53 protein-coding genes (2 of these 53 cut by a window edge) are annotated in these 57,671 nt (G+C 33.5%); 19 read left to right on the top strand and 34 right to left on the bottom strand.

From position 1 onward, the window contains the following. From HN014_RS18160 to HN014_RS18145, 4 genes are all read left to right on the top strand, one after another. Window positions 1-406, top strand: the 3' portion of a protein-coding gene (locus HN014_RS18160; protein ID WP_217704345.1) for a DUF1852 domain-containing protein. Its footprint begins 617 nt before the window's first position; only the last 406 of its 1,023 coding nucleotides appear in the window; the start codon falls outside the window, past its left edge; its stop codon occupies window positions 404-406. 28 nt (window positions 407-434) lie between these two features. Next, a complete protein-coding gene (locus HN014_RS18155; protein ID WP_176030262.1) occupies window positions 435-1,463 on the top strand; it encodes a methionine synthase in 1,029 nt (342 codons plus the stop codon). Between the two features lie 146 nt (window positions 1,464-1,609). Beyond that, a complete protein-coding gene (locus HN014_RS18150; RefSeq protein ID WP_176030261.1) occupies window positions 1,610-2,446 on the top strand; it encodes a sulfite exporter TauE/SafE family protein in 837 nt (278 codons plus the stop codon). Window positions 2,447-2,805: 359 nt separating this feature from the next. Beyond that, window positions 2,806-4,131, top strand: a complete 1,326-nt coding sequence (locus HN014_RS18145) for a serine hydrolase (protein WP_176030260.1) — start codon at window positions 2,806-2,808, stop codon at window positions 4,129-4,131. Between the two features lie 93 nt (window positions 4,132-4,224). On the opposite strand, the gene HN014_RS22755 is transcribed toward HN014_RS18145, so the two are convergent. Then, window positions 4,225-4,359 carry a hypothetical protein gene (locus HN014_RS22755; protein ID WP_303246384.1) on the bottom strand — a complete coding sequence of 45 codons (135 nt, stop codon included), beginning with the start codon at window positions 4,357-4,359 and terminating at the stop codon, window positions 4,225-4,227. A gap of 318 nt (window positions 4,360-4,677) precedes the next feature. Beyond that, a complete protein-coding gene (locus HN014_RS18140) occupies window positions 4,678-6,333 on the bottom strand; it encodes a tetratricopeptide repeat protein (protein WP_254884037.1) in 1,656 nt (551 codons plus the stop codon). Between the two features lie 406 nt (window positions 6,334-6,739). Between HN014_RS18140 and HN014_RS18135 the strand changes: the two genes are divergently transcribed. From HN014_RS18135 to HN014_RS22820, 4 genes are all read left to right on the top strand, one after another. Beyond that, window positions 6,740-7,879: an MBL fold metallo-hydrolase gene (locus tag HN014_RS18135; RefSeq protein ID WP_254884036.1), complete on the top strand. Its 1,140-nt coding sequence runs from the start codon at window positions 6,740-6,742 to the stop codon at window positions 7,877-7,879. Between the two features lie 31 nt (window positions 7,880-7,910). Continuing rightward, complete coding sequence (locus tag HN014_RS18130; protein WP_176030259.1) at window positions 7,911-8,846, top strand: AraC family transcriptional regulator; 936 nt, start codon at window positions 7,911-7,913, stop codon at window positions 8,844-8,846. 288 nt (window positions 8,847-9,134) lie between these two features. Then, the gene (locus tag HN014_RS18125) at window positions 9,135-10,376 is read left to right on the top strand and encodes a hypothetical protein (RefSeq protein ID WP_176030258.1); all 1,242 of its coding nucleotides are present in this window, start codon (window positions 9,135-9,137) and stop codon (window positions 10,374-10,376) included. Next, on the top strand, window positions 10,354-10,485 hold the full coding sequence (locus HN014_RS22820) for an AraC family transcriptional regulator (protein ID WP_176031157.1): 132 nt from the start codon (window positions 10,354-10,356) through the stop codon (window positions 10,483-10,485). Before HN014_RS18125 ends, HN014_RS22820 begins: the two co-directional genes overlap by 23 nt. A 245-nt stretch (window positions 10,486-10,730) precedes the next feature. Here the strand turns inward: HN014_RS22820 and HN014_RS18115 are convergent, their stop codons facing one another. Then, a complete protein-coding gene (locus HN014_RS18115; RefSeq protein ID WP_176030257.1) occupies window positions 10,731-11,138 on the bottom strand; it encodes a hypothetical protein in 408 nt (135 codons plus the stop codon). A 174-nt stretch (window positions 11,139-11,312) separates the two neighbouring features. On the opposite strand from HN014_RS18115, the gene HN014_RS18110 reads away from it, so the two are divergent. After that, window positions 11,313-12,071: a LuxR C-terminal-related transcriptional regulator gene (locus HN014_RS18110; protein WP_176031156.1), complete on the top strand. Its 759-nt coding sequence runs from the start codon at window positions 11,313-11,315 to the stop codon at window positions 12,069-12,071. Between the two features lie 95 nt (window positions 12,072-12,166). Here the strand turns inward: HN014_RS18110 and HN014_RS18105 are convergent, their stop codons facing one another. From HN014_RS18105 to HN014_RS18080, 6 genes are all read right to left on the bottom strand, one after another. Then, the gene (locus tag HN014_RS18105) at window positions 12,167-15,394 is read right to left on the bottom strand and encodes a glycosyl hydrolase (RefSeq protein ID WP_176030256.1); all 3,228 of its coding nucleotides are present in this window, start codon (window positions 15,392-15,394) and stop codon (window positions 12,167-12,169) included. A gap of 456 nt (window positions 15,395-15,850) precedes the next feature. Further along, entirely contained in the window at window positions 15,851-17,569 is a 1,719-nt protein-coding gene (locus tag HN014_RS18100; RefSeq protein ID WP_176030255.1) for a S41 family peptidase, read from the bottom strand. An 84-nt stretch (window positions 17,570-17,653) separates the two neighbouring features. Further along, window positions 17,654-18,712 carry a helix-turn-helix domain-containing protein gene (locus tag HN014_RS18095; RefSeq protein WP_176030254.1) on the bottom strand — a complete coding sequence of 353 codons (1,059 nt, stop codon included), beginning with the start codon at window positions 18,710-18,712 and terminating at the stop codon, window positions 17,654-17,656. A 104-nt stretch (window positions 18,713-18,816) separates the two neighbouring features. Beyond that, window positions 18,817-19,221, bottom strand: coding sequence for a hypothetical protein (locus HN014_RS18090; protein WP_176030253.1), 405 nt, complete (start codon window positions 19,219-19,221; stop codon window positions 18,817-18,819). 231 nt (window positions 19,222-19,452) lie between these two features. Next, window positions 19,453-21,381, bottom strand: coding sequence for a hypothetical protein (locus HN014_RS18085; RefSeq protein WP_176030252.1), 1,929 nt, complete (start codon window positions 21,379-21,381; stop codon window positions 19,453-19,455). A gap of 219 nt (window positions 21,382-21,600) precedes the next feature. Beyond that, a complete protein-coding gene (locus HN014_RS18080; protein ID WP_176030251.1) occupies window positions 21,601-22,317 on the bottom strand; it encodes a sugar isomerase domain-containing protein in 717 nt (238 codons plus the stop codon). A gap of 114 nt (window positions 22,318-22,431) precedes the next feature. Here HN014_RS18080 and HN014_RS18075 point away from each other — a divergent pair, with 114 nt between their 5' ends. Next, the gene (locus HN014_RS18075) at window positions 22,432-23,280 is read left to right on the top strand and encodes an AraC family transcriptional regulator (protein ID WP_176030250.1); all 849 of its coding nucleotides are present in this window, start codon (window positions 22,432-22,434) and stop codon (window positions 23,278-23,280) included. 4 nt (window positions 23,281-23,284) lie between these two features. Here the strand turns inward: HN014_RS18075 and HN014_RS18070 are convergent, their stop codons facing one another. After that, the gene (locus HN014_RS18070) at window positions 23,285-24,556 is read right to left on the bottom strand and encodes an FAD-binding oxidoreductase (RefSeq protein ID WP_176030249.1); all 1,272 of its coding nucleotides are present in this window, start codon (window positions 24,554-24,556) and stop codon (window positions 23,285-23,287) included. 200 nt (window positions 24,557-24,756) lie between these two features. Here HN014_RS18070 and HN014_RS18065 point away from each other — a divergent pair, with 200 nt between their 5' ends. Further along, complete coding sequence (locus HN014_RS18065; RefSeq protein ID WP_176030248.1) at window positions 24,757-25,728, top strand: AraC family transcriptional regulator; 972 nt, start codon at window positions 24,757-24,759, stop codon at window positions 25,726-25,728. Here the strand turns inward: HN014_RS18065 and HN014_RS18060 are convergent. The 3 genes from HN014_RS18060 to HN014_RS18050 form a co-directional block, all read right to left on the bottom strand. Continuing rightward, complete coding sequence (locus tag HN014_RS18060; protein WP_176030247.1) at window positions 25,710-26,615, bottom strand: hypothetical protein; 906 nt, start codon at window positions 26,613-26,615, stop codon at window positions 25,710-25,712. The two genes, HN014_RS18065 and HN014_RS18060, sit on opposite strands and share 19 nt — an antisense overlap. A 6-nt stretch (window positions 26,616-26,621) precedes the next feature. Next, on the bottom strand, window positions 26,622-27,668 hold the full coding sequence (locus HN014_RS18055) for a hypothetical protein (RefSeq protein WP_176030246.1): 1,047 nt from the start codon (window positions 27,666-27,668) through the stop codon (window positions 26,622-26,624). An 87-nt stretch (window positions 27,669-27,755) separates the two neighbouring features. Continuing rightward, window positions 27,756-29,936 carry a DUF5916 domain-containing protein gene (locus HN014_RS18050; protein ID WP_176030245.1) on the bottom strand — a complete coding sequence of 727 codons (2,181 nt, stop codon included), beginning with the start codon at window positions 29,934-29,936 and terminating at the stop codon, window positions 27,756-27,758. Between the two features lie 236 nt (window positions 29,937-30,172). On the opposite strand from HN014_RS18050, the gene HN014_RS18045 reads away from it, so the two are divergent. The 5 genes from HN014_RS18045 (at window position 30,173) to HN014_RS18025 (ending at window position 34,889) form a co-directional block, all read left to right on the top strand. After that, complete coding sequence (locus HN014_RS18045) at window positions 30,173-31,246, top strand: sensor histidine kinase (protein WP_176030244.1); 1,074 nt, start codon at window positions 30,173-30,175, stop codon at window positions 31,244-31,246. Beyond that, a complete protein-coding gene (locus HN014_RS18040; protein ID WP_176030243.1) occupies window positions 31,243-31,944 on the top strand; it encodes a LytTR family DNA-binding domain-containing protein in 702 nt (233 codons plus the stop codon). Before HN014_RS18045 ends, HN014_RS18040 begins: the two co-directional genes overlap by 4 nt. 80 nt (window positions 31,945-32,024) lie before the next feature. After that, on the top strand, window positions 32,025-32,924 hold the full coding sequence (locus tag HN014_RS18035) for a DMT family transporter (protein WP_176030242.1): 900 nt from the start codon (window positions 32,025-32,027) through the stop codon (window positions 32,922-32,924). Window positions 32,925-33,040: 116 nt separating this feature from the next. Further along, entirely contained in the window at window positions 33,041-33,877 is an 837-nt protein-coding gene (locus tag HN014_RS18030; RefSeq protein ID WP_176030241.1) for a hypothetical protein, read from the top strand. Between the two features lie 10 nt (window positions 33,878-33,887). Continuing rightward, a complete protein-coding gene (locus HN014_RS18025; RefSeq protein ID WP_176030240.1) occupies window positions 33,888-34,889 on the top strand; it encodes a S41 family peptidase in 1,002 nt (333 codons plus the stop codon). A 100-nt stretch (window positions 34,890-34,989) separates the two neighbouring features. Here the strand turns inward: HN014_RS18025 and HN014_RS18020 are convergent, their stop codons facing one another. From HN014_RS18020 to HN014_RS17965, 12 genes are all read right to left on the bottom strand, one after another. Beyond that, the gene (locus HN014_RS18020) at window positions 34,990-35,208 is read right to left on the bottom strand and encodes a VF530 family DNA-binding protein (RefSeq protein ID WP_176030239.1); all 219 of its coding nucleotides are present in this window, start codon (window positions 35,206-35,208) and stop codon (window positions 34,990-34,992) included. Between the two features lie 11 nt (window positions 35,209-35,219). Further along, window positions 35,220-36,527, bottom strand: coding sequence for a DEAD/DEAH box helicase (locus HN014_RS18015; protein WP_176030238.1), 1,308 nt, complete (start codon window positions 36,525-36,527; stop codon window positions 35,220-35,222). Window positions 36,528-36,757: 230 nt separating this feature from the next. Next, window positions 36,758-37,804, bottom strand: a complete 1,047-nt coding sequence (locus HN014_RS18010) for a Rieske 2Fe-2S domain-containing protein (RefSeq protein WP_176030237.1) — start codon at window positions 37,802-37,804, stop codon at window positions 36,758-36,760. Window positions 37,805-37,821: 17 nt separating this feature from the next. Next, window positions 37,822-38,700 carry an SAM-dependent methyltransferase gene (locus HN014_RS18005; RefSeq protein ID WP_176030236.1) on the bottom strand — a complete coding sequence of 293 codons (879 nt, stop codon included), beginning with the start codon at window positions 38,698-38,700 and terminating at the stop codon, window positions 37,822-37,824. Then, a complete protein-coding gene (locus HN014_RS18000; protein WP_176030235.1) occupies window positions 38,693-39,286 on the bottom strand; it encodes an FcoT family thioesterase in 594 nt (197 codons plus the stop codon). Before HN014_RS18000 ends, HN014_RS18005 begins: the two co-directional genes overlap by 8 nt. A gap of 28 nt (window positions 39,287-39,314) precedes the next feature. After that, a complete protein-coding gene (locus tag HN014_RS17995) occupies window positions 39,315-40,235 on the bottom strand; it encodes a TauD/TfdA family dioxygenase (RefSeq protein WP_176030234.1) in 921 nt (306 codons plus the stop codon). A 354-nt stretch (window positions 40,236-40,589) separates the two neighbouring features. Then, window positions 40,590-41,351, bottom strand: coding sequence for a LytTR family DNA-binding domain-containing protein (locus tag HN014_RS17990; protein ID WP_176030233.1), 762 nt, complete (start codon window positions 41,349-41,351; stop codon window positions 40,590-40,592). 6 nt (window positions 41,352-41,357) lie between these two features. Next, window positions 41,358-42,380 carry a sensor histidine kinase gene (locus HN014_RS17985; RefSeq protein WP_176030232.1) on the bottom strand — a complete coding sequence of 341 codons (1,023 nt, stop codon included), beginning with the start codon at window positions 42,378-42,380 and terminating at the stop codon, window positions 41,358-41,360. A 236-nt stretch (window positions 42,381-42,616) separates the two neighbouring features. Continuing rightward, on the bottom strand, window positions 42,617-43,279 hold the full coding sequence (locus HN014_RS17980) for a hypothetical protein (RefSeq protein ID WP_176030231.1): 663 nt from the start codon (window positions 43,277-43,279) through the stop codon (window positions 42,617-42,619). A 355-nt stretch (window positions 43,280-43,634) separates the two neighbouring features. Continuing rightward, entirely contained in the window at window positions 43,635-44,363 is a 729-nt protein-coding gene (locus HN014_RS17975) for a hypothetical protein (protein ID WP_176030230.1), read from the bottom strand. Window positions 44,364-44,632: 269 nt separating this feature from the next. After that, the gene (locus HN014_RS17970; RefSeq protein WP_176030229.1) at window positions 44,633-45,298 is read right to left on the bottom strand and encodes a potassium channel family protein; all 666 of its coding nucleotides are present in this window, start codon (window positions 45,296-45,298) and stop codon (window positions 44,633-44,635) included. A 79-nt stretch (window positions 45,299-45,377) separates the two neighbouring features. Then, window positions 45,378-45,962 carry an HD family hydrolase gene (locus HN014_RS17965; RefSeq protein ID WP_176030228.1) on the bottom strand — a complete coding sequence of 195 codons (585 nt, stop codon included), beginning with the start codon at window positions 45,960-45,962 and terminating at the stop codon, window positions 45,378-45,380. A gap of 82 nt (window positions 45,963-46,044) precedes the next feature. Here HN014_RS17965 and HN014_RS17960 point away from each other — a divergent pair, with 82 nt between their 5' ends. Continuing rightward, on the top strand, window positions 46,045-46,608 hold the full coding sequence (locus HN014_RS17960; RefSeq protein WP_176030227.1) for a Crp/Fnr family transcriptional regulator: 564 nt from the start codon (window positions 46,045-46,047) through the stop codon (window positions 46,606-46,608). A gap of 210 nt (window positions 46,609-46,818) precedes the next feature. Here HN014_RS17960 and HN014_RS17955 read toward each other — a convergent pair whose 3' ends face one another. Next, window positions 46,819-47,175 (bottom strand): hypothetical protein, encoded by a 357-nt coding sequence (locus HN014_RS17955; protein WP_176030226.1) that lies wholly within the window; start codon window positions 47,173-47,175, stop codon window positions 46,819-46,821. A gap of 116 nt (window positions 47,176-47,291) precedes the next feature. Between HN014_RS17955 and HN014_RS17950 the strand changes: the two genes are divergently transcribed. After that, window positions 47,292-47,489 (top strand): hypothetical protein, encoded by a 198-nt coding sequence (locus HN014_RS17950; RefSeq protein WP_176030225.1) that lies wholly within the window; start codon window positions 47,292-47,294, stop codon window positions 47,487-47,489. 121 nt (window positions 47,490-47,610) lie between these two features. On the opposite strand, the gene HN014_RS17945 is transcribed toward HN014_RS17950, so the two are convergent. Further along, window positions 47,611-48,498, bottom strand: coding sequence for an EamA family transporter (locus HN014_RS17945; protein WP_176030224.1), 888 nt, complete (start codon window positions 48,496-48,498; stop codon window positions 47,611-47,613). 388 nt (window positions 48,499-48,886) lie between these two features. On the opposite strand from HN014_RS17945, the gene HN014_RS17940 reads away from it, so the two are divergent. After that, the gene (locus tag HN014_RS17940; RefSeq protein WP_176030223.1) at window positions 48,887-49,228 is read left to right on the top strand and encodes a protease inhibitor I42 family protein; all 342 of its coding nucleotides are present in this window, start codon (window positions 48,887-48,889) and stop codon (window positions 49,226-49,228) included. Between the two features lie 507 nt (window positions 49,229-49,735). Here HN014_RS17940 and HN014_RS17935 read toward each other — a convergent pair. From HN014_RS17935 to HN014_RS17905, 7 genes are all read right to left on the bottom strand, one after another. After that, a complete protein-coding gene (locus tag HN014_RS17935; RefSeq protein WP_176030222.1) occupies window positions 49,736-50,344 on the bottom strand; it encodes a matrixin family metalloprotease in 609 nt (202 codons plus the stop codon). Window positions 50,345-51,057: 713 nt separating this feature from the next. Further along, the gene (locus HN014_RS17930; RefSeq protein ID WP_176030221.1) at window positions 51,058-54,309 is read right to left on the bottom strand and encodes a M14 family zinc carboxypeptidase; all 3,252 of its coding nucleotides are present in this window, start codon (window positions 54,307-54,309) and stop codon (window positions 51,058-51,060) included. Window positions 54,310-54,648: 339 nt separating this feature from the next. Next, window positions 54,649-55,182, bottom strand: coding sequence for an NADPH-dependent FMN reductase (locus tag HN014_RS17925; RefSeq protein WP_176030220.1), 534 nt, complete (start codon window positions 55,180-55,182; stop codon window positions 54,649-54,651). Beyond that, window positions 55,183-55,602, bottom strand: coding sequence for a MarR family winged helix-turn-helix transcriptional regulator (locus tag HN014_RS17920; protein ID WP_176030219.1), 420 nt, complete (start codon window positions 55,600-55,602; stop codon window positions 55,183-55,185). Window positions 55,603-55,670: 68 nt separating this feature from the next. Continuing rightward, window positions 55,671-56,204 carry a hypothetical protein gene (locus HN014_RS17915; protein WP_176030218.1) on the bottom strand — a complete coding sequence of 178 codons (534 nt, stop codon included), beginning with the start codon at window positions 56,202-56,204 and terminating at the stop codon, window positions 55,671-55,673. Then, window positions 56,201-57,328: a serine hydrolase gene (locus HN014_RS17910; protein ID WP_176030217.1), complete on the bottom strand. Its 1,128-nt coding sequence runs from the start codon at window positions 57,326-57,328 to the stop codon at window positions 56,201-56,203. Before HN014_RS17910 ends, HN014_RS17915 begins: the two co-directional genes overlap by 4 nt. Window positions 57,329-57,334: 6 nt before the next feature. Continuing rightward, window positions 57,335-57,671, bottom strand: the end of a protein-coding gene (locus HN014_RS17905; protein WP_176030216.1) for a hypothetical protein. 584 nt of this gene lie beyond the right edge of the window; only the last 337 of its 921 coding nucleotides appear in the window; the start codon falls outside the window, past its right edge; its stop codon occupies window positions 57,335-57,337.

Genomic DNA, 57,671 nt, shown 5'->3' with positions numbered 1-57,671 from the left:
AGGTTTTGAATACGAACCCAACAAATCTTCTTTAACAGAACAATACTTCAAAAAAATGGGCTTGCAGGTTCGTTATTTTATGCCACCTAATAGTGTTGCTCCTCTGGCGTTTTATTTCTTTGGCGACTTACTAGCTGATTATACAAATCTGGAACTAATAAGTACCATTAGTACAATGGAAACGTTCCAAAAGATTTATAGGCCTGAAATTTATAATGCAAATGCTGTCGCAGGTCATTGCTATAAACCTAGTTTGAAAAATCAAGATCATTCTTTAACAAAAATTGTATACGATCGGGAAGAACGTACTCAATTAGCAATTGAGCAAGGTAAATTTGCCGAAAAACATTTTATTAAGCCCTACAAAAGTATCCTGGAGCGGTGGTCTTCTAATCTCACTATTTAATTAACACAACCTATTAAAATATTTTACAATGAAGAAATTATTACCAACCTCTACTGTTGGGAGTTTACCCAAGCCTGCTTGGCTTGCCCCCCCCGAAAAACTTTGGTCACCTTGGAAATTGGAAGGTGATCAGTTACTTGAAGGGAAACAAGATGCATTACGAATTTCTTTACATGAACAACAATTGGCAGGAGTTGATATAATTAGTGATGGTGAGCAAACACGTCAACATTTTGTAACGACTTTTATTGAGCATTTGAGTGGTGTAGATTTTGAAAACCGTAAAATTGTAAAAATTCGTGACCGTTATGATGCGAGTGTTCCTGTTGTGATAGATGAGATTGCACGTCAAAAAGCAGTTTTTGTTGATGATGCTAAATTTTTACGTACACAAACTGATAAGCCTATAAAATGGGCATTACCCGGACCGATGACAATGGTAGATACACTGTATGATAACCATTACAAAAGTCGAGAAAAATTAGCATGGGAATTTGCGAAAGTACTCAATGAAGAAGCAAGGGAATTGCAAGAGGCAGGAGTAGATATTATCCAGTTTGATGAACCCGCATTTAATGTTTTCTTTGAAGAAGTAAACGATTGGGGAATGGCAACCCTAGAAAGAGCCATCGAAGGGGTAGAGTGTGAAACTGGGGTACATATTTGTTACGGTTATGGAATAAAAGCCAATAATGATTGGAAAAAAACATTGGGATCAGAGTGGCGTCAATACGAAGAAATTCTTCCTAGAATTCAAAATTCTACTATTGATATGGTGTCATTAGAATGTCATGGCTCACGTGTACCGTTTAATTTAATTGAACTTGTTCGTGGTAAAAAAGTAATGGTCGGAGCAATTGATGTGGCTACCAATACTATTGAAACACCAGAAGAAGTAGCTGATACGCTACGTAAAGCTCTTGAATTTGTTGATATCGAAAATCTTTACCCTTGTACAAACTGTGGGATGGCTCCTTTATCTCGAAACGTAGCAAGAGATAAGTTAAGTGCCCTAAGTGCAGGAGCAGAAATTATACGCAAAGAATTTGGAATTTAGCCCCCTTGATATATTAATTAGAAAATGGTTTCTATTTTTGATATTTAGTTTGATGATTTTACTTCATTAAACGTAGATTTGATGAAATAAAATCATAGGAGATCTGCATTCATACAAATGAACCTATTAAAAAATTTAATTTATTTATGAATATATTTATTCTTTACTATCTCGCTGCAGGTGCATTTGCTGGCATACTTGCAGGCTTGTTTGGTATCGGTGGCGGAATGATAATTGTATCCGCATTAATTTACATTTTTGCAGCACAAGGCATCCCAGAAGCTGCACTTACACATGTTGGTATTGGGACATCTCTTGCTACTATTATTGTTACCTCTATTAGTTCACTTCGGGCGCACAATAGTGAAGGTGCAGTAAATTGGAGTGTATGGAAGCGTATGGCGCCGGGATTAGTAATTGGTTCATTGATCGGTGCAGGTGTTGCATCTATTATTAATGGTAAATCACTTCAGGCAATAATTGGAGTAGGTGCGTTTTTGGTAGGAATAAAAATGTTGTTTATGAAAAATAAAGCCTTAGAAGAAAATGATTTTAGCAAACTTCCATCGCCTATTGGGCAAACTGGTTTAGGAGGTTTTATCGGTCTTGTTTCTGCTATTTTTGGTATTGGTGGAGGGACATTAACTGTTCCGTTTTTGAGTTATTACGGTTTAAAAATTCAGAATGCAGTGGGTACATCGGCTGCCTGTGGCTTACCTATTGCTGTTGCTGGGGCTGTTGGATTTCTTTTTTTTGGGCAATTTGTTGATGCCGATGTAAAAGAAGCATTACCTAATGGGGTATTGGGTTTTGTGCACATTTATGCATTTATTTGTGTGAGTTTGGCTAGCTTTTTTACCGCTCGTATCGGAGCAAAACTAGCCCATACATTACCCGCAGCAACATTAAAAAAAGCATTCGCAGTATTATTGCTGGTTGTGGGGGTTAGATTATTATTGGATTCTGACGTTTTTATAATTTAACGCTTGTAATAATCGCTTATTAATATCTTGATTATGGTAAAGTTTTCCGCAGTATTTCCATTATCATTAGAACATAAACAGAAATAGAGTTTTTGTCTTTTATAGATAAAATAATACTGCATAAACTCTTACAGCGCACTCATAATTTTTAAGATTATGTCCAACTTTTACTTTCTACCAAAGAAACCTATTTTTCGATTTTACGGATAAGGATGCTTCAGTTGGGGTTCAACATGCTTTTTTTAATGATAATACGACCTTTTTACAGTTATCACTTTATTCTGGTTGTTTGTCATTCTTATTTTGTAATACTTATTTATTGAGAGAGTTTTGGAAGGTCATTTAAAAACAATCTCATCATGAAAATAGGAAAATACACTATAATTACGCTACTATTATTAATACAGAGTCTATCATTTGCACAAGACAGTACACTAAATCGTATTAAGCAAAAATTTAATGCTTTATTAAAAGAACAAAACAAAGGGATTGCTGTCCTTGTTAAAAAGAATGAGGAAATAAAAACGATCAGTCTAGGTAATTTTGATCTACACGAAAACAATGTTTTTAATATTGGAAGTGCTACTAAAACTTTTACGGCTGTTCTTTTATTACAGGAAGTCGAAAAAGGAAATCTAACATTAACCGATACTATTGGAAAATATGTAAAACCAATACAGAACGTAGATGCTTCTTTGACAATTAAACAATTATTAACGCATGAAAGCGGGTTAGATGAAGTTATTGGCAAAAACATCTATACTATTTTTTATGCAAAAAAAGATTCCCTCTATAACGAAAACCTGTTAAACCTGGTTAAAAAGAATACTCCTGATATGGTAGGTAAGTTTGATTATTGTAATACCAACTATTTTTTACTCGGAAGAATTCTGGAAAAAATAACGGATAAAAGTTATTTTGATTTAGTTAGAGAACGTATTATTGAACCTTTACAGATGAAACATTCTTATCCTTATGTACATAAGAATTTACCAAATCTGGCTCCGCCATATCACAAAGAAAAAGACGTTACAGAATATTTGGATTATAAATTTTATGCGAATATAGCTTATTCGGCAGGAAGTATTGCTTCTACCTTATCTGATATGGCCGTTTTTTACAACGCTCTTTTTGAAACTGAAAAACTACTCAAAAAAGAAACGGTTACCCTTATGATGGAATCTGGAAATGAAATATATGGGTTAGGTTTATTTAAGTCTGAGTATAAAGGGATCCCCTATGTTAGTCATGGAGGAAACAATGTTGGATATGCTTTTAGAAATGCCTATATCCCTGAAACTAATAATCTATTTCTATTATTTACAAACTCTCATAGAATACCTTTTGAGAAATCATTAAAAAACGACTTGTTTGCTTATTTAAATAATGAAAACATTGAAGATTTTAAGGCAATAAACATTGCAGACTTCAAAGAAATACCAGGGAAATACGTATTAAAAGAGGCTAACTTAACATTTGAAATTAAGCGAGAAAAGAATAAACTATTTTTGATTGTTGAAGCTCAGGGAATAAAAAGTGAATTGATGCAAAAAGACAAAAATACGCTTTATGATACGGCAGTTGGAGCTACATTAACCAAAATTGAAGATAATAGTAGTGGCTTAACTTTTAGTCAAAATGGATTTACCACGATCATACATAAAATAAGTTCTAAAAATCAGTAGTATCAAATAGGTCTAGGTGTAACAATAAATACATATGGATTGAAAAGTTCTTCAATCCATATGTATACTACGTGATTTTTTGTGATTTAGAGTTTAATTTTTAGTTGATTTGCTTGGTTTTAATGAAGGTTTATTACCTGGTGTATTTTTATTATCTCTTCTTCTTTTATCCAAGGTACCATCTTTCTTTTTAGGCTTTGGTCCCGGTTTAATGGCTATGATTGTCATTTTACATTTATTTTTATTTGTTTATAATCAAATTGTTACCCGAAAATAATAGATCGTAGAACTAATACCTTGTGGGATTCCACAATTGAATAAAAATTATACAAAATAATTCCATGAATCGAAGTACTTTACTTCTGATTCGAAATTCTAAATAAGAGAATAAACTATAACACAAAACAGGCTGCTTCTAATCAAAGCAACCTGATATCATTCAACAGTATACGCTAAAACTAACAGTATCTAAACGATTCCCGTTTTTAATGTTGGAATGCCTGGGGAAACATTCCAACCTAATTATAAAAACATCAAAATGCTATGTTAGTCATTGGAGAGTTCGGATAAAAGAGTTGTAGCCACCTTCCTTATTTCTCCATCAGTATCTAGAGAAATTGCTTTATGAAGTACTGCTGCTGCTTTTTCGGGTTGTCCCAAGGCTATATAGGAGCGTCCTAGATAAGTATGTGCACTTGCAGAATCTGGAAACAACCCTAACACCATAGAAAATACTTGAATAGATGCCTGAATTTGTGGAGCACGGCCACTCTGCAGCAAAATGTTTCCTACCTTGAGTAATCCGTTTTCAAAATCAAAAAATGCATAAAGTGGGTCCTGGATCATTTTAGGAAGTTCTTCTGCTAGTTTTTGTGTTTGTCCGGATAAGTATAAATGGATAACATAGTCCATCGGCTTCGGTTTAAAATCTGTTACCTCAAATCGTAATGCGGCTTCCAGCACAGGATCCTGATTATGGGCATACTCCTCAAAACTCATGGTCACCGGAATACTAGGGGCTATCCAGGGAGCATTTTCTAATGCTGGTTTATCCTGCCACCACAAATATGATAAGGAGACATTAATCCCACTGTTAGGCAATGATACAGGACGATTATCTCCCCAGAAATTGATGTTCTCTGCTGTGGGTTCTCCTACGAAAATAACATTGGTATAATTGTCAATTTCATTAACTAGATTCTGACAGGCAGAAAAGGTTCGTTTTCCAATAATAACAAATAACTTTCCTATTGTATTGATTTTTTCAGCTTTAATAAGTGTTTTTATAACCTCTTTGTTCAAATAGTTGTTTCCTCCCCCGTTTAAACGCAGATCAATGATTAATTTCTCTGCCCCCTTTGTTGCTACTTCATTAAGAACGCGGGTATAAAAATCCTTGGTACTCTCTTCGGCTTCATCTTTAATTCGGCTATGTCGAACATACATCGCCTTTTCTTTGGTTAAATATTCAGAGAAATAGACCTTATCCAGCTGTTGCAGGTATAAAGGTGTGGTAGATTGATCCCTGGAATCTAACCAATCGCCTTTTTGATGCACATAACCCCGGTGGGTAGGTACCCGCTCTCCTTTGGGCAATGTGGTAAAAGATTGTGTGAATTCCTTCCCATTTTTTTCTAACGTGAATGTAATCGTATTTTGTAGGGTTTTGGTAATTTTTTGAGCATGTAAGATTTCAGGATAACGCATATTATTAATTCCATAAGCTTTAAAGTACTGCGAATTCTCTACTTCTACAGTCGGTTCAATTGCTTTTAGAACTGCTGCGATTGGCTTCCCTTCTATTGCAATGACTTTGGCACCAACTGCTTTGGAGTAGTTCTTATGTGCTCCCTGAATATAAATTCCATCGTTAAATGCATATAAATTAAACGGGAGTTGTGAAAATTCATATGGTTTTTGATGAAAACTAACATAGGTATGTCCGTATTTGAATAAAGATATGATTCGGGACATTCCCACAATAATTTCGTGTGTTTGTAAATTCGGAATGTCATTGTATAAGGTGGTTACTGCTGCATCAAAATCTTCTTTGGTAGTTTTTACAAAAAGAAAGGGATAGTCCTTATGGATGGTGTTTTGCAAAAAACGAAGGTCTTCCTGCCACTGAGTAGCTTCTAGAGGTTCTTGTGCTGATACGTGAAGAAACAGCAACATCGATAGTATAAAAAGTATATTTTTCATGAGGATGATTTAGCATGTAAAAAGAAGTAGTATACCAATTTTTCCATTTATTAATATTTGTTTTCTACTGTCAAAACTAAGGGTATCTCAATGTTTTTATGCTACCCGCAAGAGTAGTTTCAAAACTGTAAGCTCTCTGACACATAAAAACATACCTCCAAAATGTATACGTTTCTTACGAAAATGTATACGTTTGTGAGGAGATGATTGCTGTAATTTTGTAATCAAAGTATAAAACTTATACACATAGTAATGAACGGCTTTTTTGAGAAACGGGAATCCAGGGAACTGGTTAATAGAAATTCTCTTCTGACGATAGGTACTTTTGGGTAAATGGGTTTCTCCTCAATATTAGTCTTTGCTATATTGAGCTTATAAAGGCTTTGAAAATGATTTGTAATAATTAATGAAAAGAATTGTAAAAATTATAAAAAAGATGTTAATAACCATAGGAATTGTAATGGGTGTTATGACCATTGTAGGGCTGTTATTTGTAACGATGAGTCCACAGTTTGGTGGAAAAGCGACAAAAGAACAGCAAAAAGAATATGCAAAATCAGAAAATTATAAAGATGGAAAATTCAGTAATTTAGGTGGTGTCAAAATGGATATGAGCGGAAAAGATATGCTGAAAGCAATTGGAGGAATGTTTAAAAGCATTCCGGAATCACGCCCAGCCTCTGATCTTATGGTACAAAAGGTGGATTCTATAAATATAGCGGCATATGCACATGAAAAAACTCGTTTTATGTGGTTTGGACATTCTGCTTTTTTAATGCAGACACAGGGTCAAAATATCCTTATCGACCCGATGTTGAGTGAGGTGCCAGCTCCACATCCCTGGTTAGGAGGTAAACGTTTTAGCGATAGCTTACCAATCGAAATAGCACAAATCCCTCAGATTGATGCAGTTTTGATCTCTCATGATCACTACGATCATCTGGATTATGAATCTATTATTCAATTAAAAGATAAGGTCCGCCGTTTTTTTACCCCTTTAGGGATTGGAAAACATCTGATAGCATGGGGAGTTCCAAAGGAAAAAATCGTGGAATTAGATTGGGGACAAAAGGCTTCATTCAATGAGCTGACTTTTATCAGCACTCCTGCACAACATTTTTCTGGTCGTGGTGTATCTGATAGAGATACGACACTTTGGTGTTCCTGGATCATACAATCGCCAACGGAAAAGATATTTTTTAGCGGAGATAGCGGATATGCATCGCATTTTAAAACTATTGGAGATACATACGGACCATTTGATATTGCCTTTATGGAATGTGGGCAATACAATACACTATGGCCTAGTGTTCATATGTTTCCGGAAGAAACAGCACAGGCTGGAGTAGATGTAAAAGCTAAAAAGATTATGCCTATTCATTGGGGAGCTTTTAAATTAGCACAACACAGCTGGACAGACCCGGTACAACGAGTGCTGAAAAAGGCCGAAGAACTAAATATAGATGTTCTTATTCCTGAAATCGGAAAATTAACATATATTGATCAGGAAGATTCAACTTCAAATCAATGGTGGAAAGCCATGTAATAAATAAAGGGTTCAATAATGCATTTGACTAATGAAAACATCCAATTTTACGTTTAGCAATATATCCGAATTTCATGATCACTTTAACTTAGGAAAGCCAGAAAACCCTTTGTTTAGTGTAGTCCATAACGAATTAGAGGAAGATGAACAGGCTAGTTGTGAGACCTATACCTTTGATGGACCTATAGTATTGAATTGCCAGTTTTATACGATCAGTTTTAAGAACATTATCGCTGGAGAACTGATATACGGGCGTACCAAATATGATTGTACCAACGGAACTCTCCTATTCACAGCCCCCAATCAGACATTATCATTCAAAGAAATGGTGTTTAGCTCAGAAAGCTATCACATAGCACTTCATAAAGATTACATTCGTTCCTCAGATATATATAACAAAATTAAAAAGTACAATTTCTTTAATTATAATGTGAATGAAGCATTGCACTTATCACCAAAAGAAGAACAGATTATAAAAAGTATTTTCGAAAATATAAAAGTAGAATATCACAACAATCAAGATGAGTTTAGCAAAGAAATTATCATTTCTCAATTAGATACCTTATTGAAATATGCAGATAGGTTCTACAAAAGACAATTTATCAATAGAACAGATGATAATAAGATTTTGATTACCCGATTCAAGGATGTTCTCAATGCATATTTCGAACAAAATTTATTTGCTAAAGAAGGAATTCCAACAGTAGATTGGATGGCTGCTCAATTGCAGGTAAGTCATCGCTATATGAGTGATACGATCAAGGCAGAAACTGGCAAAACAGCCATTGATCAAATCAATTTATTTATTGTCGAAGAGGCCAAGAGTATGCTATTAAACCCTAATGCATCCATCTCTGAAACTGCGTATAAATTAGGGTTTGAATATCCACAATATTTCACCCGGGTTTTTAAAAAGAAAGTAGGCATGAGTCCCAAAGCCTATATTAAAGAACATTCCTTGAATTAATTTTTGAGAATTTTAGTGTATGTTATATTGAATACTCCTCTCCTGCTGTGTTTTTAATTACAAAACAAAGTCGACCGTACTGCCGACTTTGTAGTATAATCCGATGAATGGGGTAAAATAACCAGAATAGGCTTGGATCTTGAGTATGATCTATGATTAGGTGTTCGGAATTTGATTGATGATCTTGATCTTGATGTTTTCGACTATACGCACCTAGGCAAACATTAATTATATCAAATCAGTTTTTTTTAACTAAATTTAAGACTCTTAAACCTAAACAATTTTTCTATGAAAACTTCTCTTGGAACCTTTCTCATACTATTCTTATTTAGTCATTCTATTCAAAGTCAAAATTGTGATTTCAACATTTTTAATAATGAACTAGAAAGAGCAATAACTAAAAATGATTCTCTTAAATTATTAATGAAACATTTAAATTGTCTTAATTCTAAACAAAATGAAATTAATAGTTCATTAGAAAAAATGTTAGTTACTCTAAATACAACTAACAAATATGTTGAAGAAGAAACAAAAGATTTTAAAATGATAAATTCTGAAAAGCATTCTTCCTTAAAACAAAATTTACTAGAAGTTTCTGATATTTTTGAAGAGGTTAATGATAATATTTATAACATTAAAGATAAATTAATTCAACATGACTTAGAAAATTATATAAAAGAATTATATAATCCAGAGAGTAATATAACAGGAAAAAAATTTTCTACTATTCTTTCCGAACAATTAAAGACAGATGTTGTAGATAATTTGAGTTTAGGTGATTCCAAAACAGAAAAAGTTCTTAATACTGTTGAAAGTATTACCAATACACCTTTGTTACAAGCTATACCTTCATTTGACAGTGCTATTAAGATAACTACAGAAGTAATTGGTTTTATTAGAAATATAATATTCAAAGATGACACTAAAAATTTAAAACTTCTACAAAATTTTGAAAAAAATATAACTAAGTATCTTATTTTTTATGGGGAATTAGACAAAGCAAATCAGAAATATCAATTCAAAATTAATGAAGTCCAAGCCAGAGTTGATGTAGAATATTTAAATTATAATGAATATTTGTTGAAAACAGCTAAAATTGCGGGGTTCGATTATAGTACTCCAAAGAATTTGAAAAATTTAAAAACTATAAACGATGATTTAATTACAAAATTCGATGATTATCTAAAGATTAAGGCCAATTCTTTAAATGGTACAAATTATTTTGAAGATTTAAAAAACAACAAAAAACTTATTAAATTTAATAACGATTTGGATAACCTAAAGTATTTCGTAAAAGAGTTAAAAGAAATATTTGAGCTATATAATTCAATTAACATTGAATATAAAAATGCTATTAAACAAATATTAGAAAAGAGAGCTATTAGTATCACTGAATCAAAACATAAGCAGATAACTGAGAAATTGGATGAACTTCAAATAAAGAGCTTAGAGTCAACAAATGTTCTTTTCAATTTAGAAAACTTAGAGAAAAAATTGAAAAAAATTCATTTTTCTGATATTCATTTGTAAAACTGCGTATAAATTAGGGTTTGAATATCCACAATATTTTACCCGGGTTTTTAAAAAGAAAGTAGGCATGAGTCCCAAAGCCTATATTAAAGAACATTCCTTGAATTAATTTTTGAGATTTTTAGTGTATGTTATATTGAATACTCCTCTCCTGCTGTGTTTTTAATTACAAAACAAAGTCGACCGTACTGCCGACTTTGTAGTATAACCCGATGAATGGGGTAAAATAACCAGAATAGGCTTGGATCTTGCGTATGATCTATGATTAGGTGTTCGGAATTTGATTGATGATCTTGATCTTGATGTTTTCGACTATACGCACAATATCTTTTGTTAGGTGTATACGGTTCATTTTTAGCGGATAACGATTTGTTTATAAAGTAAAGACGTGACATAGTGTACACCCCCCAGAAAATAATAAACTCCAGAAGCTTGTTTCTGAAAATAATCAAGAATTCTTCCATGTCCATTTGTAGTTCCTGTTAAAATTTCAATAATGCCAGATGTATCAATGTTTTTACTGATTTTTGAGCCGAGGGTTAACAGATACTCCTGTGTTTTCTGAAAAGCTGATTGTTGTTGTTTTGTTACGTAGAGATGTTTGTGGAGATCCTTTTGGAACCGTCCCGAATTACCACAAATTTTATCCGTTTTTTGCGCTATCGTTATATGAATAGAAACAATTCCCTTGGTTGTTTGACCAAAGATAGTTGATAGACAAAAAAATAAAAATGTAATGAGTGTCAATACTAATTTTACCATCTTTTTTTGTTTTAGTGTTTTTACCGAGAACAAAATTATAGTTCGTAAACAACTGATACACTACACTACAGCGTAGTTTTGTTATTCCTATACAACTTCTTTTTGTACATATAACTACCCGATCGGGTAGTTTTTTTTAAATCTTATATTTGTATGGGATTTATTTTACTTTGTATGACTGACATCAACTCTTTTTTTTCATTAAAAAATACAATTAGAGACCTAACCGCTAAGGATATTCATCAAACAACAAATTATCTGGAGGTTATAGAAGCGTTTACAAGAACTACCTACAAGAGTGTATATGTAATTGATTATAATACAAAAGGCTTTGAGTACGTTTCGGATAATCCTTTGTTCTTATGTGGAAACTCTGCCACCGAAGTCAAAGAAATGGGGTATGATTTTTATTTTAAATACGTCCCTAAAGAAGATTTGGAATTACTCGTAAAAATAAATACTGTCGGGTTTGATTTTTATGAACAAACCCCCTTGGAAGAGCGAAAAGAATATAGTATTTCGTATGATTTTCACTTAAAAAATGAAGAAGGAAAAACAATTCTGATCAACCAAAAGCTTACGCCTTTATTTCTAAATGAAAAAGGAAAAATCTGGAAGGCCATTTGTTTTGTATCATTATCCACACAGCAACAATCAGGAAATATTATTATCTCTAAAAAAGACGGCAGGAAAAAGATCACCTATGATCTCGCAAATGATTGCTGGAAACCTATGGAAAAAATAGAGCTATCCACCAGGGAAAAAGAAATTCTGCAATATTCAATTCGCGGCTATACCATACATGAAATTTCAGAAAAGATTTATATCTCTCCGGATACGATAAAATTTCACAGAAAAAAACTTTTTGAAAAACTGGGAGTCTCTAATATATATGAAGCTATTTCGTATGCGACTATTCATAAACTTTTATAGCAGAGACAGAGGATATCAGAATAAGAATATAACTATTATAAAAAAGGTGACTGCATGATTGCAGTCACCTTTTTTATCGTTAAGAAATACAGGGATTAATTTTTGATAAGCCCTTGCCCTTCTATCCATGGAGCACCAGCTTGTCTTAGCTTGTTTTCAATATCAGGAAAGGTATTTTCTATCACTTTTGTCAAGCTTGCTTTTACTTGCTGCAATTGCTTTTTTGAACGATTTAAGAATGCCTTATGAGTTCCGGTAGGTCCGTACGTATTGGTGAAAGCACTCCAGGAAATGCGATTTCCATCATTAGCTGTAGGGTTCGAACGCTCTCCTATTTCACCTTTTATCGGGTTCCCGCTCAATTCTTTTTCAATGGTCAACAGCTGTAATCTGGTATCATTTATCTGCTGTACCAATCCATCATTGGGAGCTGTTGTTTTATTAGCAGCTCGCTTCATCGCTGCAATTTTTTGTACCATTTGTTTCATCATCATATTGGTGGCCGTAAGATCTTGCTGGAAGTCCACCACTTCTTTTCTAAACTGGTTCATCTCATCAAATGATTTTCTTGGTAAAGCTCCGTCGTATAAAGGAACTACCTTAAATTGCGTTGGTCCCTGTAAGATACTGGTTACTCCATCGATGCGCTTTGCCAAGGTTATAGAATATACCCCCGGAGTCACTAACATATTACTCCCATCAAAACCATTCCCTTTATCCTCAAGTCTTTCTCCTCGTTTGCTCGGGTAATTCAATCCCCAGTTTACTCGGTTAAATCCTTTTTTGTTGGTTCCTAATACGGTATTTACTGTATGCCCATTTGCATCTTTTATGATGAGTAAGATAGCTGGTTTTTCCTGGTTTTTCTCTTTTTCCAGTGCTTCCCATCCGGGAAAATCAGTATTGTCTTTTTCTTTCTTTTTACGGGTATCTGCTAAGGATTTTATATTATCAGCTAAGAAATACGTAAACCGGGCACCAAAAGGAGCATTCGGAGCCGTGTACTCTGCATCCCCCTGACTCCCCACTCTGCTGTAGCGGCGATACCAATACGCGTCTTTTATAGGGAATAAAGTAGCTTCCTCTGTAAGCATGGATGTTTTAAAATTACGTAAAGGAGTAATATCATCCAATATGAAAAAACCTCGCCCAAAAGAAGCACCTACCAGGTCATTTTCTCTACGCTGAATGGTAATGTCTCTAAAAGAGATGGTAGGTACCCCCCCTTTTAATTGTACCCAATTCGTACCTCCGTTATATGTGAAATAAATTCCATATTCAGTAGCGGCAAATAACAAATTTGGATTGACGTGATCCTGAACTAATCTCCATATCAAAAGGCGATTCGGTAAATCTCCATTGATAACAGACCAGTTTCTTCCTTTATCAGTACTTTTGAGTATATAAGGTTTATAATCTCCATATTTATGATTATCTACTGCCGCATAGACCGTATTAGCATCGAATAGATCTGCCCGTACATCATTGACAAAAGGCACATGATCAAGCCCTTTTATAGAGCTCAATGTATATTTACGCCATGTTTTTCCTCCATCTTCAGTTACCTGAATCAATCCATCATCTGTTCCTGCATATAGAAGTCCTTCTTGTTTAGGAGATTCCGCCAAAGAGGTAATGGTATTATAATTAGACATAGCAAATACATCCCAGGCATTGTCCCAGCTTTGCTGTTTTCCATATACAGGAAGGGTAATACGTTCCTGATTGAGTGTTAAATCATTAGAAATTGGCTGCCAGTCATCACCTCTGTTTTCTGAACGCCATACACGTTGCGACGCAAAATACAAGCGTTTCGGATTATGGGGGCTGATTAAAATTGGAGCATCCCAGTTAAAACGTTCGTACGCCTCCCCTTCTCTTGCTTGTGGTTGGATAAATACGGTTTCTCTGGTGGTCTGATCGATCCGCCATAGTGCTCCTTGCTGAAATTCTCCATATGTGATATTAGGATTTCCTGGTTCCGTTGCGGATTGATGCCCATCTGCTCCTAAGGTTTTCCACCAATCGGAATTTGATATTCCACTATATGCTGTTGTTTGTGAAGGCCCGCCATGAGATCCATTATCCTGAGTCCCTCCATAAATTTTATAAAAAGGTTTGGAATCATCTACTGCTACTTTAAAGTATTGTGTAATAGGTAAATTCCTAACAAACTTCCAGCTTTTGGTCAAATCAAAACTTTCATAGAGTCCTCCATCAGTACCGAATAATACATAATTAGGATCAGAGGCTTTGAATGCCATCGCATGACTATCTACATGCTTATTACGTTCATTCATAGTATAGAAGGTTTTTCCATGATCATCAGAGATTAATACCCGATTATTCATAAAAAATAATTTCCCTTCATGATGAGGAGATGCATAAAGTTCCTGATAGTAATGAGGACCGGTTCCTCCAGAAATAGCATCGGATTGTTTTTTCCAGGAAGCCCCTCTGTTTGCTGACATAAAAACCCCTCCCTTTCTACGATCCAATTCAATAGCTGCATAAATAATATCCGGGTTAAAAGGAGAAATTGCCAATCCTATTTTTCCCATATTAGATCCGGGAAGTCCGCTGGTTAATTTCGTCCAGGTTTCTCCTCCATCAGTACTCTTATGAATTCCTGAACCGGGACCTCCCCCGACATAAGCAGCTACAGTACGATGTCGCTGCCAGGTAGCAGCATATAAAACATCTGGATTTCTTGGGTCTATTACCATATCAGTAGCGCCAATCCATTCGTCATCTCCCAGGGTTCGTTTCCATGACCCTCCTCCATCGGTAGATTTATACACACCTCGTTCTCCTCCGGAATTCCATAAAGGTCCCTGAGAAACGACCCAAATGATATTAGAGTCCGTTGGATGAACAATGATCTTTGATAAGTGTTCCGATTTTTTGAGACCGCTATTTTTCCAGGTAGCGCCATCATCGTGACTGACGTAAATCCCATCTCCTATAGCTACATGACGTCCTCCTACATTTTCTCCGGTACCTACCCATATCGTATGTGGATTGGAAGGGTCAATTGCAATAGCCCCTATAGAAAAAGATGGTTGACTGTCAAAAATTGGTTTCCAGGTGGTTCCAGAATTTGTAGTTTTCCAGACGCCTCCTGAACCGACAGCCACATACCAGACATTTTCATTCTTTGGGTGAATGGCAATATCTGCTATTCTTCCAGATGTAAATGCCGGTCCAACATTTCTAAGTTTTAACCCTGTAAAGGTGTCACTGTTCATTTTTTGAGCTTGTAGAGAAGTACTTAGAATCATCAGAACACTCCACAAGACTCCTAGTCTTAAAATTAATTTCATGTTAACATTACTATTATTAAGTTGATTTGTAATTATGACCTGCTATTTCCTCTAAATAATGTATTCTATAGTGTATGATGGGTATTGTTTTCATCATATATGCCCCTAATTGTTCAATGGTCATTCCCTCATTATCTATTACAGATAAAGAATTGATTATGTGATTCTTACTGATTCGGTTTTTTGAACAATTGAATACTGAACTAATAGAAAAGTATAGCAAAAGCCACGAAAAAAGACGCTTATGTTCGATTTTCGGATGTTTCTAAAGTACAAAAAATAAAAAAAGAAATAGCATCTCTGAACTCGCATTAACTATTTGGCCCCACCAATTAGGAAAAAAAGACAAGGTTACAATATTACATATTGTACATAAGAAATAAGCATAACTGTCAGTAATCAAAAAAAGATGCCCTCTAAGATTGAGAGGACATCAGATCATATGGTCTTGATATGTTAGTTGGATTTTCTGATCAGTTCTAATGTATATTCCATAACAGTATCTTTATTATCTAAATAATCTTCAATAGACTGAAATACCGGATAATCCGGAAGAATGCCTTTATCATCGGGATACGAAGTAGCCGTAGTAACATAGGTATTTCTGGCGACCGAAAATTGAATTCCAGTATTGGATAATCGCAATCGTTTTTGCCCCCCGGTACAAAATTGGTTAGCTCCTAACTCCTCTCCTACCAATGTGGCCAATTTCAACTTTTTGACCAAAGAGATCACATGTCCTGTGGTAGAGTTTCCATTCCCATCCATTGTTATATATATACGACCTGAGAATGCATTCTCTTTTAGCTGATTCTCCTCTAATTTTTCATTGAACTGAGATTTAGAGAAATAGGTAAAAGGTTGCTTGGATATATATTGTAAAAAAAGAATCCCAGCATCAGAAGGTCCTCCTCCATTTCCTCTAAGATCAATAATTAAATCACTACTATTTTTTTCTTTTAATTCCTTAAAACTAGTATCCATAAAGGTTTTGAATTCCGGAAATTTATTTCCATAATAAGCAAAACTGCGAATACGCATTCTGGTTACTTTTCCTCCTTCAATATATTCCAGACAAAGAGGGGCTGAACATGATGCATTCACCATAGAGGATTCAAAGTTATTGGTGTATTCTTCTAATGGAACTAATGCAATTGGTGTTTTACTACCTTTAACCGTTACCTGATATGTTTTTGGAAAGGATAATGCATATGCTATGATGGCTGTAGAATGGGCATTAAAAAAGTTCTTTTTATACGTTTGAATTGCTCCCTGAGAAGAAATATGCTTATATATCTTTTCTTTAATCGTATCAAAAGGAATACCATTAATACGTACTATTTCTTGTTTGACTTCAATCTTATCTTTGTTAGCCAACGGATTTGAAACATAGGCTTTGTCATCAATGATTCTTAGTTCCATAGGAAAACGAAGCTCCATGGGAATCATATTTCGTTCTTGATGAAAGTATCCCATTGAAGTATGACCACAATTAATACTGGCTATAATCTCACTGCACAGCCAAATGAATTCACTAAAAGTTGTCTGTGGTGTAATAGTCTTTTTCTGAGCCTCTACTCCCTCCCAAAATGCTTGTTTACTGATAAATTTATATACATTCGGATGTATTTCGGTTAAACGACGGGCTAATTCATCAAGATCATTGATATATTGAGTAACCGAATAAGTTTTATGAAATCGGGTCGCATCATAATCTGCGTATTTGGTTTTATTAATGACATCTTCTGCATGAATATTCTTAGGGTTTAATGCGAGAGATTTTTCGTAATTCTTAATTCCCAAAAGAATATTACCATCTGCTAAATAGGCTTCCCCCAAGCTGTCATAAGGATTATAGGCGTCCGGAAATTCTGCTACCAAAAGTTTAAAAATTTCTATAGCTTCTTTTATTTTTCCGTTATTCAAAAACTGATACCCTAATTTATTGAGCTCCATCTCATCATCAAAATTATATGCTTCTGGATGTTGCTCTTTAAGGGTATGATACTGCGTGATCATTTCTGAAACTGAAGCATTGGGTAAAATGGCTAATGCTTCGGCAATAGATTTTTTAGTTTCCTGAGGAGTTGCTTTCTTGTTTTGAGAAATACAACTACTCATACAAATGAATAAACATATACTCAAAAATGATCGGATCTTGTTGTATCGATTCATAACTGTTGTTTTAAAATTGATACTGCAAAAAAACAAGGCTTTTGCTAAAAAAGACTCACAAATACCCCTCGTTTTTGTTCAGATTTATAATTCTGAACGCAAAAACTGATCCCTATATACAGAAGGTGTCATCCCTACAACTCGTTTAAAACTGTTGTAAAATGTTGATTTAGAATTAAAACCAGACTCCTTTCCGATGGCTTCCAGGGTATACTTGGTATTTTCTTTAATTAACCGCTTTGCTTCTTCAACTCTATAGGCATTGATAAAGGCAGCAAAACTTTTGTCTAGATTATCATTTAATAATTGTGAGAATTGATGTGTTGATATGCCTAATTGCATTGCAATATCCGAAGATTTTAACCCTGAATTCTTATATAATTGCTGATCGGTCATTATACTAGTAAGCGTGGTGATCAATGTGGATGCTGTTTCGTCTTCTATTTTCTTTTTGTTATACTTACTATTGGGTTCAAAAATATGATTGCGTTCCTTTTTCCTCTTTAAAAGAAATAGATAAAACATATAAAATAAAACTGAAAAAACAATTGAGCCAACTACAAAATAGGTATAACTAATAAAAAAATAAATGATCCATTGTATGTAAACAGCAATTAATAAGCTCCCCAGCCACCAGTGAATGCTACGGTTTTTTTCTCGAGCTGCTTCAGTATCTTTCCGCAGGTGTTTTATATATGATATGGTGGCGATAAGTACATATATAGCCCACTGTATATTGATTGCTTTTAGAATGTATTTTTTATAAAAAATAGGATCGCTTCTAAAAGGAAAAATAATATGCATACTAATAGCCACGAGTACCCAACATAGAATATGATATTTCCAATAAGTAATGATAGAACTTTCGGGGCGTATCACAGATATGATGTATAGAAAGAAAAAGGGACCTATACATAAAAATGTAACGGGACCAAAGGTAGAATAGGCATTGGGACTAATCTCACTAAAAAAATAAATTAAAGAACGCAATGCACGCTCGCTGATAAATAATAGAAACCACCCAAATAAGACATTCGAAATTTGTTTTGGTTTTTTAAACAATAAGAAATAGAAACTGATCAGGAAACTATTAAAGATTCCGATAGCTCCAAAAAAAAATAAAAAAAGCGAAGAGAAAGCCATATTTCTTTTAGAAATTAAATATACGCCCAGAAGGTTAATAAATAAATTGTATTTAGGATTTTATCTTTGACAAAGCAAGTTCTCTAGATCTAGTACGTAACGAATTATACAATATCCGGAGCGACAAATTCTGTTCGTGCTTTCGCTACTGTAAAAATATCATTGGTATAATGACTCCGAACCAATGCCTTAAAATCTGTTTTTAATTGAGGGGATTCATTTATAAAATCCTGAAAATTATCAGTATTGGACTGTTTCATAAAGTGATCTACTGCCCGGATAGCCATAATTGTAATTGTAACATGGTATTTATCCATAGCCCCTACATATGCTACAAAGTCTTGTAGTTGTTTTTGGATATTTTCTTCTGCCTTTGCAAGACCATATTTTTTAATATGAATCCAAGCCAGTCTAAGATGTGCTTCATGACTAAACAATGAGGGATCTAAGGAACAAGTGGCAAACTGTCTTTCGAATTCTTGATTACTGAGGTGACTATGTGCTTCCATTCTTCTTATTTTCGGATCGATAATATAGTTATAAAAATTTGTTTTTTATATATCGATGGTCTTTGAGTATATCCATAAGGCATTCAAAGGAAATTATCATAAAATAATACGACACAAGTGCGGAGCATTTATACCTCAGTTCATGAGTATACGTAAAAAGAGGGCGGTAACCGCCCTCTTTTTATATATGATCTGTATATCTTGTTCACAGCTATCTGAAGCTGATCTATTTTAAGATCGTATTTCTAAAGTAAACGGGATTTTATACCCATCAATGATTACATATCCATCTTTGTACTTAGTAGCCTTACTGGCATTATCATCCGATAATTGACCTGTGAGAATAGATGTCGGGTTCGTAAAATAATTTCCAACTTCTAATTGATCTACATGTAGTACCAAATTATCAATAGATACCGTTTCTATATTTTCACTAAAAGAAATTCTTACTTGCTTATGTAGCGGTTGAGAAGCATTATAATACAGTACTGCTTCTGTAATTGTAATAGAAGGGTGCTCAGAAGCTGGTTGTTCAATAGCTACATTAATGGAAGTAGGAAGTGATTGTCCGATATTATTTCTGAAACCTACTCTATAAGGGTCTCCACTCTGCATAGTAGCAGGAGTTGTAAAACTGATTTGCTGAGATGAAGTACTAGTAGCATGTAAAGAGTAATAAATACTAGGCTCTGAAATATTGAATAGGGATAAATTACTATCAATAGGAACAATATTACTGAATTCAGCATCTACATATAAGTTTTCTCCTTGCAGGGTGATTACTTCTCCTTTTATATAGCTTGCTTTATCAGTACTTGTAATTGACGGAGCCCCAGGAATAATTACCTCAATCGGATTTTTCTGATCATTTATAAACGGAAATTCATGTTTCACCCCATCTATTTCAATAACAAAGGTATAATCACTACCATCGGTTGCTCCCTGAGTACCTAAATCTTGTATCATTGTAAAATATGCTTCTGGAAAATGCATATCATGTCCTCTGGAAGTGATACTGTATTCGTTTCCGTTTTGCTTTAAATAAAACTTATAAGCATCAAATCGGGCCTCTTCTACATACAGTTGGGCGGTAAAATCATTTACCTGAACAGCTCCATTTTCTTCCATAGAAAATAACTTTTTAATCGTAAATGAATCTCCGTTGTTAAATTCTTGTTTTACATGTACAAAATTAGGAGTTCCTTTATCTAATCGGAATCCATCACTAAGATCACTGTTATCAGCCTCAATGGATATCTCTATTTGATAATTACTATTCGTGTACGTATCTGGTAATTGAGACGTAATGGTATATTTAGTATCATCGACTTCCTTGATATCTTGTATCGGCAATGCTATTTTAGATTGTGTAACCATATCTACAAGATATAATTGAATACGATCTTGTATTGGATTTACTTCATTGACATCAAACTGAATCAAATCTCCTGGTTTTTTATCTCTGAAAGAATCTATATGAAATCCTTCAATCTTTATTTTATCAAGACTGTTATCCACCATTACCAAATAATCTTTGGTTTCTCCATTCTGTGCAGTAACCGTATATTTTACAGGAGTAGAATAATCTAATTCCTCTCCAGAAGCAGGAACAATTGTTGCAGTCTCATTGATAGAAATTCGCGATTTTAATCCTTCTATTGGAGATAAATAGGGCACCTTAAAACTCAAAGTGTCGATATCTGAAGGGTCTTGCCCCCGGAACCCATATCCATTACTGGTGGTATTTCCTGCTAAATTGATAAATTCAAACAAATGGATTTTATTATCTGAGCTGGGATCCTCAAGGGAAACTCGAATTGTAAATTTTTTGGTATCTCCATTTTCTGCAGTCACAGTATAGGTTACCGGATTGGTGAAATCCTGAGGAGTTCCTGAAGCAGGCTTAACTGTAGCTTTATCAGATATCTCGATTGTTGGAGTCAACTTCGTAACATCCGTAAATGCCGGTAACAAAATAGAAGCCTCCCTATTTTCGAAAGATAGAGGAGTCGTTACCTCATTAATTGTAAATAAAAAAGAAATGATATCATTCTGATTACTTAAAGGGGGGTCTACAACAGTAGCATCATCTCCAGAACATGAAACATACCCCAGTACAGAAGTAAGGGTACATAAAAAGATAAAAATATTTTTTTTCATAAAAATGTTGATAGGGGTTTAAAAAAATCCTCGCGAAATTATAAAAAATCATTCGCTCGCCAAAATATACAGCATTATAACTCTCATTATAACAACTATATACTGTTTTTTTTAATCTATTATTCCCTATTTAATGTCATAACTATAACATATGTTACCAATATGTCTTAAAAATATAATATAGATGTATGATTCCTCCCTTCATATTATTACAGTATTTTATAAATGTGGTATTCTTGATTCGAATTGTTTATAAATCCGATCATTATCAGTATGATCGATATTTTGACTCTGGTAGATCGTTACAGGAATATTTTGTTGATGGCATTCTTTGATCGCTTCAGTTACAATCGTATTAACAATCACCATTCCCATAATGGAAGACACTGGGCCGAATAATTCATTATTCATATGCATAACTCCATCTCCAGAAGGAACGCAATTATCGATTACAATATCAGCCAATTGATATAATTTTTGCCCGCTCTTGTGCCTGGAATTATATTTTTTGGATTGTTCTAAGGAAGTAATTGCTATAATTTTTACGCCTGCAGCTTTTGCGATTTGTGCCATCTCTATTGGAATTGCATTTCTTCCTGAATTGGAAATAATAATCAACACATCTGAAGTCTCTATATTATACTTATCCCATAATATGGATGCCAGACCACTTACCTGCTCTATTGCTGCCGATCTTCTTGCTCCGTTACTTAATAATAGTAGCTCATCCAGCATTGCACTTACATTCGCAATACCAGAAGCCCTACCGAATAACTCCATAGCGATCATCTGAGAATGTCCAGTCCCCAGTGTATGGATAATTCGATCTTCTTTTATTGCTTTTGTTAATACAGTAGCTGCTGCTTTAATAGATTCTTCCTGATCTGATCTCAAATGGTCTATCAATCTTTGTACTTGATCAATGTATTCAAACATAGGTAGGTATTCATGGTTACTAATAATAACAAATATGCTGGGATTTTATTGATAAATTATATGCTTAATTGTCTTTTTTATTATCTGAATTGTCTTATTGCTTATATTTAGCTTATGAATAGAGCTTATCTAGAAAATATTACTCCTAATTTATCTTCTTCCATTTATTATACGCATCAAAAAGAAGAGGAGGCTCTCCCGGATAATTACTGGCATTTTCATGATATGTACGAATTGGTTTTTATCCCTTTCGGGACTGGCAAGCGATTTATCAATAATCATGTCAGCCATTATGAAAATGGGGATCTCGTTTTATTACCTCCTTATATTCCGCATAATACATTGTATAAGGAATATCAGGGAGCACGTAAATTTGAGCAATATGTCATTCTCTTTGATATTCGCAGTTTTCAGAAAATAGCGGCAGGATTTAAAGAGTTTGAGACGATCCATCGTTTTTTATATACAATTGATTCTGCCATCGTTTTTGACACAAGCACAAAACAAACAATTGGCTCATTAATGGAACAAATGAAATCGGTAACTCATTTTGAGCGCATCATATTTTTTTTCAAAATAATGCATATTCTTAGCGCATCAACTCATATTCCATTAGCGGGGGAATACAAAACTACTAGTTCTAAAAATGCTCCTATATTGCATCAAATCAAAAACTATATAGCTGTACATTATAAAAAGAACCTTTCTTCTTCGGCAATGGCATTGAAAATAGGAATGACTCCTTCTTCTTTTTGCAGGTATATCAAGAAAACAACCGGTAAAACATATAAAGAACTAATTCTGGAAGCACGACTACAACATGCTTGTTATTTATTAAAAGAATCTTCTATGACTATTGAGAACATTGCTACTGAAAGTGGATTTGTTTCAATCCCATTGTTTTATAAAAAATTTAAATCTTTACTACAGTTAACCCCTGCACAATACCGAAATGAGATTTAGTGTGTTATAATTGACCATCACTCATACTGAGTTTCATTTCTCTGATCATGGAAGAGTTATGATATCGACTGGGGTGAAAATAATCACTATATACTGGCAGTGATGTCTCACCTAACACATGATTGGCACATAACTCCCCTGCTCCACAGGCTGTCATCGTACCAAAACCTGCTAGTGCTCCTACTACAAATACATTGGTTCTCTCTGTTGGACCAATTAAGGGCCAGTTTTCCTCGGTTCGGGTATAATATCCGGAATATTGTGTCAGAGGTGTTGGTAATTGATTTTCATATTCGGATAATGCAGGTATAAAACGACTGGCTCCCTTTAGTACTACATTTGGAAAATGCGAAAATGTATACTGAGGAGTCCAATGAGGGTGTTCTTTTCTCGTTTGGAATGCCCATCCCATTTTAATACGCCCTCCTCCATCTGGTTTGATATGTAGTCCTCCCGGAAATTTCTGCAATAACCACTTAAATTGTTCTTCAGCAGAAAAAAAACGTTTTTCTTCATCTGTCCAGCTAAGGTGTTGCGCGTCTGCATAAATAGTAAATGGCATATCTTCAGGAATGCAATGATATGGATCGGGAATCACAAACTTATGTTGCATTGTATTGGATATTGGAAAGCTCATGCCTAACATAGCTGCTATATGGTTGATAAATGGTCCTGCTGCAATGATAATTTTATCAGTTGCAATGACTTCATTTGTATCTAAATGGATATCATATGTTCCGCGTGTTTTAACGATACGCTGTATTTCGCCCGAATAAAATACCCCTCCCTTTTTTTTGATTTCTTTGATCAGCAGACTTCCCATCGCATATACATCTATAGCACCTGCATTGACAATAGTTACAACTTTTTCTATTCCGGAATCCAGATATGAGTGACGGTTCTTTATTTCTTTCTGATCGGTCAGCAATTGTACATGATTTTTCGCATGGTTCTTACCACTAGCATCAAAAATCGGGGCATCTCGATGATGGGATACAAACTGATATCCCGTTTTTTTCATTTCAAATGAAGCTTCTCCATGGGTTTCTAACAATGATTCCATCAGTGCAATGCTCCTATTGCAGAGTAATCGCATGCATTCTTGTGGCCAATAATCTCGAAAGTTTTCTCCGGATTTACTGGTCGTAAAGGAAAGAGGTTGTTGTTTATCTATTAGTAAAACTTCCAGGTTTATACTTTTTTGCAATAAATAATAAGCAGTGGCTACTCCTGCAATTCCTGCTCCGCAAATCGTTATTCGTTCTTTTTTTGTCATTGATATAATACGATTACATTTGGTTAATTTTCTTTGAAATAAGATACTTTTCTCTTACAAAGATATTGTTGAGATAAACTTATAGTATTTTATGAAATCGTATTGTGCACATCTTGCTAAATATCACCAATAGAACAGCTTTCTTATAGAAATCCTAAGAAACGTATTATATTTGATCGTATCTCAGTGTTATCAATACAATGAAAAAATCACAAGTACAAGTATGTCCTTTTTGTCAGAGCATGCATAGTGCCTTAGAGGATGAAGTATATTGTTCTAAGTCAAATCTAAATGCAGATATCATAAAAAGTAATGCTTTTTATTATAAAAGCAATAAGCTCTTTTCTGGAAAACATATAGGGAGACTTACTGTAAAAATGGTATTCAATGGTTATCAATACCTAAAACTCGGTAAACATGATACCATGCTTACCGATAGAAATTACCTGATCATTAATCCCGGACAAGAATGGAATAGTGAGATAGATTCAGAAAAAGAAGTAGAGGGATTGACCATAGCTTTTCACCCTACACTCTGTAAGCAATTTATATATGCTTCTAAGACCAGTACCAGGGCATTACTCGATAACCCATATAATATGGCTGCTGAGTCTCTTACTTTTTTCGAACATACATATGAAAATGATCTCTTTCTCAGACAATTGTTTTTACAGTTTAAAAAAGGAATTCTTCGACAGACTAATGATGCATTGTTTTTTAAGGAACTAAAGTTTACATTGTTAGAAGCTCTTTTTCATAAACATTTACATACCGGACTAATACACAACAGGATTCCTGTCAAGAACAGCTCGCTACAAAAGGAATTATTCAAGCGACTAGGCATCGCTAAGGATTATATACTCGCTAATATAGAAAAAGACCTCTTACTGGATGATATTGGATATACGGCAGCCTTGTCTTCTTTTCATTTTTTGAGATTATTTAAAGCTGTTTATAAGAAAACTCCCCATCAGTTTATTATGCAGGAACGGTTAAAAAAAGCTTGTTACTTATTAAAGAATTCTTCCAAAACAATTGATGAGATTTCCATAGCTAGTGGATATAAAAATCACAGTGCCTTTAGCCGAAATTTTAAACGACATACCGGACTAACACCTCTTTCTTTTCGTCTTTATGGTTCTTCTTATTCCTTTCAATCATCTAACCAGTGAATAATATTGAGTAGTAATTTGTAATTTTGATGTGCTGTTTCTGCATTCATTCCTATTTTTCTGCGTTGAGGACCTGCCAATTGTGCAGTAAACATTGCAGCCTCACCAAAGACAACAATTTTTCCCTTTTTGAAATTCATATAGGCCCCCTGAGATAATTTTTCTGCAGAAAATTTCCGGGTTTGATCATTAAAAACCCACATTGTATCTGCCATAAATACTTGTTGTTCCTTTGTTAGATCTAAAATAGAAGTTGCTTTTTGAGGTATTTTGAATCCTTGTCCTGTGAATGTCTGAATACTATCAATATGTGTATCAACAATAGAAGATAGTCTAAGCATTTTCTCTTTTTTTGTAAAATAAATACGTCCACTTCCCTCTTTATCAAAAACAAAACCGTCGTAAAACTGAAATCCAAATGCGCTGGCCAAATCTGCTGCAGCTCCGGCAAATGGCATATGATCAGCAATTAAAAACAGGTTTCCTCCAGTAGCTACCCATTTCTTTAAGGTTTTAATCTCTTTAGTCGAAAAGGCACTTTTAGTTGGACGAACAAATGGCGGATTTGCATCGTGATGTAGTGCATTGGAAATTACCAAAATATCGACATCAGATAATTTATCTATGGTAAATGTACCATCATAATCTGCTACCTGATAACCATCCTTTTTTAATATATGCGCAAAAGGGAGATATCTGTTGCTCCTAGTATGAAAATTACGGTGTCCACGATCGATATAAATGGTAGGACCATCATCTTGCTCATATTTTTTTGAACTGATTACAGGATCATAACTGGTATCAGGAAGTTGCTGTGTACTTCCTGTTATCCCGGATAACAACATACTTATCAATACAGCATAGGATCTAATCTTTATGTATATCATATCTTACTATTGTTTATTCGTATTTTCAATAACAAAATGTCGTGTTTTAATAAACTTAGAGGGGTCATCCTTATCATATTCAAAAACAATTCTAGTTGCACCTCTTATTTCTACGAACTCATTATTAATTCCGTAATGAGCAATTTCTGTCAAACTTCCCTGTTTATTAAAGGTATAGGTGTCATATGCTCTTCCCCTATCATCTAACATAATACGCCCCTTCAGGTCAATAGTTGCATATTTAATACAATTACCATTAGTGTCATATGTAACAACCCCTCCTGCACATGCTAAAAAAGAACCAATGACCGCTTCATTATTAGCGTTGTAAAATGTAAAACCAGTCAGGTTTAACGCTTCATCATAGACTGGTTTATCGATCGCAATTCCATTTTCTCCATTAAAATCGTTAATCAATTGCCTCTTATCATTGATATGATTCATCGATTGCAATATTCCTTCTTTATTGAACTTATACAGAGTGATCAAAAAATGATAATATGGTCTCATGGTTACGTAGGTCCCTTTGGTATCTTTTCTTTTTTCTACAATCGTATGATCATCTACATGTTCCCACTCATAAGTAGCTATATTCCAAGTGTTATTAACAAGTATTCCTTCTTCATCATAAAAATGAACCCCTGTACGCTGTCCCAAATCGTTATAGGTATATACTTCTTCATATACATTCATACTATTGCGACATTGCTTTCCTTTGGGATTATAAAAGGTTCTGATTTCTTTATTATCCTCATAACGTATTTTAGTTCTGGAATGTATATTCCTGAAACCATCCAGTATTCCTACTCTCCTCCTACTGATTAATGTATTTCCTATTCGATATTCTATCAACGTTAAACGACCGCGATTGTCATATGACATCTTGTAATGATTTTCTTTCATTGCCCGTTCTTTACTAATTGGTATTCTGCCAATGGTTGCTGAATACGGAGTTTCTCTAAAGACAAGATGTTTGTAATACTTCTCTTGAAATTCCTGAGCATACAGAGTCATGGCTAACACTACGAATAAAGTAGTAAGTATAAATTTCATAACTATTTGTTTTTTGATGATGAACAAATATAACTAATTAATTAGTTTTAACTAATAATTTAGTTATAAATATATTTTGATGTGAATTTATATGTCCAATCGATAATTAAGTTTTAATGCTACACCCCAGTTCTTTCTATGTATATGTTTATCAAAATTATCTGTTATTACTAAGTACAGATATGATAATGGTTTGTATTCCCATTGTAAACGACTGTTAATATTAAAGTTATTCAACTGTGTGTTGTACTGCACATAAGTTGTCCAATTAAATCGTTCTGAAAAGAAAACTTCTCCCGTAAATCTTGCCAAGTGGAAAGTTTGTTCTCCTAATGCCTTCAGGTCTATTTTATTGACTTCATATATCAACCTTAGTCTTGCTATAGGTAATAATCGGTATTCTATACGAGAAAATAAGCGGGATCGGGTTCCATTATAATACGATCCATGGCGTAATGATCCACCATATTGTACTTTTTTATTTCTTACAGAATTATATCCCGCTTGAAATGAAACATATCTATATACATCTGGCTGAATACTATTTCCATTTCGCAAAACATCAAATGCATATTGCAGATCATTATAATCATAAATCACGTTAAAATACATAGATGATAGATCTTTAAACCATAGTGCATTATTAAAAAAAGTAGAAGACTGAATCAATTTGCCATTTTCATTCCAATTCATCTCATTATCTAATAAGAGATAGCGATATGAATCAATGTGTTTTCTTTCTTTGGAGAAGTGTCGTAAGTCGGCTTTTACTCTCGCCTGTGTATAACCTTCCCTTACGACTACGTCATTGGTCGCATCATAATTAGTAAGCCTTGGTACAAATCCCACATCAGTGATGTAATTTCTACCAACTTTATGTACAGAAACATCAAAAGTAGTTTCTGCTGTACTATACCATACTCCCATATGATAGAATTCATTCTCCCCGGAGTACTCATTACCAAAACTCTTTCCATAATTGGCAAGTCCGGTCCACTTATTATTTGCAGACTTGTAATTAAGGTTAATTCCTGCTACTCTGTTATAATCATCTATTAGTCGCAAATTGTCCATTTCCTGCCGGTTGATGAGAAAGGCAGTACCTGTAAACGCATTAGAAATTTGATGCTGTGCCACAAAAGCGCCATAATTTTGAGAGGGAGTGATACTATCTTCTTCTTTGGTAATAACATCTAATACACCTATTCTGGTCTTTTTGGTCAGATTTCCTGAGATTTTCATTCCTGCTATAATATCGCTTAAAGCACCTACCCTTCTTGAATAGAACGGATTTACCGAATTAATTCCCAATCCAGAAAACAAATCACTGTTTTCTAAAAAGAAATTACGGCGTTCGGGAAAATTAATTGCAAATCGCGTCAGATTAGTTACTTGCTGATCTACATCTATTTGAGAAAAATCAGGATGTATCGTTGCATCTAATTTTAAAGAAGATGAGATATTATACTGTAGATCCAGGCTTGGCGTTATAGTTGTCTCTTTTGTATCTGTTGTTGTTTTCTCATGATGATCGACAGTTATCGACGGGATTAAAGTAATTCGGGAAGCGGAAGCACTTGCCAACTGATCTATTGTTAGCTGTTTAGAAAACCGAAGGTCGAATATCCGATAATTTCGATCCATATGGGTATAGGTTGTCCACTCATTTCTTTTGATATCCCGAACATGAAACATCACCCCCCAATTCGTATTTTCTTTTTTATAACCTAAAGATTTAAGGGGAATTTCGATTTCATATATTTTTTTATTCCCCTGTACACTGCTACTCCCCTTCCAGATGGTGTTCCAACTGGTATTCAGTCTAAAACTATCACCTGTTCTTTCAATCAAGGCATCAACCAATGCTCCTCCTCCATTTATAGCAAAATAATACCCACTTTGCTGTTGATTGTAAGTATCTAATGCCATTACGAAAGAATCACTCATGGCTATAGTATTCCAGTTGTCATCTCGTTTTAAAGAGCTTAATTGCACCTTAGGCGTTGTATCGTGGTATATCGCAGCTACAAAAAGAGAAGTTTCATTATAAAACATTTTTACTTCTGTTTGATTACTGGCAATCTTATTATTTTCTGGAAGGTAATTGGTAAAATTGGTATGAATGGGGAGCTTATTCCAAACTACTTCATCTAATTGCCCATCTATCGTTATTTCTTCCTCCAGAAAAGTAATCTGCGATTCCTGTGCAGATAGCCCATAACATATAAAAATACTGAATAAAAAAAATAGTGATCGTCTTGTATCCATTTAGTAAATATTATCGTTGTTTTATAAGGAACTCTTTCGTTTCTGTCGATAAATCTATACTGGATACTGACATGAAATTATAAAAATAGACCAATCGGGTTCTTTTGATATCAGAAGGTAAATTGACGTAGAAACCCTGTTTTGTCTACTATAAATCCCTATAAGGCATCGCGAAAACGAATTTAGGATACTAAACTGTCAAAGTCGATATTATAGTTGTAATTTAGCATGTCAATATGGACATTACTAAAAACTCTTTTTCCTTTTCAAATATTTCTTACCTGCGATATGCACTTTTCTGGGTATGTATTTTTTTGTATTTCTTTCTTACCACAGATATCATATATTATAATGCTGGGTACATTCAGATGTTTGAAAGTATTTTACTCATTGTAATAGGGCAATTTATGACGGCTCATATTACTCTTTTTATCCTAGCTCCTAAATTTCTGGATAAAAATAAATTACTTCATTTTTTTTGTTGGTTATTCGCTACACTTGTTGTAGTATTCGCTATATACGTGAGCATACGATCTTGTTATTACAACACTAAATACCTCGCTTTTTTTCCGGAAAGAAAACTAAAGTACATAACACAACCTTTATTAGAACAGCTGCTTAACTTTTCTACATTTATTAGTAAATGTATTAAGTTTATAACCCCAACCGCTATTTTACTAATGTATCGGTTTTATAAGAACCAACAGCAATTTCTAAAAATAAATGAGCAAAAGAAAATTGCGGAACTCGCTGTTTTAAAACAACAGTTAAACCCACATTTTTTATTTAATACATTAAATAATCTATATGCGTTGACGCTTAAGAAATCAGATCAGGCGCCTTTAATTATTGAAAAACTATCGAACATCCTGGACTATATGCTATATCGGTGCGGGGATAATTTTGTTCCTCTTCAAAAAGAAATTGAATTAATAGAGAATTATATTGTCCTGGAAAAAATACGGTATGGGAAGCGTGTTGAAATTTCTTTTGATAATCAGGTATCAGAAGCTGTAAAAATAGCGCCACTACTCCTTCTTACTTTCATTGAAAATGCGTTTAAACATGGGGTTACTCAAGAACTCAAACAGGCAGTAATCAAAATTGATTTGCGACTAGAAAACGATTTAATTGTATTTATTGTCAAAAACTCTAAACCATTAGAGAGTGTACAGAATACTGATAAGCAATCAATAGGTCTAAGTAATGTAAGGAAGCAATTAGAATTATTATATCCAGATGCGTATGAATTGGATATATCTAATGAAAAAGAACACTATACCATTATTCTAAAATTAGCCTCAAAATGAAATACAGCTGTATAATCGTTGATGATGAAGACTTAGCAAGAGAACTAATCGCTACTCACCTCGGACAATTGGATCAGTTCGAAATTATCGCCTCTTGCTCTAGTGCTATAGAAGCAAGTAAGGTATTACAGCAACATAATGTTGATCTTCTTTTTCTGGATATCGAAATGCCTGTATTAAAAGGTACCGATTTTTTCAAAAACTTACTTCATAAACCTAAAGTTATTTTTACCACTGCATATCGGGATTACGCCTTAGATGGTTTTGAACTAGATGCAATTGATTATCTACTAAAACCGATCGTGTTTCAACGTTTTTTCAAAGCAATAGAAAAATTTTTGGCTACCCAACAACCTACCGCTGTTCCTGCTCCAACAGTAACTGCTTCTTCTCAACACACACATGTCTATGTGCGTAAAAACAGAAAGCAGCTCAAAGTCATGTTGGATAACATATTGTATATAGAAAGCCTAAAAGACTACATTAAAATTCATACCACAGAGGAAAATCATGTGGTCAAATACGGAATTTCTTCTTTTGAAAAAGAATTGGATGCGCGTTTTATAAGAACTCATCGCTCATATATTGTCAATAGAGATAAGGTCACTGCTTATACTAAAAATGATATCGAGATTGGTACAATTGAGCTTCCTATAGGTGAATATTACAAAAAGAATATTTGTGATCTATTACACTAATCCGCTACGATAATCACTATATATCTTTTTAAAAAAAAGAAAGATTTGTTCAGGTCTATTAAAAAAGTATCTTCGCGCCCATGTGGATGTATTTAGGCTTATTATCGGCGTTATTTTTAGGACTTCATAACTTGTGTAAAAAACACGCTGTCCAAGGAAATGAGGTGTTTCCTGTATTATTAGGAACTTCTGGGGCAGGACTTTTGCTACTCTTACCGGTATTTATTATCTCCCGAGTGTCTCCAGAAAACATGCAGCAGATCAATCTCTATATAGCAGAGATTCCATGGGAAACACACTTTTACATTTTTATAAAATCTGCGATTATGGCGTCCTCTTGGGTTTTGGCATATCAAGCCCTGAAGCACTTGCCAATAACCATTGTTACTCCTATCAGGTCAGCAGGTCCTTTTTTTACCTTTATAGGAGCCATTCTACTCTATCAGGAACAGCCTAATTTCTGGCAATGGATCGGTTTTTTTCTTATTATTTTTTCTGTATTGCTTTATTCCAAAGTTGGAAAGAAAGAAGGAATTCATTTCAAGCGTAATAAATGGATATTTGCTATTATAGGTGCGACATTTCTAGGAGCTTCAAGTGGATTGTATGATAAGTTTTTGATTCAGTATCAAGCGCTTCCTCCTCAGACATTACAATTCTGGTTCTGCTGGTATGTAGTCCTTTTATTATTGATTATCTTAACCATTACCTGGTTTCCTTATAAAGAAAAAAGAACCGCCTTTATCTGGAAATGGAGTATTCCTGCAGTAGGGATTTTGCTTCAGACCGCTGATTATTTCTATTTCAGAGCCTTACAGGATCCAGAAGCATTAATCATGTTGCTATCCGCTATAAAACGAAGTCAAATATTGATTGCTGTTGTTATTGGAGGGCTTGTTTTTAAAGAAAAAAATAAGCGAAAAAAACTGATACCTCTCATCGGAATATTACTAGGGGTTGGTCTTATTCTATATGCTTAAAAAATACGATAAAAAAAGCCTTCAATTTATATAGGGGATTTGCAATTTTTATACGACATTCATTTGTAGAATAGATTCGTTTTTTAAAAATCAATTCGAATTATAATCAATACCATATGAATAAAATAAGTATTGCATTCATTGCAGTCATTTTTTCTTTTTTAGGGAGTACAACCTCCTATGCTCAACTTACTAAAAAAGAATTGCGAAAAACACGACCTACCTATATAAAAATAGGAACGGGCATCCAACGGTCTAATTTTAGAGATTTTGCTACTTCTCCCCTGTTTTATGCTGGAGGAGGGCTGGAATTATATATTTCGAGACTTCGTTTTGATGAGAAAAAAGAAGGAGAATATGGAATTCAATATTCCTTTGGATCTAATAGAGCTTCTTCGGGAACACATGAAACCTTTAGTACTGTTAGAACGGTTTCTTTGTACTATCGCCAATTATACCAAATCCCATCTATTTCTAATGATTTATGGAATTTTAAAGCTGGGGCAAGCCTAATGGCAACAGGAAACTACAGGTATAATCCATCTTTACAGAATAATAGTACTGGTCTAGAAGGAATCATTAATCTCTTTGGTAGTGTCAAGGTAACTCGGGATATTTCCAGAAACAGAACTAAAAGCGGGAAATTTCTTTTTATCCCATATACATTACTCCCCCGAAAAAAAGAACTCTCTTTTTTATTAAATACAGGAATTATAAACAGTTCCTATAGAAACTCTTATATCTATACCTCATTTAAAACCTTCGATCATGAATTCTCTTTCTTTTCTGGTTTTAGAATGAACACAGCACTGACTTATACATCGTATTTAAAAAATAAGAATGCGCTTCAATTCTCATATGTATGGGATGCTTACAAAACCGGGGGAGATCTTGACTCCTTAGAAATGGCTACTCATAGTATTCGCTTTGCTTTTTTGTTTAACACTAAATAAACCTGATCTCATGAAAAATATATTAAGACTAATCGTATGCTTGCCCTTACTGTGTTCTTGTGAAAAAGCCATCTTCGAAGAAGATATGGCAAGTACGAATCCTAGAGATAATTTTGATTATTTATGGAGAGAGTGTAACGAGAAATATGCTTATTTTGATTTAAAGCAAGTAGATTGGGATAACATTTATACTACATATGCTGCTCGAATTGATCCGAATATGTCAGATGATGCCCTGTTTACAGTAATGGGAGAAATGTTGACAGAATTAAAAGATGATCACACAAATTTGATTTCTAATTTTAATATCTCTTCGTTTGGTGTAGAATATTTAGGTCAGGATAATTATGATGAACGAATTATAAAAGAGCATTATTTAAGTGATAATTATTACCGGTCTGGTCCTTTTATTCATGATTTTATCGCCGACGGAACAATTGGATATGTTCGTTTTCCTTCATTTACCGGAACTGTAGATTATACTAATTTGGATTTTATTTTACAACGCTATCGAAATACCAAAGGGCTTATTATTGATCTGAGAGAAAATGGAGGGGGCGCTGTTAGTGATGTTTCTTCTTTACTGAGTAGATTTGTAACAAAAAAGACCCTGGTAGGCTACTCCCGTCTAAAAAATGGTCCGGGACATAATGATTTTTCGGATGATGAAGAAATGTATATCTCTCCAGGAGGTATTACGTATACTAAAAAAGTAATGATGTTAATTGATAGAGGAACATATAGTGCAGGGTCATTCACAGCATTAGCAACCAAAGCAATGCCTAACATACTACTAGTTGGTGATACTACAGGTGGTGGGTTAGGTCTTCCTAATGGAGGGCAATTACCTAATGGATGGCGTTATCGTTTTTCTGTTTCTCAAACTCTAGATCTTACTAAAGATAATCAATATGAAAATGGAGTACCTGCTGATATTCATACTTTATTCAATTGGGAAGACAGAACGAAAGATGAAATTATAGAAAGAGCTATTCTGGAAATTTTAAATTAAAAGGAAACACAATCCGATTCGAATTGAATCGGATTGTTTGTATATCTTACATTACTTTAATTTTTTCTTTAAACAACACGCATAATATTCAAAAAATAAATTACTTAACACTGTTCAAATACAACTTTTCGACTTTATCTCTAGCCCATTGATGTCTTCGTAAAAAAGTTAGGCTCGATTTGATAGATGGATTTGATCGGAAACAATTAATTGGAATTTTATCTCCTAATGTTTCCCAGCCATATTTAGCCACCAAAGTTTCTACTATATCGATTAATTTAATCCCGTGTAAAGGGTTATTAGGTTGTTCTAAACTCATATAATCAGAATTTATTTAGAGGAAACCTTTTCTTCATCAAAGGTATATGCTATTAATTTTTCGACAAGTTCTTCTTTTGTCAGATGATGAAATACAGTATGTACTTTTTCTTTAAACTCTGAAGAGAGTTCACGATTAGGTTTTGTTTTAAAAATTTTCTTAGCCCATAAAAACACATTATTCTCCTCAATTCCCTGAGCATCTGCTTTTTGAATCTCATTAAAAGTTATTCCTAGTTCTTCTTCAAAATCAGGAATCTCCTCCTTTTCTTCTTCAAGAAGAACTGTTAATGAAGTTCCTTTTCTTCCTGCTCTGGCCGTTCTTCCACTACGGTGCACATAGGTTTCATAATAATCTGGTAGGTGATAATGAACCACATAGGAAATTTCTTTAACATCAATTCCCCTGGCAGCCAGGTCAGTAGCTACTAATATATCAATATGTCCTTCTCTAAATTGCCCCATGATCCTGTCTCGAATGGGCTGAGATAGACTACCGTGTAAGGCTCCCGAAGAAAAACGATGAATAGCTAGTTTTTTAGCTAACTTATTCACTGCAGCTTTTGTTTTACAAAATATAATCCCTCGTTCTCCATATCTACTCGTTAGAAAATGCATTAAAACTTCCAGTTTCTCTATGGGATCTACCACTACATACTGATGATCTATTCCCTGATGCCCGATAGTCTCCATAGACACTGCAATTTCCACAACGTCTTTAGCCATGTAATTATGTACTAAATTCTTTATCGCTCCGGACATCGTAGCGGTAAATAAAATCGTTCTTCTCTTTTTGGGAAGTATTTCTATAATTTGATCTACTCCCTTTTTTTGAGCGCTTATCATTTCATCTGCTTCATCTAACACAAAATATGCTGTAGTGGTAATATCAATTGCCTTCCTTTTTTGTAAGTCAAGCAGTCTTCCCGGGGTAGCAATAACAATATGTGTTGTTTCCTTAAGAAGTTCTATTTGTGGTTTAATCGGTACTCCTCCGCAAATAACTGCCAGTGATACATCCGGAACACATGACTCTAGAGCTTTCAATTCCGTATAAATTTGCTGCCCTAATTCTCTGGTTGGCACCAAGATGATAGCTTGTATTTCTGACTTACCTGTATTAATCAACTGTAATAGAGGTAATCCAAAAGCTAGTGTTTTTCCTGTTCCGGTTTTTGCCAGTCCAACAATGTCATTTGTTTTTTCTAATACTACAGGAATTGCTTTTTCCTGAATAGCCGTGGGCTGTGAAATACGAAGTGCTGACAATCCTTTTTGTAGTGATTCCTGGATTCCTAAACTGGAAAATGATATGCTCATAAATAAAATTTGGACAAAGATAATCGTATAAATAAAACTTTGACCCATTATTGAGACTCAAATGCTTCGGGTTTATCACAAAATCAAGCTTTATAATTATATTAATTATTCCAGATTTATTTCATAATTTTTCAGGTAGCTGTATAATCACTTATATTAAAAAAGGCAGTAGTATACTAAACTAGTACAGTCCTAAAGATGGTTTAGTATACTACTTTACATCTTATTGATTATTCTGTAAATTCATAAATAGCTTCTGTATACTCTTTTTTTCCATAATAGATAGTATCGGTTTTCTTTCTGTTATGAAAAATTTGTTTGTCGAGATTTGTCAACTTCCAATTGTTCCCATCTTCTGGATTTAACGGAGCAAATCTGGCTATTCTGGCATCTTCCCAGATTTCATATTTTGTAACTAATAAGGTAAAAAATCGAATGATCGGAGAAAACAGTCTCAGAATTCGATTTTTAATTTTCATCTGTACAAACACGTGAAGATCTACTTTAGTAGCTGTTATCGGAGTCATAAAAGTGGTAATAATAAACTCATTAGAACGCACCACTGTATTCGGTTTATCCGTCCAATAATTATGATACGATCCATGTAATGGTTTAAAACGAAAAACCCAGTCATTATGATAGTAGTCTCCTGACTTTAATCCATAACTCCACCTGAAGAAAAATGGTTGTTTTCTATATTCACAGGAACTAAATCCTCTGGTTTGTTCCTCTTCTATTTTAACAGAAAACGTAACAGTGTCTAATTTTGATTTTGAAGCGCCTATAAATTTGTGTACCTGAAATGCGTGCTCGATCTCTCCAAAATTATCTAATACCACCTTTAGCGGGGCATTAAATTTCTGAGTAAAGCTACCAATGAGATTAAATGCCTTGTTTGTAAAATCAGGAAATGCCTCATCCGGTACATCTTTATTTGCAATCCATATAAACCCGTGTTTTTCCCAGGTTTTTAGACTGTGCACTTTACATGTTCTTTTCGGAACTGACGGACTATACCCCTGCCCTTCTCCATTTATTGTCCATGCATGATATCCACAAACAATTTCTCTTTCCTTATTCAGTTTTCCTTTAATCAAATTAGCTCCTCGATGCGGACAAGCAGCCGGAACTGCTCTGGGAGTTCGGTTTTTATCTCTAAATAGAACAAATACTTTCCCGGACACAGTAATTTCTACAATTTTCCCTTTTCTTAATTTCGTTGATTTTAATACCGGATGTGGGAACCTAAGTACATCATTTTCTACTATATGTTTCATACAATTCGTTCTTATAATCAGACAATAGCATGTGCCATATGCACATGCCCTAATGTTTTTCCTGCTATTTCGCCACTTTGGGTTTTTAGGTATTTCTGTTCCAGTTCTTCGGGACTAAGATCAGAACATAACGTTAGGTTACATTCTGTCAAAAAAGTAGTTGTTTGTGTTGGTTCTAACCCAAATAAAAATGGTTCTTGAATCTTTTTTAGCCATTTTGCAATTTCCTCTCCTCCAAAGGTAGAATAGTCTCCTTTGACAAATTTCTCCAAAGCATAATCAAATACAATAGAACTTCCGTTTTTACAAGAACTAACAAAGCGTAAAATATGTCTAACTACGGCCTCTGGCAAATAGTACGAAACTCCTTCCCATAAAAATAATGTCTTCTTATCGGTTTCAAATCCGTGAAATTCCAATGCTGCTTCAAAAGAATCTTTATTAAAATCTACTGGTATGAAATGAATATTCTCTGGAATGTCTTTAACTTTTTTGTGTAAGATTTTCTGCTTGTTCTCTTGGGTTGCATAAAAGTCAACTTCATAGACATCAACTGATTTTAATAGATCCTGAAACCTAATCGCTCTGGTATCATATCCAGCACCTAAAATAACCAACTGTTCAATACCATTTAGTGCTTCTTTTTTTAATATTTCATCAAAGTGCTTGGTTCTGGTAATTGCAAAATGATAGCTTCCTGGAGACATCTTGTGCAGTATCTTTTTTAGAAGTTTATGTGGTCGTATAGATGTTAGTAATCTATAGGGAGTGTTTAAAAAACAACTGGCCAAATCATCAGAACATCGCAGGTTTTTATCTTTTTCTTTATAAGCCGCTGCTCTGAGAGCAGCGACTGATTCTGCAGACTTTATCGCCTGCTGTTTTTTTCTATTCATGGTTAAAATTAGGGTTATATGCCAGAACGACTGATCCTTTGGATCTTCCTCCGTTTTTATCATAAAAAAAGATATCGGTATAGAAGAAAGTTACTTTACTTCTGGGGGTTACCTCTCTGAGAATAAGTTCTCCCCAAAATTGATCAGAGTCGATGGCATTCATAAACTTTCCTTCAATTTTCACGATTAGCATGGATGATAATTGATTGTTCATGAATGTTTCAAAACTAAGCCCTGTATCATCCCATTGCTGGAACATGGAATGCATTAATCTATTTTTAAACGCATATGCAAACATTACATATGATAATTGATTAAAACAAATATTAAATTCTACAGCATTAAAATGCCCAGTATCATCTATATAGCAACTGTTAGGAATTGTGAATTCTCCTTTTGCTACTAGTAAATTTTCGGAATTATCTTTAGAAACTGCTGTCTTTTTATGACTCAAAATTTCTGCAGATTTCAGATATGTTGTGGTTTCCATATAGGGTTTTAATACGGTTGCCACAAAAGAAGGGTCTATAGGTATACTATCTTGATCCACTCCTATTACATTATCGGATGCGACGAGTTTACTCATTTTTGATAATAATTAATAAGTGAATGAATTATACAGCCTGAGTTTCCTCTTCTTTTATTTTTGAATGCTCTTCTGATAAAGGATATCCGTCTTTCAAAGTAATGCGATACATCATCGTTTCCTCTTCTTTGGTTACCTCTTGATGTATGTTTTCAGTCGGTGCTTTTTTTCTCCCGGAAGAATGCGCCAAAAATCGATTATCCCAGATGATAACATCTCCTTTTTCCCAACGAACTTCTTTTATAAATTCTTCTGTCTCTGCAAAATCGAAAATTTCTTGCAAGATTCGGGCAGAGTCATCCATTCCTCTGTCTTTAATTCCAATAGTAAAACCTCTGGTACCATAAATTGTTTTTTCTCCTGTATAAGGATGAGTCAATACGGCAGGATGCGCGACAGGTTCCTGAATATAATCGATCATCTCCAGAATTTCTGTAACATCCAGTCCTACATCATCCGGTCTTACCTTGTATCGATACCTTCCACTGTGCATAAACTCAGCATTTTCAATTTCATCCAGAAGATGCTTTGGTAGTTTATTATACACCTGTGACATATCTATAAATCGAGTTGTACGTGGAATACTCACAGGTAATATCTTAGGCATAAGCATTGTAATTGCTTTGGGATCTGGCTCAAAAGCTGTGTCTGAGTGCCAATAACCTCCTGTTCTAGGAACTCCGATTTTCTGAGTTTTTCCTTGTTTTACATTAGAAGAAACAAAGATTAATTCATGATCCGGATGATTATAATTTTCCTGAATGTATGGAATTGGCTCTCCCAGCTTATACGCTAAGTTGCAAAAATCTTCTTCTGAAAGTTCCTGATTTTTGATAACGATAATTCGGTTTTTGTACAAAGCGTCTTTCAGTTTATCAATCAAACTATCATCCGTTAAATTTAGATCTGTGTATACGGCAGATCCAATAGCTAATGGTTTTAAATCCATAAGAAATTTGTGTGTAATTAAAATTGGTTTATTAAACAATCTAAGTTGGTTACTTGTTGATTGTGCTAATTTTCACAATTTTATATACACTACAAAATCAGAAAAAAAGGAAGGTTAAAAAACGAATACTTTAAAACCGTAGTAAAGAAAAGCTTATGAATTTCTTTCAATTCATCTCATATAAGATGGTTTCTGTTCTTATCTGTTTTTTTCTTACAGATCAAAAAAGAACTATTTAAAACTTATATAAATTATGTATTACTGTATTAATATAATGTGCAACTATAAATTCTAAAAAAAAAGTTAATTTTTAACATGGTTTTATAATCAATGCTAATTCCTGAAAAGACCATATTATAGATTCATCCAGTTTTTTACCTCATTTGCTTTGGCCTTACTTGCAACTATTCTTTCCTGAAACGGAGGATTTGTATTTATAATCAATTTACCATTGAAATAAAACTTAATATTGACAATTGCTTCCCTATTAACAATAAACTGCCTGTTTACTCTGTGAAAGATGGTAGGGTCTATTTCGTTCTCTACATCTTCGAGTTTTTTATTAACGATATGACTTTGATTAGAAAAAGTTACTGCTTTTACAATTCCTGTCTCTATATAAAAAAATGCTATATCCTGGACTTTTAGAGGAATGAGTTCATCTCTTTTTTGAATCAAATAGGTGTTTTTAAAACTTTTGTTTTTAGCCTGAATCAACTCTAACATTCCCTGTATGTGATCATCCAAAGGGGGCTGTTTTACTTGCATATTTCTATACTTGTCGATTCCTTCTTCTAATTCCTCTTCACTGATTGGTTTTAAGAGATAATCTATACTATTGACCTTAAACGCCTGTATGGCGTATTGGTCATAAGCTGTTGTAAAGATTACCGGAATTGTCAACTGCACCTGATCAAATATCTCAAAAGAAATCCCATCTGCCAGATGAATATCCATAAAGATCAATTCTGCGTCCGTAGGAGTTGAAAAATATGATACTGCAGCTGCTACAGAATCCAATACCTGAAGGACTTCTATACCATCATCAATACTTTCTAATAAATAAATTAAGTTTTCACTTGCTGCTATTTCATCTTCTACAATGACTACTTTCATGCGCTATTATTTTAAGGGTAGTTGTACCATAAAAACATCATCTCCATCACTAATCTTAATATGTTGATCTTTTAGTAACAGATATCGTTTATCTATATTGGCCAATCCCTGGCCGGTACTATCTACAAATGTGGTTCTAGGACGTATTTTATTTTCTACTACAATGTGGTTTTCTTTGATATAAATACTTACATGAAGAGGATTATTTTCTGATATTTCATTATGCTTTACAGCGTTTTCTACCAGTAACTGCAATACCATAGACGGAATCCCAATATGTAAATAAATAGCATCAATATCAATAGTAATACTGAAACGATTTCTATATCTCGTTTTTATCAAATAGATATAACTGTCTAAAAACTTTAATTCTTCTTTTAATGTTACCAAATCCTGCTGCCCGCTTTGCAGGATATACCGATACATAAACGATAGTTTATTGACAAATGTAGTTGCCTCCTTGTTATCCCTGATCAAAGAATTTAGCGAATTCAGAGAATTAAACAGGAAATGCGGATTAATTTGGTTCTTTAATGCTGATAATTCATTTTGCAAACTTTGCCTTTTCAGCGATTCTTTTTCTACTAAATCCTGTTGATGTACAATCTGATATCTCAAAATTCTGGAAATAAAAATGAGAATCAACAAAACAATACAATAGATAAAATACAAAAAACCTCTTTCTGTATCAGATAATATAATCTTGGTTATATATTGATATATCGGTATAAAAACAGAAATAATAATACTCAAAACAGCAATATTCCCGGCAATTAACACTAAAACCCTTACAATTCTATTAAGGTACTGATATCGGAGTTTCCAGTTCGTATTAAACTGTAATATCAAATAAGAGAAAACAAAGAAAAATAAAATACGGATCAGAACTCCTTGTATAGTAGGTGTACTAAAAGATTTTCCAAAGGGATTTAAACCAAATAAGGATAATATTCTTAATAGATTAACTAGTAATGTTACTGATAATGCAATACTGAGAATGACAGATTGTTTAACTTTTTTAAACCACAAATTGAGTACGATTTTCCTTAGTATATATTTTTCTATTAAAAGCAAAATTAAACTAATTTATAACATTGGTAGCATATTTATTCAAACTTCTGATGTATTAATCATGATCTAATGCTAAGGTTCTGTTAGGGATTAATTGATTTTCTTTCTCATTGTCAAAAACCTAGAATCAAATAATAAAAAACTGTTAAAGAGATAGGCTCCTTAACAGTTTCGGGGCTAACAAAACAATAAAACTAATCTAATAGTTCTTTTACGATCTTTTTTGAAAAATCAGTAGAAGTAGTTCCCAGAGTTTCTGGATTATCTAATTCTGTAGTGATTACTGAAATCAATTGATTTTTCTCTGGCTGTTTTAGGTCATAAAACACTGTTTCCAGGATGTATTTTTTTCCTGAAGAGGTTGTATACATTACGGGAGCAGTATCTATATATACGGAACCATAATAACTGTAAAATCCTCTATAATATCCTCTTCTGTAAAAACCTGGATACGTGCTAACATAATATCCTGTACTTCCTGAAGCTGTAGTGGTTGTATATTTTTTTATGTCTTTTAATACCGTCATTACTACAACATCAACTCCTTCTCCCTTTAATTTTGTTTTTACATTTTCTATTTCCTCTGTTGTCAGATCATTTTTATCTGTACTTATGTCTGGAAATGTCTTATAACTAACATGGGCTGTATATCCGTTTTGATTCAACTCATCAGTAATATCATCCTCAAATTGTATTCTGGCAATATCATCTTTTGTCTTACACATCACCAAAATATTTTTTCCTTTCAGGTTTTCTGTTTTTATATCTTTCCATGAGTGTGTTACTTTTACTGATGAACATCCTACGAATGCAGTTATCATTATAACAAGTCCTAAAAATTTTCCTAGTTTTTTCATGGTTTCAAATTTTAAATTCACATTATCTATTTCATAAATCTCAATAGTAAATCACTGTTTTAGTCTGCTATTTTTGAATTATTTATAGTACAAATGTATGACGGTTCACAGCTGTGAAAATTGTATTTTTTAGTGAAGTGTCTAAATCAGATAGTGAAGTGTCCTAATAAGAAATTAAACTATTTCTGACCACGATCTAAAGCATAAAAAAACTCCTCTATTTTCATAAAGGAGCTCTGTGATATCTGGTATATTATATTTGCTAACAGCTTAATTAATACTATGAATCCTGAATTTTACGCTTCTTGATTCATTAATAATATCCACTGATTCCGTACTGGGCAGTGAATGTTTCTTATCCTCGTCTTTTATAACGGTCATGTTCATTGCGTTCATTGCGATCATCTCTACGTTCTCTTTTATCTTCTCTTCGCTCCTGACGGTCTTCTCCTAATTCTATCTTGGTTGCCTCGATATCTTGTTGCATGGAATCAATAAACTCTAAAACTAGATTTTTATTGACCATTGCAGATTCAAAATCAGCATCGTCAAAGGTAAATTTATACGATTGTAAGTTTGTTAGAATCTGTTTTTGTCTTTCTGTTCTAGCTATTTGTTCCTTATAATCTCTGACATCATCTCTTCGGTCCCGTTGATCATCTTTTAAATTAGCTCTGTCTCTTGCTAAATCTCTTTTATCGTCTCTCCTATCGAATCTCCCTCTACTCGCATCTTTTTTATCTCTTTGGATCTCTCGTCTTTCTATACGTATTTCTGCACTGCTTTGAGCTATTTCTTTTTTTGCTTTTTTTGCCTTAATTGTACTTTGTTTTACTTCTCTTTTCATATCAGAAATAATACGTCCCATTACTTTATTTGTACTGGCAGCATCTTTTTCACCATATGCCGTTTTGAATTGTTCGTGTTTTTCCTTAAAAGCTGCTAATTCCTGAATATCTCTTTCCAGATTTTTTTTCCCTTCCTGTATTTGCTTTGAATTTTGAGCTGCCTCTCTGGCATTTTGTGCATTAGTGACACTTATACAAAAAAAGGCAAGCGTAAGTAGCGTAATTATTTTCCTCATAATTATTGATATTAGTTAGACATGGGTTGACTCACTAGGTGAGATAATACTACCCCTGATCAAGCTCCAGCGCTGAAACATTTATAACTTACAAATCGTTTACCGAAAAACCAGGGGTAGTTTTCTCAATAAATTTAAGTCAATTTTACTATATATCAACTATTTAGAGCTTAATTAAAATGATTCTTAAATAGAGGTCTCTTTTTTTGTCTATTATACGAGTAAGACCTTGGATATAAACAAAGGTTTAATTAAGAAAGGGGAAAAAACTATTTGGAAATTTGATTTACATATTTCCCCATTACGATTGCAGTAATGACGACCAAATACATTTGTCCCATTAACCCTATTAAGATAGCTGCTTTTCTGGCCAGTTCTGTCAAAGGAACAATATCTCCATACCCAATAGTTAATAAAGTGATGTAGCTGTAATACATCATTTTTTCTGTAAGAGTTTTTGTAGCTATTTCTCCTGCAATATTATCATTAAAAGATCCTGGTATCACCATCTCTATGGATAAACAGATAAAAAAACCTATTAAACCTAAGGAAATATAACCGCTAATAAGACCGAGAATCACATTTTTACTAATGACAGCAGCATTCCATACCTGTTTGATCATTTCTATAGTTACTACAATATAAAAAAGAAAATACGCTCCTAATCTGACAAAATTGATCGTTTGACTATTTTGGTTTTTTATCATATTAAATCCAAAAACGAGCCCGGTCACGATAAGTAGGATCAGGAAGAACCACATCGTTTTTTTTCTTTTGGAAATTAAAATGATTCCGGCTGATAGATTAATTAAAAATAATATGGGAGATAATACGAGTTCAAAAAACACTGCAGGAACGACTAAGGAACCAAATAAAATTGCAATCTGACTAAAAAAGAAATTCTCAAATCTATATTTATATAATTTTTCCCACATATGGATACAAAATATGATATATTCTTATTGTTGTAAAAATACTACTTTCATTTTCATTCGCTCTTTTATTTTAGTGAGATCATTGACATAATATTTCTTTTTTCTTCATTGTATTTAAAAGTGCTTCTACATAGTTCCACAAAGTAGTAGATCCTGTATTCATATGTTCAATTTTGGCATAGATGGTATCATAAGGAACCGAGTACTCTACCCAACTCCCTCCGTCGTTAGATTCATTTTGTAAGACTGGCTGCAATCGATCAATTGCTTTTGCAAATGCAGCTTCCTTAGTTTGCCCGTATTCAAATTCTTTCCATAAGCTTATTAATTCTAATGCCTGATCCCGTGGCAATATTGAAAATATTCGAGTTGCTGCTCGTAATTCTTCTTCTGTATTATTGTGATTTTTTGTAGTATCAAATAAAAAAATATCACCAGCATCAATTTCTACCAGATCATGTATCAAGACCATTTTTAATACTTTCAATACATCTATTTCTTCATTTGCATGCTCTGCCAGTATTAACGTCATAAGTGCCAAATGCCAGCTGTGCTCTGCATCATTTTCATGTCGGTTACTGGCAAATAATTTTGTTTTTCTTGTAATATATTTTAATTGATCAATTTCCTTAATAAATGCAATCTGCTGTTTCAATCGTGTCATTCTTTTTGGTTTTTATTTATTTTTGATTGCAAATAAAACAATACAACCTTTTTTACAACAAGGACATTTGTCCGATAACACTATGTTACAAGAAAATCAAGACCTCATTTCATATATCTCCTTACTACAGAAAGAACATACTGAAATTAGTCTGGATTTAATCCCTCCAAAAAAAAATATTATAGAAGCCGGGAGGATGCAGCATAATCTTTTTATCCAAAAAGAAGGCATAACTAAATGTGTTCAGCTATTAGAGAATGGAACTGAATTTATTCAGGATTTTTTTGGTGTTGGAGGGTTATATGGAGAGATTGAATTGATCCATAATTCAGTTAGTAAATGTGCTGTTATTACCATTACAGATACATCTGTATATCGCATTCCTAAATCCCTTTTCTTAGAATTATTAGATCGCAATAGCGCATTTAATCGACTCATTATCGAAAGCCTGACTAAAAAAATTAGTTTTAAAGCAGATAGGCATTCTTTTCACCAATCACATCGCCTTTTTGACAATATTGTAAGGTTACAAAGTAACTTTCCATTATTCGATAGTAAAATATCCAAAGCTGACATTGCCAATTATTTAGGAATCACTCCTCGTAGCCTTACCCGAGTTCTATCTCAATTGTCTTCTGATAAATAAATTTCTATCTATAACTTTCCAACAACCATAGATGTAATAGCAACGGCATACATGTTTTAGTGCTGAAATACAATGGACACACAAAATAAAAGCCCTTATCCACAGATAAAGGCTTTTCAATCCTTACTAATCTATATTCCATATAGACTGAGAACATATCACATATGTTCAGATAATTAAAAATCGAACTTTGGGCAAAAAAAGGTGATTTTAATGGTCGGCAAGTAATACATATGAATTACTCGATACGGGAGAAACGCTGTAGGTTTTAACATTTCTCAATTTTTCTAAGTGTTTTTCAGCTTCCATAAAAGCTGTTTGCATAGCACTCAAATTAGAATTTTTCTTTACGGTGATTATTTTAGAGATAATATCTCCATTGGTATGCTCTATCGTCATTTTCCATCGTTTTACAGAATGAAAATTTTTAGAACTACTCTCCTTCTTCCTCTTCCCTTTTTCTCGTTCTAGCATCTCATGTTTCTCTGTATCTAATACTCGATTATTTTCTGAAGCTGCAGTCGCATAAAAACCTAAAAACAGCATAATTACAAATAGGAGTTTCATTTTAGTTGATGTTTTGATTTGTATGCTACGAATATACATATATTTTTTTAATATTAAAATATTTCTTTAATAAAAATTTACTTGATTAATAAAAATTTATATGTATATTTGATCCTATGATTAATAAGAAGCTAAAAAAGCTCCTTAAAAAGAGTAAAGGAGCTAAGACGGTATATGGTATTTCAAAAGCTTTGGGGATAAGTCCTCAAGCCGGTGATTATGTTGTAAAGAAGAAAGATTTAGAAAGAGACTTCAAGAGATTAAAGGCAATTGCCGAATATATGGAAGTGGATATAAAGGAAATTATAGGATAATATGGGATGAACATTTACCCTTCAATTCAATTACTTCAAGTATATGTGTTCCGAGGTTTACTGAGAAATTAATATTTATTTTTTATCTACTTCCTCGTATAATTATTTATAACGGAATAGCTTATTTACTTTTATTGACAAAATATACACCTGTTAATAAGACAAAAGCTGCTACAGAAGATTGCATAGTGATTTGTTCGTTAAGAAAGTACCACCCCAGAAATAATGCAATCACGGGATTGACATAGGCTGCGGTTGCTACTTTTTCTGCGGATACATTTTTCAGCAAATAATTAAATGATGTAAAGGCTATAATACTTCCTAATGTGATAAGACCAAACATCGCCCAGGCTATGGATTGTTTCCAGATCAAGGGAGAGGTCCAGGATTCTCCAAAAAAGAAGCTTGTCAGCAATAATCCGCCTCCACCTAGAAGCATTTGGTATCCTGTATTAATCAAGAAATTAGAAGGTAATTCGACCTTAGCGACGTACAGACTCCCGTAGCTCCAGCTAATCACACAGGTAAAAATCATAAAAATAGGGATCCATGCTCCCTCCTGCTGAGTCAAACGGTCCTGGCTTACCAGAATATACATACCTATTATCCCCATTGTAATACCAATTAATGACATCGGCTTTATTTTTGAACGGTACAGTATCCGCATCAAAATTAAAACAACCAAAGGTTGTGAAGCAACCTCCAAAGCAGCCAAACCACTATCTACATATTTTAAGGCCCAGACCAGGACACCATTTCCATATGTGAGAAATAAGAAACCCGCCACCGTACAATGTAATAACTGCTTCTTACTTATAGCGAGAGAAACTCCTATGAGTTTTGCTAATAACAACAAGGAGATACCCGCAGTAATAAAACGGAATGCTGCTAAATAAAATGGTGGAATTTCTTCTACAATTACCTTATTTAATATATAGGTTGCTCCCCAGCATACATATACTGCAAAAAAAGCTAAAATGATTAATAAGGTATTTTGATAAACTTTCACTATTTATTTACGTAAATATTAGTTCGTTCGTTTTTTGAGAATTGATATAGCAAAAATATGATTCTTTCAGACTATATAACTACCCCAGTTTATAGTTATTATGTAGGCCGGATTAGTTCTAAATATAGAACCAAAACCTGACCTTATTTTATCAAATAAACAAGAAGTAATATAAAACCTTACTTTGTGTAAGTTAATAAATGAGAAGTTATATCACTACAATGTTAATTATTGAAAATCAACAAATTACATTAAAAATATCATGGTTTTACAAACTATTTTTTATACATTTAATATAAATAAATACCACACTAGTAATAAGATATCTTGGGTACTTATTTATACAATTTTTTAAAACTTTCATTAACTTTTTAAAGCACAAAATAATATGTCTACAACTGTTTTAAGTCAGGAAGAAAAAAAAGCCTTTGTTTTGCCTCCAATTCACACTAAAGTAGGAGAACCTTTTTCTATTACTTTGGAAGATAATCCATCTACAGGATTTACACAAGCCTTGACAAAATTGCCAGCGCATATTGCGCTTATCGAAGATAAATATTTCCCGTCTAGTTCACATTTATTAGGAGCTCCGGGAACTAGAAAATTTACATTTGTTGCTCTGGAAAAAGGAGAGGGTACTATAGCATTTAACAGTATCAAGTTTACACACCCTAAACCAACAGTAGCACCAAGAAACCCAATGCAAGAACGATTTGTTATTGTATCATAAAAATATCAGGGATTAATTAATTACCCCAATGCTTTATCTTTTAATAACAGGTGTTATATGTATGATATAACACCTGTTTTCTTTTTGTGTATATGGATTTTTATGACATTTGATAAATATTCTACACTATTCGATGTGTACGTTTTTTTAGTAAACAAGTATTCATGTTTATAATATAAAAGAGTGTAATTCTGTGTATCGATATCAATTTATCGATATTCGAGAAAGGTCTATTTTATAAACAAATACTCATCGTTAATATAGAATTTATTGAACGGTTATAGATTTTACGTTGCCTAATGGTATACTAAAGCTTATAGACAGCTACTTTATAGCTACTTTCTCATGGTGTTCTTTGTGTAAAAGATGCTATGATGACACCAATAGCTATAAAAGTAAAATTATGTGCGTTTTTTTAAATTCACTGTATGTTATGTGCTACTTATACATAGAGAGTAAAGGGGGTATAATGATTTATAAAATAGAACCTTCTGTCTGTGTCTGTTTTTAAAAACTGCTTAGTTGATTAATTCTTCCTTTAAGTAACTCCAACTGAATATCTTTAAAGAATCTACGCTCATTCTTTTTGGTACTCATTATATTATCAATTTCACTGACATGGGACAATCCTAACGCATGACCTATTTCATGTGCTGTAGTATTGGTATACAAAAATTTATCTGTTATCAATACTCTGTCCTCTCCTCCTATTCCAGCAATTGCAAGAATGTTATCTCTTTTAATAATAAAAATACTCAGCTTTCCTTTTTTATGAAAAGAAGCGGTTTGATCTAAAAACACTTCTGTTTCTTTATATCTATTATCTCTGAGGTTAAACAATTCATCATTTATAAAATCTCTTGATTCGCCCTGTATCAATTCAATATTATACTTGTGAAAATATCCTTCGTTTAAATAATTCAAAAACTGGACTTCATCTAACTTATACATTGCATTGGTATAAAACCCTCCTGATGGTAGAACATATATAATATCAACAATTAATTTGTTTTCTATATTCTCCATTTGTATCAATTCTGTGGTTGATACATTCTCTTCTCCTTTACTACATGATAATAATAGTATTCCAATAAAAATTAATGATAATGTCTTCATAATGTAAGCTTGTTAATAGAAATTTCGGCATGGTGATTAAAATTTTGTACTTATAATAATTTTACTCATTCGTCATCAGTCATCAACATAGCCATACATCTTTTTCCCTTAACTTTACTAGAAGGCAATACTATGTCCCCACAAAAAATATTTTTTTTTGCGTATTTAAAATTGACCGTACGTATTATACAACCTTGTTATATCATGAGCTGACATGATACAAAACAATAGCTGATAATGATCCTGTTAATGTGGATACGAAATATTGGAGGGGGTATTATGTAAAGTAATAATATATCATTTGGGGAGATTACACATCTCGAAATCAATGATTCAAAATGTACGTAATTTGGATATATTTATTTTAGAGAAATTATCGTACTACGTAGAGTAATTACAATCTAAAGAGTACGTAAATAACATCTCAACTTTTAAAAAAATGAAGTGAAATAAGGTTTTCATAATGTGGTTTATTAGTAATTAGTATGTACGTGGTTTTATTCTATCTATAAATATGTTAAAAAATGGAGTACCAATAACTAAGAACCTAAACGTATGATTTTTGTGATATCTAAATTTACAAAAAATCTATAAATAAAACAATATATAATTTATTGTTTTTTAGACAAATAACACTGTTCCTACGGTTAATAACCAAAAACAGACTATTAATGGTAAATAGCCTGTTTTTAATTAATAATTTTATACTAGTATTACTTTATAATAAAGGGTTTAATTATTTTTTTCCCTTTTGATGTTATTTCTAAGAAGTATATTCCTTCCGAGAATGCTTCGAGTATAATTTTATAGTTCGTAAGTTTTTTTCTTTTTATTATTTTTCCTCTTGAGTTATATATTATATAAGATGTATTTCTGTTCAGTTTCTGAGATGTTTTTATATATAATGTATTATTAGTTATTGGATTCGGGTAAATTGTAATATCGGCTGTTGTATCAACCGGGATACTTCCTCCCTTTACAGCACTACTTAATGATGCCGAATTAATAGTGATCGGATAATCTTCGACCTCTCCATATGCGAATGTTTCGCATGCGGATGCCTGTCCGTTATACTTCATAGCAACACGCATTCTGGTATTTCCTAATAAAGCCGTGGTCGGTATGGTAAAATTATATGAATGATTTGTACCATCTGATACATTTGCAGAAACAATCTCTTCTGTGTTGTCAAATGTTCCATTTTGATCAAAATCGATCCAAACATTCCAGTATTCTCTGTATGAGCGCCCTGTAAAACCAGCACTTAGAACGATTGTATTGGCTCCGGTTGTAACGGTTCCTATTTGATTTTCGAAATAAGCATACCCTCCATTAGCTCCGGTTGTATTAGAAATTCCTCCGATTTGTACTAAATCGATAAATTCATAATTAATATTGTTTCCTTTCGCGTCACAATAAATCAAAGAAGGTTCTGAGGTAGTAACCGATATCGTATTGCTTTTTTCTGAAACATTACCTGCTGCATCCATCGCTTTTACATAAAAAGAATATGAAGTATTTGCTGATAAACCAGTTATACTGTAATTTACATTTGTTGTTGTTGCTTCTGCTACATCATTTTTGAAAATAGTATACCCTGTCACTCCAATATTATCTGTAGAGGGCTGCCAGCTTAATTGTACTGATTCATGTGTAATAGCGGAAGAAGATAAATTTGCAGGAACGCTGGGAGCTGTTATATCTGGAGTAACAGATTTTATATTAATATTATCTATCGCAATATCACTTCGCCAGTTGGCACCTGTTTTTCCTCTGAATTGAATTTTAATTACGCTTCCTGCATAAGAAGTTAAGTCAATATTAGCTTGTTTCCAGGAATTTCCCTGATTTCCATTTTTACTCCATAGAGAAGAATAGGTACTTCCATCATCTGTACTAACCAGTAATTCCAAATCTCCAATAGCTCCTCCATACATATGGTATCCAAATTCTAAGGAAACTCCATTTAATGTTGACAGGTCTATACATGGGCTTGTCAATAAAGCTACTTTATTAGGACTCCCCGGAGGAGTAACATTCACAGAGGCCTCTGTATACATATAATAATTTCCGTCTTGCGCCGCAGAGGGTCCCGTGGAAACCGAAGGGGTTCCTCCTGAATCTCTTGTCCAATCAATATCATCTCCTGTGCTATTTTCCCATACTCCCAATCCATTCTCGAAACTTTCCTGGTAAGGAAAAGTATGTATACCTGTACAGGCGGCTACTGATGTAGTCATAAACATGACAGAGGCACTATACGGTGAACTTATTCCTCCCTCGCAATTCACTCGTACCTGAACCTCATAAGAAGTTTCTGGTAGTAAATTAGTAATTGTAATTTCTGCTACAGTACTATTTTTAATTGTCCAGGCCGTCGTCCCCTCTTTTCTATAACGCAGGTCATATGTTGCATCTGACGAAGCATTCCATTGAATGGTAGCAGCTGAGGATTGGATATTAGTAACTGTTATCCCATCAGGAGCTGTTGCATTTAAAGGGGTTAATTGCACATTTTTGATCGTTTTGCTTCCATCTGCAACCTGAACTCCTGTTACGGTAAGCGACTCATAGCACGGAGCTTCATATAATATACTGTACGTACCTGCTTTTATCAACCTGTAATAATCACCTCCCGGAAGTTCTGTCGGAACCCAGGAATCAAAACCTTCTTTTCCTATAATAGTTACCTTTGCAGCAATCGGCTCATTGGTGACTACATCCGTTACAGTTCCATGAATTCCATTTGTTACTTGTTTTAGAAAAGCGATAAGCGCTTCTTTATTGTAATTCCAGAAATTGACTAACTGACTGGCAGGAGGTGTTTTATTTGTAGATAATTCTACTGTTACCTCTCTCCCTTTTTTGAAATAAATCTGATAATCCTGTCTTCCCCCTTGTACTTCATACCAATTATATCCATTTGTTATTCCATTATTGCGATCATCAAAATAACCAGCTGGACTATCAGCCTGACAATGATCTCTATATTCTTCCGAAATATGCAAAAAATAATCTTTGTCAGGATGTGGGGCGGCATAAGTATCCCATGGATAATTAATTAATTCAATTCCTCCATGAAAATTGGCCGATAAGACAAAATGTTTTGAATCTGCAAAATTCATAAAAGCTATGGTTTCTGTCTGATAACTATTTCCATCAGGATGAGGACCATCTTCCGGATCAGGATAATTTCTATTGAGATCAACATTATTAGCATTCCCCCGAATTGCATTTGCTACAGAAGAATTATCCGGACTGTTTCTAAATGTTCCATCTGGATTCGCTAATGGATTTATCCATACTTCAGTAGTATCTAATAATGTTTTTATTTCTGCATGTCTGGGATGTGAAGTATTGGTATATGCTTGTAGTAAGAAATCAATAAGATTGAGCATCATTGGATATCCTGCTATTTCATCTCCATGCATAGAAGAAGTGTACATTACTCTGGGTTCTTGCTCATTTGCATTGACATTATCAGATAATTTTACAAATAATAATGACTTGTCACCTTCAGTAGTACTTCCTATATTAACAACCTTACATAAATTGGGATTCGCTTGTGCAAAATTATTCATCATTCCCTCATAAGCTGCATAGGTTGGATATGCTGTTAGAGGGAAGGTTGCTGCTTTGGCCTTAACACTGGAAAGCATTTTTCTTTCTCCAATTTCATTATCCGCTTTAGTTACATAAAATTGTATTTTCTTTGTTAAAAAAGCATCGTATTGTTTTTGATTTGCCATTACTTTTACTACGTTAGTTGCTTCATCAAAATGAACAATAGATAATCCTTTGGTATACGATCTCAGTGTTGATTTTTCCTTAATTTTAAAAGACAGGATAACCTCTCCTTTTTTACTTAGATAATTTTCGGCTAATTTGTTGTAGTTCGTTTGTGCTGATACATACATACAGCATGTAAGCCACACAAACACGGCTAAAAGTGTTTTTGCCTTCATAGTTTTAAGAGTGTTTAGAAGTTTGTTGGTTTTATAAAAATCTATTAATTAATAGATTACTCATACAATGTAGTGTATTTTTTGTAGGAATTCAACTAAACACTACTTGTTAAATTAATTTTTAGACCTATTCAAAATACTTTTACCTTATATATTAATCCGATAATCGAGTGTTCTTACTACAGAATATATTTCAAAATTAACATTCATTCTTCGTGTAATATTTTTGTATAAATACCTGGTTTGTTTCTGTACACTACTTTCTTTATTCGCTTTTTTAGTATAAAAAAGCAGTACTAAAACAGTACTGCTTCTATATATATAATTATGTAATGTGCATTAAATTATTGCTGCTTCTAATTCATTGATTTTAGTATTTAAAATACTCATTATTTCTTCGTTAATTATTTTTCCATCGACAAAATTAGTATGAAATGACGGGATTGCTAAATCTGCTATAATATTTCCTCCTAAATGAGGAAAAGTAGTTTTTGCAGCTTGTAATACTGTAGCTCCCCCTCTACCACCTGGAGATGTTGATAAAAGTAACATCGGTTTATTTTTCCATACTTCTTTATGAATTCTGGATAACCAGTCAAAAGCATTTTTAAACCCTACAGCGTATGATCCATTGTGTTCTGCCAGCGAAATTACTATTGCATCAGCAGATTCTATCGTCCTATTCAGACGTACAGCCTCCTCGGGAATTCCTTGTTCTGTTTCCGTATCAATACTGTATAATGGCAATTCAAAATCATTCAAATCAACTACAGTAGTTGTAGCTGATGTAATTAAATTAGCTGCGTATGTTGCCAGTGTTTTATTTATCGAATTTTTACTATTACTTCCTCCTATTGCGATGATATTCTTCATTTAGTTTCCTTTTAATTTAATTATTAACTCTTTTAGCTTATTTGCTTCTTCTTTACTTAGATTTGTACTCATAGGCATATGAAAATCATTTACTTTTTTATCGAGCTTTTCCAAAAGTGCCAACCCTTTTTCTGTAATAACAATATCCATTTTTCTTCGATCTTCAGAACATAATTCTCTTCTGACTAAACCTCTAGAACTTAGTTTATCAACAATTCTTGTAACATTGCTAGACCGTTGGATCATATTTTCTAATATTTGATTCACTGATAAAGGAGTACCTCCAGCACCTCTTAATATTCTCAATACATTAAACTGAGGCTCATATATCTGATATTCCTTAAGTTCCCGGGAAATCTGATCTGTAAACCAATGCCCTGTTCTGATAATTTCTATTACCGCATTGAAATATTCATTCATAATACCTACATTATTTGTAGGTACAAATATATAATTAAATTTTATGTAATTCTTTTTTTAATAACTATTTAACGTTTTTTAAAAAGCTTGAAATTAATGAGTTTTCCTTCTTTTTTGACCAAGAAAAAAGAAACTAAAGCTCCAAATATACCAAAGACGAAAGTAACTACAGAGTTAATAATAGCAAATGGATACGCTACAATGTTCTCTGCTTCTTTTTGCGGATCTAAACTTATCAAGAAATTCCAATAATCCACTGCTAAGCTATCATCTACGAAATAAACGATACTATCTAAAATAAAATAGATCAATATACTAATTCCTAAAACTAAAAATATTGCATTTCTTCGCTTACACCTTTTTGAAAATTGTTGCTTGAGCTGGTAAAAAAAAGGATTTAACCGCACGTAATTAATTAAAACAGTTAAGACTATTAAATATACTCCTGCAATAACAGACAGCAAGACTAATTCCCTGGTATTTAATCCGTTGATTTGCCATAAAAAGGTAGTTAAAAACGTCAGAGAAAACAAAGAAACACCGACCAGGATTCCTGTTTCAATAACATATACTAATTGTTTACTGATTTTATTTTTTTTCATGTCATTTTTTGGTTTAATGTTTTTAAAATAGATTTCGTGATCTTATCAAACCTCATATTTGTAGAGTTATCTAATACGACTACACACGCATTGGTTTTATGATTCTTAAGAATCAAAGAATTAGACGCTAACCAACTCCCGTTATGCCAGCTAACATCTCCAGCTAATACCCAACCGAAGCCGTAGTTAGATGGGGATCCGTTAGCTAATACAGGAGCAATAAAGGCTTCTTTCATTTCTGAGGAATTCAACAAGTTATTTTTAGTCCAGATAGCGCTCCATTTTTCCATATCCGAAATACTGGAAAAAACAGCCCCATCTCCTGCTACACCATCAATCCAATTAGGAGTTATCTCTATTGGTTTACTTTTTAGAAAAGCTTCAAATCCTTTTGCTTTATCTTTTTCAAAATGTTCATCTGCTTCTGATAGTAAATTCCAAACTCTTGTTTCTTCTAAACCCAATGGTTGAAAAATAACATGCTTCATGTACTTCTCAAAAGAGTGTTTAGATACAATTTCTATTATTCTTGCTAAAACAATATAATTGGTATTGTTATAATAATATTCTTCTAGCGGATTTTTTATAATGTGATCTGGATATTGACATAGTAACTCGACCGCATCTTTTAATGACAAAACATACGAGGCTGTTTTTTTCTTTTTCTTTGCTAATTTTATATAATCAGCCCGTATCCCTGATGTCTGATTCAAAAGATGTCTGATAGTAACTTTAGGATAAGGAAAATCAGGAATGATTTGAGTTACACGTGTATCATAACTCAAATCATGTTTTTTAATCAACACCATAATCCCGAATGCTGTAAATTGTTTGGATACAGAAGCTAACCTAAACCTGGAATGCAGATGTAATTTTTCTTTTTTTAAATAAGATGTAAAACCAACTGCTTTTCTTAATAATGCCTCTCCTCGATCAACAATTAATATAGCACCATTAAATTTCTTTTCTTCAGTTAGTAAATCCAACCAATCCGAAATAGCCTCTACTACATCTTTTTCTTTTTCATGAAGCAACTTAGGTGTATATAGTTCGTATACCCACAATATCCTAATTAATAACCCTATAAGAGCTATAACTAAGAGGATGATAAGAAAAATATTCATTAATATTTAAGGATTTGTTTTGAGTTTAGCTGTTAGTTTAATCTTACACCATTCGATAGTAGTATCAATCCACTTTAATAATTTGTCCCACTCCTTATTTGATAAGAAAAATCCTTGTAATAAGATAAATACAATTTGAAAATCATAAAGCATCATAAATATGCCTATCCCCGAGTGTAATAATATAGAACATACCATCATAGGATATTTGGTTTTCTTGAACCAGATTAGGAATGGATAGATCAGTTCTATCAAAATAGTTCCATAGGTAGACAGTGTAACAAATACTCCGCTTTGTACCAAGATGGAATTCCAGGAAGTTCCCTGAAAACGTTCAGACCCT

Source organism: Aquimarina sp. TRL1, from assembly GCF_013365535.1.
Classification (GTDB): Bacteria; Bacteroidota; Bacteroidia; order Flavobacteriales; family Flavobacteriaceae; genus Aquimarina; species Aquimarina hainanensis.
The sequence above is the reverse complement of the archived record's forward strand: the minus strand, read 5'-3'. Positions and strand labels throughout refer to the sequence as shown.

Coding starts and splice junctions, on each gene's coding strand:
- HN014_RS18155 (WP_176030262.1), top strand. CDS start 435: ATGAAGAAATTATTACCAACCTCTACTGTTGGGAGTTTACCCAAGCCT.
- HN014_RS18150 (WP_176030261.1), top strand. CDS start 1,610: ATGAATATATTTATTCTTTACTATCTCGCTGCAGGTGCATTTGCTGGC.
- HN014_RS18145 (WP_176030260.1), top strand. CDS start 2,806: ATGAAAATAGGAAAATACACTATAATTACGCTACTATTATTAATACAG.
- HN014_RS22755 (WP_303246384.1), bottom strand. CDS start 4,359: ATGACAATCATAGCCATTAAACCGGGACCAAAGCCTAAAAAGAAAGAT.
- HN014_RS18140 (WP_254884037.1), bottom strand. CDS start 6,333: ATGAAAAATATACTTTTTATACTATCGATGTTGCTGTTTCTTCACGTA.
- HN014_RS18135 (WP_254884036.1), top strand. CDS start 6,740: ATGAAAAGAATTGTAAAAATTATAAAAAAGATGTTAATAACCATAGGA.
- HN014_RS18130 (WP_176030259.1), top strand. CDS start 7,911: ATGAAAACATCCAATTTTACGTTTAGCAATATATCCGAATTTCATGAT.
- HN014_RS18125 (WP_176030258.1), top strand. CDS start 9,135: ATGAAAACTTCTCTTGGAACCTTTCTCATACTATTCTTATTTAGTCAT.
- HN014_RS18115 (WP_176030257.1), bottom strand. CDS start 11,138: ATGGTAAAATTAGTATTGACACTCATTACATTTTTATTTTTTTGTCTA.
- HN014_RS18110 (WP_176031156.1), top strand. CDS start 11,313: ATGACTGACATCAACTCTTTTTTTTCATTAAAAAATACAATTAGAGAC.
- HN014_RS18105 (WP_176030256.1), bottom strand. CDS start 15,394: ATGAAATTAATTTTAAGACTAGGAGTCTTGTGGAGTGTTCTGATGATT.
- HN014_RS18100 (WP_176030255.1), bottom strand. CDS start 17,569: ATGAATCGATACAACAAGATCCGATCATTTTTGAGTATATGTTTATTC.
- HN014_RS18095 (WP_176030254.1), bottom strand. CDS start 18,712: ATGGCTTTCTCTTCGCTTTTTTTATTTTTTTTTGGAGCTATCGGAATC.
- HN014_RS18090 (WP_176030253.1), bottom strand. CDS start 19,221: ATGGAAGCACATAGTCACCTCAGTAATCAAGAATTCGAAAGACAGTTT.
- HN014_RS18085 (WP_176030252.1), bottom strand. CDS start 21,381: ATGAAAAAAAATATTTTTATCTTTTTATGTACCCTTACTTCTGTACTG.
- HN014_RS18080 (WP_176030251.1), bottom strand. CDS start 22,317: ATGTTTGAATACATTGATCAAGTACAAAGATTGATAGACCATTTGAGA.
- HN014_RS18075 (WP_176030250.1), top strand. CDS start 22,432: ATGAATAGAGCTTATCTAGAAAATATTACTCCTAATTTATCTTCTTCC.
- HN014_RS18070 (WP_176030249.1), bottom strand. CDS start 24,556: ATGACAAAAAAAGAACGAATAACGATTTGCGGAGCAGGAATTGCAGGA.
- HN014_RS18065 (WP_176030248.1), top strand. CDS start 24,757: ATGAAAAAATCACAAGTACAAGTATGTCCTTTTTGTCAGAGCATGCAT.
- HN014_RS18060 (WP_176030247.1), bottom strand. CDS start 26,615: ATGATATACATAAAGATTAGATCCTATGCTGTATTGATAAGTATGTTG.
- HN014_RS18055 (WP_176030246.1), bottom strand. CDS start 27,668: ATGAAATTTATACTTACTACTTTATTCGTAGTGTTAGCCATGACTCTG.
- HN014_RS18050 (WP_176030245.1), bottom strand. CDS start 29,936: ATGGATACAAGACGATCACTATTTTTTTTATTCAGTATTTTTATATGT.
- HN014_RS18045 (WP_176030244.1), top strand. CDS start 30,173: ATGGACATTACTAAAAACTCTTTTTCCTTTTCAAATATTTCTTACCTG.
- HN014_RS18040 (WP_176030243.1), top strand. CDS start 31,243: ATGAAATACAGCTGTATAATCGTTGATGATGAAGACTTAGCAAGAGAA.
- HN014_RS18035 (WP_176030242.1), top strand. CDS start 32,025: ATGTGGATGTATTTAGGCTTATTATCGGCGTTATTTTTAGGACTTCAT.
- HN014_RS18030 (WP_176030241.1), top strand. CDS start 33,041: ATGAATAAAATAAGTATTGCATTCATTGCAGTCATTTTTTCTTTTTTA.
- HN014_RS18025 (WP_176030240.1), top strand. CDS start 33,888: ATGAAAAATATATTAAGACTAATCGTATGCTTGCCCTTACTGTGTTCT.
- HN014_RS18020 (WP_176030239.1), bottom strand. CDS start 35,208: ATGAGTTTAGAACAACCTAATAACCCTTTACACGGGATTAAATTAATC.
- HN014_RS18015 (WP_176030238.1), bottom strand. CDS start 36,527: ATGAGCATATCATTTTCCAGTTTAGGAATCCAGGAATCACTACAAAAA.
- HN014_RS18010 (WP_176030237.1), bottom strand. CDS start 37,804: ATGAAACATATAGTAGAAAATGATGTACTTAGGTTCCCACATCCGGTA.
- HN014_RS18005 (WP_176030236.1), bottom strand. CDS start 38,700: ATGAATAGAAAAAAACAGCAGGCGATAAAGTCTGCAGAATCAGTCGCT.
- HN014_RS18000 (WP_176030235.1), bottom strand. CDS start 39,286: ATGAGTAAACTCGTCGCATCCGATAATGTAATAGGAGTGGATCAAGAT.
- HN014_RS17995 (WP_176030234.1), bottom strand. CDS start 40,235: ATGGATTTAAAACCATTAGCTATTGGATCTGCCGTATACACAGATCTA.
- HN014_RS17990 (WP_176030233.1), bottom strand. CDS start 41,351: ATGAAAGTAGTCATTGTAGAAGATGAAATAGCAGCAAGTGAAAACTTA.
- HN014_RS17980 (WP_176030231.1), bottom strand. CDS start 43,279: ATGAAAAAACTAGGAAAATTTTTAGGACTTGTTATAATGATAACTGCA.
- HN014_RS17975 (WP_176030230.1), bottom strand. CDS start 44,363: ATGAGGAAAATAATTACGCTACTTACGCTTGCCTTTTTTTGTATAAGT.
- HN014_RS17970 (WP_176030229.1), bottom strand. CDS start 45,298: ATGTGGGAAAAATTATATAAATATAGATTTGAGAATTTCTTTTTTAGT.
- HN014_RS17965 (WP_176030228.1), bottom strand. CDS start 45,962: ATGACACGATTGAAACAGCAGATTGCATTTATTAAGGAAATTGATCAA.
- HN014_RS17960 (WP_176030227.1), top strand. CDS start 46,045: ATGTTACAAGAAAATCAAGACCTCATTTCATATATCTCCTTACTACAG.
- HN014_RS17955 (WP_176030226.1), bottom strand. CDS start 47,175: ATGAAACTCCTATTTGTAATTATGCTGTTTTTAGGTTTTTATGCGACT.
- HN014_RS17950 (WP_176030225.1), top strand. CDS start 47,292: ATGATTAATAAGAAGCTAAAAAAGCTCCTTAAAAAGAGTAAAGGAGCT.
- HN014_RS17940 (WP_176030223.1), top strand. CDS start 48,887: ATGTCTACAACTGTTTTAAGTCAGGAAGAAAAAAAAGCCTTTGTTTTG.
- HN014_RS17935 (WP_176030222.1), bottom strand. CDS start 50,344: ATGAAGACATTATCATTAATTTTTATTGGAATACTATTATTATCATGT.
- HN014_RS17930 (WP_176030221.1), bottom strand. CDS start 54,309: ATGAAGGCAAAAACACTTTTAGCCGTGTTTGTGTGGCTTACATGCTGT.
- HN014_RS17925 (WP_176030220.1), bottom strand. CDS start 55,182: ATGAAGAATATCATCGCAATAGGAGGAAGTAATAGTAAAAATTCGATA.
- HN014_RS17920 (WP_176030219.1), bottom strand. CDS start 55,602: ATGAATGAATATTTCAATGCGGTAATAGAAATTATCAGAACAGGGCAT.
- HN014_RS17915 (WP_176030218.1), bottom strand. CDS start 56,204: ATGAAAAAAAATAAAATCAGTAAACAATTAGTATATGTTATTGAAACA.
- HN014_RS17910 (WP_176030217.1), bottom strand. CDS start 57,328: ATGAATATTTTTCTTATCATCCTCTTAGTTATAGCTCTTATAGGGTTA.